We start from the raw sequence: 57469 nt of genomic DNA, 5'->3' as shown, positions 1-57469 counted from the left end.
CGATGGCCCTGGGCCGGGATGGCGACCGTCAGGTCGCCGGCGGCCAGCCGCTCCATCGCCCGGGTCATGGCGGTCACCGGCTGGACGATGCTGCGGCCGACGATCCAGGCCGCCAGCACCCCGATGACGGTGGCCGCGACAAGGAAGACGATGCTGACCTGCATCGTGCGGTCCATGTCCCGTTCGGTCTCCGCCAGCAGGGCGGCGCGCGCCTCGCTCTGCTGGTCCACGGTGCGGGAGGCGAGGTCGGTGAACTCGCCGGCTTCCTGGGACATCACGCCGTTGACCAGCCGGTCGACCTCGAAGACCGCCGTCCGCACCTCGTCGAAGCTCGCCTGGTAGCGCTTGGCGAGGTCGAGAGCCTCCTTCGCCTCGCGCTGCCGCTCAGGATTCCGCAGGCGGGCCAGCAGGGTGCCGACCCCTTGCTCAAACTGGGCCACCCGGTCGCGGAAGCGGTCCGCCGTCTCCTCGCCGGGGGCGGCGAGGAAGCGGTTGGCCTCCAGCCGGGCCAGCATCAGCGCCTCCTGGGCGATGCCGGCCAGCGCCGCGGCCTCCATGTCGCCGTCCGCCATGGCCGTGCGGACGATCTCGGAGAGATCCTCCCGCGCCTTCTGGCCGATCGGGTTCATCCCCTGGTCCACGAGCTGGCCGCGGCGTTCGCGCAGAGGGACCAGCCTTTCGTAGTTGGCCCGGTAGCCGTCGATCAGCGTCCGCATCCGCTCCAGGTTGGCGCGGCGCGCCGGATCCCGGGCCTCCCGGATCGCCTCCGCCACCGTGTCGGCGAGATCCGTCTGGATCCTGCGCGCCTGGGCGGAGGCCTGGGGATTGCCGGTGTGGATGTAGGTGATGACGTTCCGCCGCATGTCGAAGATGCTGGCGCTGATGCGTTCGATCCGCAGGGCGTTGTTGCTGATCACCGCATAGTCGTCGAACCGGCGTTCCGTCGTGGAGAGGGTGAGGAGTCCCGACCCGCCGATCAGCCCGAGCAGGACGAGCAGCAACGTGAAGGCGGCGGCGATGCGCGTCACGACTTTGAAGCGTCCGCAGAAGCCTATGATCGTCATGAGGACTCCTCGTATGGCAGTGTCACGGGACATGGCGGACGTCGCGTGCAGGCATGGGCAAGCATGGGCAGGCTGCCCGGAGAGCAAAGGCCATCCGGTCGATTCAATGGACGGGGCGCAATCTCCAATAGAGGTTCGCCAGATTATTCAATTAATGCCCCTGTCTGGTTTCAAGCGTATTCAAGGCAACTTTGGATCGGGAACACGACCAAGGTAGGGTATGGGAGCCTGCGACCAGATAGCGCAGGCGTTTCTTCTATAAATGGCGCAGGTTTTTCTGTTGGACCATTGGAGGTCTTCCGGACAACCCTGTGCCGGCCGGATTCGGCTTGGTGGCCCTCCATCCGCATCGTAAGGGTGCTGCCCGCGGGTACGGGCGGAACCGAACCGGTGGGGGGATCGTTGGAAAGAGGGAACCGACTCCGACCGGAAAGGATACCCGTCATGAACGCCGACAGCTCCGTCCGCCACGCCTATGACCAGGTCTTCGGCGGCGACCAGAATCTCGGGACCGGCGAGCGCATCGTCTCCACCGGCCTCGGCCTCGCCATGGCGGCGGGCGGCCTGCGCAAGGGGGCGAGCTGGCAGGGCGCCGTCATGGGCCTCGTCGGGGCGGCGCTGATCGCCCGCGGCATGAGCGGCCATTGCCCGATGAAGGCGGCCATGCAGGGCGGCGACAGCCAGGGCTGGATGTCCGGCGGCCATAGCCACGACCGGCTGGGCGGCCATGACGCCCGCGAGGAGGGCGCGCTGGACCGGGCGGCCACCCAGGCCATGTAGTCCGACACGGAGCAGGGCGGCGCACGGGGCGGGGACGGCGAGCCGGCCCCCGGCCCGCGCATCATCCCTGTCCCTGCCCGCTGGCGGTTGCTACCGCCCCCGGCGCGGCCGGCCGGGCTTCTTGCGCGCCGCGGCGGAGGGCGCGCCCTCCGGGATGCCGCGGCCCTGCCGGGCGGAGCCGATACCGATGCTGCCGGGCGCCTCCAGCCCCAGGTCCATCGCCTCCAGCCGGCGCAGCTCGTCGCGCAGGCGGGCCGCCTCCTCGAACTCCAGGTCGGCGGCGGCGGCCTTCATCCGCTTCTCCAGGTCGGCGATGACGGCCTTCAGGTTGTGGCCGACCAGTTCCTCCGCGTTGAGGCCGGTCTTGACCGTCACATGGTCGCCGCGTTCGTAGACGCTCTCCAGGATGTCGCCGATCGCCTTCTTGACCGATTCCGGCGTGATGCCGTGCTCCAGGTTGTAGGCCTCCTGCTTCTCCCGACGCCGCGCCGTCTCGTCGATGGCGTACTTCATGCTGTCGGTGATCCTGTCGGCATAGAGGATGGCGCGGCCCTCGACATTGCGGGCGGCGCGGCCGATGGTCTGGATCAGCGAGGTCCTGGAGCGCAGATAGCCCTCCTTGTCGGCGTCGAGGATGGCGACCAGCGCGCATTCCGGGATGTCCAGACCCTCGCGCAGCAGGTTGATGCCGACCAGCACGTCGTAGGCGCCGAGCCGCAGGTCGCGGATGATCTCGATGCGCTCCAGCGTCTCCACGTCGGAGTGGATGTAGCGCACGCGCAGCCCCGCCTCGTGCATGTATTCGGTCAGCGCCTCCGCCATCTTCTTGGTCAGGGTGGTGACCAGCACCCGGTAGCCCTTGCCGACCACCTGCTTGCATTCGTGGATCAGGTCGTCGACCTGCGTCTCGGTCGGGCGGACGATCACCTCCGGGTCGATCAGGCCGGTGGGGCGGACCACCTGCTCGACGAAGACGCCGCCGGTGCGCTCCATCTCCCACGGGCCGGGGGTGGCGGAGACGAAGACCGTCTGCGGCCGCATCGTCTCCCACTCCTCGAACTTCAGCGGGCGGTTGTCCATGGCGCTGGGCAGGCGGAAGCCGTATTCCGACAGCGTCTCCTTGCGCATGCGGTCGCCGCGGTACATGCCGCCGATCTGCGGCACCATGACGTGGCTCTCGTCGACGATCAGCAGCGCGTCGGGCGGCAGATACTCGAACAGCGTCGGCGGCGGCTCGCCCGGCGCGCGGCCGGTCAGGTAGCGCGAGTAGTTCTCGATGCCGGCGCAGGAGCCGGTGGCCGCCATCATCTCCAGGTCGAAGGTGGTGCGCTGCTCCAGCCGCTGCGCCTCCAGGAGCTTGCCCTGCTCGGCGAACTCGGCCAGCCGGACCTTCAGGTCGTGCTTGATCTGCCCGATCGCCTGGTTGAGCGTCGGCTTCGGCGTGACGTAGTGGCTGTTCGGGTAGACGCGCACCGCCTCCAGGCTCGCCAGCTTCTCGCCGGTCAGCGGGTCGATCTCGTGGATGCCCTCGATCTCGTCGCCGAACATGGAGATGCGCCAGGCGCGGTCCTCCATGTGGGCGGGGAACAGCTCCACCGTATCGCCACGCACCCGGAACAATCCGCGTCCGAAAGCGGCCTCGTTGCGCTTGTATTGAAGCTCGGTCAGCTTGCGCAACAGTTCCGGCATCGAAACCACCTGCCCCTTGCGGAGGTCGATGGTCATCTCCGAATACATCTCGGCCGAGCCGATGCCGTAGATGCAGGACACCGAGGCGACGATGATGACGTCGTCGCGTTCGAGCAGCGCCCGCGTCGCCGAGTGGCGCATGCGGTCGATCTGCTCGTTGATCGAGGATTCCTTCTCGATATAGGTGTCGGTGCGCGGGACGTAGGCTTCCGGCTGGTAGTAGTCGTAGTAGGAGACGAAGTATTCCACCGCGTTGTTGGGGAAGAAGGACTTCATCTCGCCGTAGAGCTGGGCGGCCAGCGTCTTGTTCGGGGCCAGCACCAGGGTGGGTCGCTGGATCCTCTGGACGACGTGGGCCATGGTGAAGGTCTTGCCCGAGCCGGTGACGCCCAGCAGGACCTGATCGCGCTCGCCCGACAGCAGCCCCTCGGTCAGCTCGCCGATGGCGCGCGGCTGGTCGCCCGAGGGGGTGTAGTCCGACACCAGCTCGAAACGCTTCCCCGCCTCCAGCTTGGCGAGCGGCTTCTGCGGCAGGACGGTGAGGACGGGGTGCGCCATGACGGGCTCGCTTGCAAAGGACGAGTATGGAACGGGGACGAGTACGGAACGGGAACCGATTATATGGCCCTTCCGCCCCCGCCTGTCGAGCGCCGGCTTGTGGCACCGTTGTGCGAACTGTGCAGCGCGTTTCCTGTGCACAATAGGGGTGGGGCGGGAAAAGCATCATAGAATCAGCCGGTTGACGTGAACCGTTCGTAAGCCTCCATTGTGCAGGGCTGCCCGACGGGCCGGCATGCGCGGTCGTCCGCGGCGCCTCGGAAGGACGCTGCGGGGCCATGGATGCAGGACGGGCGGAGATGGGGCGAAGCGTAGCGCGGGGGCGGGGCGGGGGCAAGCGGCTGGTGGAATTCTGAATTCCCGATCGGGGCTATCATCATTCGGAAGTCACTGTGCCATGTTCATTATTCCCGAGTGGGAATTTCATGGCTGGTGGCTGTGCGAGAGAAATGGTATATTCCCGGTCGGGAATTGAGAGCGAGGAAAGGCCCGTGATTTCAGAATTCCAAACGGCGGAGCAGTTGGGGCTGATTTGCCGCAGACGCCGCGAGGCGCTGAGGCTGCGGATCGAGGACGCCGCCCTTGTCACCGGAGCCAATTATCGTTGGATTTCCGAAATGGAGCGGGGGAAGGCGACGGTGCAACTGGGCAAGGTCCTGCATTACGCCTCCATGCTCGGCATCGGCCTGGCCGTGACCCTGCCCGAGGAGATGGAGCATGGGGAGGCTCCGCGCCAGGACGGGAAGGATGCGGCACCGTGACCGTCCCATCCCTGACGCTCTGGTACGAGGGAAGGGAGGTCGGGCGGCTCGACCGTGTCGGGACGGCGGATACGGACCTTGGCCTGACCTATCACCCGGACTGGCAGGCGGACCCGCGGTCCTTCCCCGTGTCCATCCTGTTTCCGCTCGACAAGACCCGTCACGAAGGAAAGCCGGTCTTCTTCTGGTTCATGAACCTGTTGCCCGAAGGCCAGACGTTGGAACTGGTCGGCAAACTGCTGCTGACCTCGGAACTGGACGTGCTGAGCCTGATGGAGCGGATGGGCGGCGACCTGCCCGGGGCCCTGGTGGTGCGGCGGACCGGCGAGCCGTTCATGCCGCGCCCCCACCGCTTCCACCGCTGGTCCGCAGCCGAGTTGGCCGATGCCATGCGGCGCCTGCCGAAACGCCCCCTGCTTGCCGGAGAGGAGGGGGTCGAGATGTCCATGGCCGGGCAGCAGGACAAGCTGCCGGTTCTGCAATTGCCGGATGGCAGCCTCGCCTTGCCGCTGGACGGCCACCCCAGCACCCATGTCCTGAAACCGCGCTCGGAGAAGCTGGCGGCCAGCGTCGACAACGAGGCCTATTGCATGCGCCTTGCCAGGGCCTGCCGCATCGCGACGGCAGAGGTTACGGTCGGCCGGGCGCAGGACATCGACTATCTGCTGGTACGGCGTTACGACCGCGTGGTCGGGCAGGATGGAGCAATCCGGCGGCTGCACCAGGAGGATCTGTGTCAGGCGCTGGGCTATCCGCCTTTTCAGAAATATGAATGGAACCAGAGACTCCAGGGGCGCGGGCCGGGAGTAGCGGACCTCTTCCGTGCGGTCACGGTCGGACCCCGGCAGGCGTTGAACCGTGCCGCGCTGCTGGACATGCTGATCTTCAACATCCTGGTCTGCAACGTGGACGCCCACGCCAAGAACTACTCGCTTCTGTACAACGGCCGGGTGCCGGAGATGGCACCGCTGTACGATGTGATGTGCGGCGACGTCTATGACGGCGTCACCCGCAACCTGTCGCAGAAGATCGCCGGCAAGAGCCGGGGCGGCCATATCCACGCCCGGCACTGGCAACGCCTTGCCAGGGAGGTCGGGCTGTCGGCTCCGGGCGTCCTGAAGCGGGTCGACCAGTTGAGCAGCAGGGTTCTGGAGGCAAGCGGTCCCGTCGCCGCGGCCATGGCGGCGGAACTGCCGGACAGCTGGATGATTGCGCAGATGGTGCCGGTCATCCAGGAACGCTGCCGCCGCATGCAGGCGAATCTCCGGACATCGCTCGACGAGGCTGGTGGCGGGGCGCCGGAAGACGCCCCCTGAGGCTCATCCCTCGGCGCCGGTGCCCAGCAGATAGTCGATGTCGCCGCCGTCCAGCGCGTTGACCAGGCCCTTGCCCTCGATGGTGGCGGCGGACAGGCTGCCCTTGCGGCGCTGGAGGTCGAGGATGCGCTCCTCCACCGTGTTCGAGGCGATCAGCTTGTAGACGAAGACCGGCTTGTCCTGGCCGATGCGGTAGGCGCGGTCGGTCGCCTGGTCCTCGGCCGCCGGGTTCCACCAGGGGTCGTAGTGGATCACCGTGTCGGCCGCCGTCAGGTTCAGGCCGCGGCCGCCGGCCTTCAGGCTGATCAGGAAGACCGGCACCTCGCCCGCCTGGAAGCGGCGCACCGGCTCGGCCCGGTCGAGCGTGCGGCCGGTCAGCTCGACATAGGGGATGGCCGCCTTCTCCAGCTCCACCTTGATCAGGTCCAGCATGGTGGTGAACTGCGAGAAGACCAGGATGCGGCGGCCTTCGGGCACCATCTCCGTCACCATGTCGGTCAGCGCCGCCAGCTTCGCCGATTCGCGCACCCGGGCCGCCGCCGGGATCTTGACGAGGCGCGGGTCGCAGCAGACCTGCCGCAGCTTCAGCAGCGCGTCGATCACCGTGATGGTGTTGCGCGCCAGCCCGCCCACCGCCAGCGCCGCGCGCACCGTCTCGTTCACCGACAGGCGGATCGTCTCGTAGAGGTCGCGCTGGTCGCGGTCGAGGTCGATGCGCACCACCACCTCGGTCTTCGGCGGCAGCTCCTTGGCGACCGCCTCCTTGGTGCGGCGGAGCAGGAAGGGCCGGATGCGGCGCATCAGCATGTTGGCGCGCGTGTTGTCGCCGCGCTTCTCGATCGGGGTGCGGAAGCGCTTGGTGAACTCCTTGCGGTCGCCCAGCAGGCCGGGCATCAGGAAGGCGAACTGGCTCCACAGCTCGCCGAGGTTGTTCTCCACCGGGGTGCCGGACAGGCAGAGCCGGTGGCGGGCGTCGAGCGCGCAGACGGCGCGGGTCGCCTTGCTGTCGGGATTCTTGATGGCCTGCGCCTCGTCCAGCACCAGCATGTGCCAGGCCTGCCGCTTCAGCAGGTCGAGGTCGCGGGCGACGACGCCGTAGGTGGTGACGACGATGTGGGCGCGGCCGAGCTCGTCCAGCCGGTCGTGGCGGTCGCCGCCATGCAGCACCACCACCCGCAGGCGCGGGGTGAAGCGCCCGGCCTCCGCCACCCAGTTGGGGACGAGGCTGGTCGGCACCACCACCAGCACCGGGTCGGTCAGCCGGCCCTCATGCTCCTCCGTCGCGATGTGGGCGAGGGTCTGGGCGGTCTTGCCGAGGCCCATGTCGTCGGCCAGGATGCCGCCCATGCCGTTGGCGCGCAGCCGCTGCATCCAGCCGAGCCCGGCGCGCTGGTAGTCGCGCAGCTCCCCCTGGAAGCCCGGCGGCGGCATGAGGTCGGGCAGCGCGTCGTCCTCCTCGCGCAGGCGGCGGAGATAGCCGTCGATCTGCGCGCTCTCGCCGGCGCGGCGCGCGATCAGGTCGTCGATGTCCAGCAGCCCGTCGGCCTCGGCCAGCGGCACCTTCAGCCTGTCGTCGCTGCGCCGGCCGCTGTCGAGCAGCGCCTCCAGGACGCTGAGCAGCCGCTCGACCCGCTCCACCGGCAGGGCCAGCACGTTGCCGTCGTCGAGCACCAGATGGGCCCGCCCCTCGATCACGCGGGTGGCGGAGAGGCCGCCGCGCTCGACGAGCTGGGCCAGGATCGGCAGGAGGGGGCGGCGCTCCCCCTCGATCTCCACCCCGACGTCGAGGTCGAACCAGCCGTCGCCGCCGTCGCGCACCGCGACCTCGACCTCCGAGCCCGGCTCGATGACCTTGGTGCCGAAGTCGGCGCCGATCTCCACCGTCCAGCCGGCGGCGGTCAGGGCCGGCACCTCGCCGGTGACGAAGGCGGACCAGCGCTCCTCCGCCCTGGCGCCGGTCAGCCAGTGGACGCGGGTGCCGCGGGAATTGAGCGCGCCCTTCGGCGGCTCCACCCGCGCCTGGGCGAAGCCGAAGGCGGCGAGGCGGTCCAGCGCCTCCTGCTCCGCCGCCTTGTCGCGGCGCACGAAGGTTACGGAGCCGAACCGGTCCTCGAAGCGGGCGAACTGGCGCTGGTCGTCCGGCTCGATCTCGGCGGGCTGGTCGGGCTCGCCGTAGTCGAAGGAGAGGCGCAGCACGTCCACCAGCCCGTCCGACGGCGTCACCACCCGGCCCAGCCGGGCGACGATGCGCGGCGATCGCTCGACGATCTCCGCCGCCTCGGCCGCCCCGCTGCGCACCGGCGGGACGCGCAGGTCGCGCGGCAGGGCGATGGAGGGTGACGGGATGGAGGACGGCTGCGGAGCGGGACGCGGCACCGGCCTGCCGACGGCGGCACGGGGGACCGGACGGGCAAGGGCGGGGGCTGCAGAGGGAGATGCAGAGGGAGATGCAGAGGCGGGCCTGGCCTTCGGCACCTCCACCACCTGGAGGTCGACCGGTGCCAGCGTGCCGGCCGCCGGGTCGACGCACCAGTAGCTCTGCCCCTTGAGCAGGACGCCGCCCTCCGGCAGACCGGTCGGGCGCAGCTTGCGGGTCACCGGGTCGCGGAAGGCGCGGACCGGCCGGGCGGCGGCCTCGGCGAGCGGCGTGCCGTCGCGCCAGCGCAGCCGTCCGGTCTGCAGCAGGCGGCGCAGCAGGCGGTCGACCGCCTCGCCCCGGCTCTTGGCGACCGGCGTGCGCACCACCCCGCCGCCGCCGAGCAGCCGCGCGATGGCGCGGTCGGCATCGCCGTCCAGGTCCCGCGGGGCATGGGCCAGCACCTCGCGCGGGCTGGCGGGCAAGGCGTCGTCGCCGGCGGGAAGGGTGGCGACGAGGGCGGCGGTGATGAACAGCGCCGTCTCGCCCTGGCCGGGTTCCAGCGTCCAGCGCACCCGGCGGACGGCCTGCGGTTTGGGGGCGGGTGGTTCGGGGGCCGGCGGCTTGACCAGGGCGAGGGCGGGCCTGGGCGGGGCCGTCTCGACCGGCGCGCGCGCGGGCGGGGCGGGTGGGGGATCGAACAGGGAGGGGGCCGCGGCGGTCCGGTCCGGGGCGGATCGTTCCGCAGCCGGCTTGTCTGCGGGCGGCTTGTCCACGAGGTCCAGCAGCGACACGCTGCGCCATTCCGGCTTCGTATCGAGCGCCAGCATGGCGGCGGCGGCCATATGGGCGCAGGCGGTGCGGCCGCAACTGCAGTGCTTGTCGAAGACGATGCGGTTGCGCCCGCGCACCGGGGTGACGCCGACCTCCAGCCGCCGGCCGAGATCGGTCACCACGGCGGCGATCCGCCCCTCCACCTCGCCCAGCACGACGGACCCGGACAGAATCAGGGTGCGCCCGCGCTGCAGGGTCTTGGCGTCGAAGACGCGCGCCAGATCCTCCTGGGCAAAGGGGACAGGGGAACCGGCGCCGCGGGGAACGGCATCGAACAGGGACATGAGCGGATGTCGCCGGGTTGCGGGTAACCGAAAGTCGGGAACGGGCCGTGAACGGGGCGCCGGGTATAAAGCGCCGCGCCGCCGGCCGCAAGCCCGCTCGTCGGGAGTCCGCCGTCATATCACATCGGCCGGGCGGGAGTCCCCCAGGCGTTTCCCGGTGATCCTACCCTTCCTGCGGGTAGAGGTTGCGCAGCATCCTGTGGGCGGTGGCGACGAAGGCCTCGTACTCGGCCTCCGAGATGCCGTCGAGCATCCGGCAGTACTTGCCGTACATGATCGGCCAGAAGCGCTCGAACAGGCCGCGGCCCTTCTCCGTGATGTGGATCTGGCGGACGCGCATGTCGTCCTCGCGCTGCCGGCGCTCGATCAGGCCCTGGCTCTCCATGCTGTCGAGCATGCGGCTCATCGTCGACTGCTCGGTCAGGGTCAGCAGGGCGAGCTCGTTGATCGTGCTGCTGGAGCTGATGGAGAGAACGCCCAGCGTGCGCATCATCGAGGTGTTGAGGTCGAAGGCCTTCAGCTCCTCCGCCAGGACGGCGTTCCAGCGCGCGGTGATGCGGTTGATCAGGTAGGGGCCGAAGTGGTTCAGCCCGATCTCGCCCAGCGACGGCCGCTCCGTCGTGCCGCCCAAAGACCGCCCCAGGACGCCATCGACATACCGGCCTGCCGCCATCGCGCATCCTCCTGTCCCCGGCCCGTCCCCGGCCGCCCCGATCCGCCGGACTGCCCGGCATCCTGACGGATCGATCCATGCATATTCAACCGTTTTTTTGGGCAGCGGTGCTGCATCCGCGAGCAGAGGGCATCGGGCCGGGCACCGGAGGCTCGGCCGTGCCCATCCGGGAATCGTTGCACCGCAACGTGTTGATGCTGCTGCCCCGGCGGACCGTCCGCCCCTTCCGCGGATGCACGTTGATGCACAAAAAGTTTGCGTTGACAATGTTTGAGGGGTGAAATATGAATATGCATCGATCTGAGCGGGAGGGACGGCGATGGCGGAGCGCTCCTTTGCACGGGAGGTCCAGGACCTGAGGCTCGGCGCCGGGGAGGAGTTCCGCGGCGAAGGCATCCTCGCCATCACCAAGGCCCTGCTGGAGAACGGCGTCGGCTATGTCGCCGGCTACCAGGGCTCGCCCATCTCGCACCTGATGGACGTGCTGGCCGACGCGCAGGACATCCTGTCGGAGCTGGGGGTCCATTTCGAATCCAGCGCCAGCGAGGCGACCGCGGCGGCGACGCTGGCGGCCTCCGTCATGTATCCGATCCGCGGCGCGGTGACCTGGAAGTCGACGGTCGGCACCAACGTCGCCTCCGACGCGCTGGCCAACCTGGCCTCGGGCGGGGTGACCGGCGGCGCGCTGATCATCGTCGGCGAGGATTACGGCGAGGGCTCCTCCATCATGCAGGAGCGCAGCCACGCCTTCGCCATGAAGTCGCAGATGTGGCTGCTCGACCCGCGGCCGAACCTGCCCGCCATCGTCAAGGCGGTCGGCGACGGCTTCGAGCTGTCGGAGGCCTCCAACACGCCGGTCATGCTGGAGGTGCGCATCCGCTCCTGCCACATGCACGGCAGCTTCATCGCGCGCGACAACCGGCGCCCGGCCTTCACGCTGGCCCAGGCGCTGGAGAACCCGGTGCGCGACACCAACCGCATCGTGCTGCCCCCCGCCTCCTTCCTGCACGAGCAGGAGAAGGTCGCCAAGCGCTGGCCGGCCGCCGTCGAGTTCATCAAGGCGCGCAAGCTGAACGAGACCTTCGGCGACGGGCTGGCCGAGGTCGGGATCATCCTGCAGGGCGGCATGTACAACGGGGTGATCCGGGCGCTGACCGCGCTGGGCCTCGCCGACGTGTGGGGCAACACGCGGGTGCCGCTCTACTGCATGAACGTCACCTATCCGCTGGTGGACGAGGAGCTGGTCGCGTTCTGCCGCGGCAAGCGCGCCGTGCTGATGGTGGAGGAGGGGCAGCCCAACTACATCGAGCAGGCGCTGGCCGGCATCCTGCGCAAGGCCGACCTGCCGACCCGGCTGGAGGGCAAGGGCGTCTTTCCGGTGGCGGGGGAGCTGACCGCCACGGTGATGCTCGACGCCTTCGGCAAATTCTTCGAGATGCATGCGCAGGAGCTGCTGGGCAACCGCCCGCCGCTGCCCGACGCCCGCCCGGTCCTGGCCGACCCCAAGGTGAAGGCGCTGGCCGACGTGGTGCCGCCGCGCCCGGCCGGATTCTGCACCGGCTGCCCGGAGCGTCCGATCTTCGCCGCCATGAAGCTGGTGGAGAAGGAGCTGGGGCCGCACCACATCGCCGCCGACATCGGCTGCCACCTGTTCTCGATCCTGCCGCCCTTCAACCTGGGGGCGACGACCATGGGCTACGGCCTCGGCCCGGCCTCCGCCGCCGCCTTCAACGTGCCGGCGGGCAAGCGGTCCATCGCGGTGATGGGCGACGGCGGCTTCTGGCACAACGGCCTGTCGTCCGGCGTCGGCAACGCCGTCTTCAACAAGGCGGACGGCGTCATCCTGATCGTCGACAACCACTATTCGGCGGCCACTGGCGGGCAGGACATCCTGTCGTCCCGCGCGCAGAACAAGGCGCGCACCACCAACATGTCGATCGTCGACGCGGTGAAGGGCATCGGCGCCCGCTGGGTGCGCCAGATCGACCGCACCTACGACGTGGCGCGGCTGCGCGACACGCTGAAGGAGGCGCTGACCACGAAGGAGGGCGGGCCGAAGATCATCGTCGCCTCGTCCGAATGCATGCTGAACAAGCAGCGCCGCATCAAGCCGCTGACCGCGGCGGCGGTGAAGCGCGGGGAGCGGGTGGTGCGCGAGCGCTTCGGCGTCGACGAGGACGTCTGCACCGGCGACCACGCCTGCATCCGCCTGTCCGGCTGCCCCTCGCTGTCGGTGAAGCACAGCGACGACCCGCTGAAGGAGGACCCGGTGGCCGCCATCGACAATTCCTGCGTCGGCTGCGGCAACTGCGGCGAGGTGTCGGAGGCGGCGGTGCTCTGCCCCTCCTTCTACCGGGCGGACATCATCCAGAACCCGACGCGGCGCGACCGCTGGATGGCGCGGCTGCGCGGCACGGTGATCGGCTGGCTGCAGCGCCGCCACGACGCCCGCCGGCTGGCCTTCCCGGCCTGACCGGTCCCGAGAGGAGACGCCTCGATGAACGCCCCCTCACCGACCATCCGGTCGCCGAGCCGGCCGGGACCACGCCCCGGCTGCTGCTGGAGGACAAGCCGGTCTCCGTCGCCATCCTCGCCATGGGCGGGCAGGGCGGCGGCGTGCTGGCGGACTGGATCGTCGCGCTGGCCGAGGCCAACGGCCATGTCGCGCAGTCCACCTCGGTGCCCGGCGTCGCCCAGCGCACCGGCGCCACCATCTACTATGTCGAGATGATCCGTGCCCGGCCGGACGCGCGGCCGGTGCTGGCCCTGTCGCCGGTGCCGGGCGACGTCGACGTGGTGCTGGCCGCCGAATGGATGGAAGGCGGGCGCGCCATGCTGCGCGGCTTCGTCACGCCGGAGAAGACGACCTTCATCGCCTCCACCCACCGCTCCTTCGCCGTCGGCGAGAAGGAGAAGCCGGGCGACGGCATCGGCGACCCCGCGGTGGTGAGCGAGGCGACCGGGGTGGCGGCCAGGCGCACCATCGCCTTCGACATGGCGACGCTAGCGGAGAAGAACGGCTCCGTCATCTCGGCGGCGATGTTCGGGGCGCTGGCCGGCAGCGGCGCCCTGCCGTTCCCGCGCGAGGCCTTCGAGCAGGCGATCCGCGCCGGCGGCGTCGGGGTGGAGGCGAGCCTGCGCGCCTTCGCCGCCGGCTTCGGCCGGGCCGCCGACACGCGCAGCGCGCCGGAACAGCCGCTGCGCACCCCGCCCAAGCGCATCCCCGACCTGCCGCCCCAGACCGGCCATGCCGAGCTCGACCGGCTGCTGGGCCGCATCCGCAGCGAGTTTCCCGGCGAGACGCACGGCATGATCTATGCCGGGGTGCAGCGGCTGGTGGAGTGGCAGGACGCCGCCTATGCCCACGGCTATCTCGACCGCCTGAAGGACTTCCTGCCGTTCGACCGGCCGGGCTTCGCGCTGACCGTCGAGGCGGCGCGGCAGCTCGCGGTGGCGCTGGCCTATGACGACGTGTTCCGCGTCGCCGACCTGAAGATCCGCGCCAGCCGCTTCGACCGCGTGCGGCGGGAGGTGGCGGCCAGGCCGGACCAGATCGTCTACACCACCGAGTTCATGCACCCGCGCATGGAGGAGGTCTGCGGCTCGCTTCCGGCGCGGCTGGGGGCGGCGATCGAAGCGCGGCCGGGACTCCACAAGGCGCTCGACCGGCTGGTGAACCGCGGGCGGCGGGTGCGCACCGGCACCGTCGGCTGGTTCCTGCCGCTCTATCTGCTGGCCGGGCTGAAGCGCTTCCGGCCGTCCTCGCTGCGGCACGGGCGCGAGATGGCGCATGTCGACGCCTGGATGACGCTGGCGCTCGGCCATGCCGCCGCCGACCGCGCCCTGGCGATCGAGATCCTGAAATGCCGCCGGCTGGTGAAGGGCTATTCCGACACCCATTCGCGCGGCACCTCCAAGTTCGACCGGGTGATGGGCGCCGTGCCGAAGCTGGCCGGGCGCGAGGATGCCGCCGACTGGGTACGGCGCCTGCGCGACGTCGCCCTGATCGACGAGACGGGCGACCGGCTGCACGGCGCCCTGAAGACCATCGACAGCATGCTGACGGACGGAGCCGCCTGATGGACAGCCTCGACCTCGTGGTGACGGAGATCCGCGGCGAGACCCCGCTGGTCCGGGCGATCCGGCTGGCCCGCCCGCATGGCGAGCCGCTGCCGAGCTGGGAGCCGGGCGCCCATGTCAAGGTGCGCCTGCCGGGCGGCGACGACCGCTCCTACAGCCTGATCAACCCGCGGCCGGAGCCCGGCGCCACCACCCGGCCGGACAGCTATCTGCTGGGCGTGCGGCTGGAGGAGAAGAGCACCGGCGGCTCGGCCTACATGCATGGGCTGGCGGTGGGCGACCGGGTGACCGTCTCGCCGCCGGCCAACAACTTCCCGCTGGAACCGGCGGATGCCCCGGTGGTGCTGGTGGCCGGCGGCATCGGGGTGACGCCGATCCTGTCCATGGCTGCGTGGCTGCGGGCCTCCCGCCATCCCTTCCGCTTCCATTACGCCGGGCGCAGCCGCGGCCAGCTCGCCTTCCTGGCGGAGTGCGAGGCGGCGGCGGGCGGGGCGCTGGCGGTCCATGCCGACGACGAGGCCGGGCGGGTCTTCGACCTGCCGGGCCTGATGGCCGGGCTGACGGCGGGCGAGCCGCTCTATGTCTGCGGGCCGCTCGCCATGATCGAGGCGGCGCGCGGGGCGGCCGGCCGGCTGGGCTGGAGCGAGGGGCGGCTGCGCTTCGAGATCTTCGCCGCGGCGGCGCCGCAGGAGGGCGACCAGTCCTTCGAGGTGGTGCTGGAGAGCAGCGGCCGCAGCTTCGTCGTGCCGCCGGACAAGACCATCCTGGAGGTGCTGATCGAGGCCGGGATGGACCCGATGTACGACTGCAAGCGCGGCGACTGCGGCATCTGCCAGGTCAGCGTGCTGGACGGCGTTCCCGACCACCGCGACTACCTGCTGACCGAGCGGGAGAAGGCGTCCAACACGGTGATGCAGATCTGCGTGTCGCGCTCGAAGACGCCGCGGCTGGTGCTGGATTTGTAAGGGAAGGGACCGTCCCCGCCGCTCCGCCGGCGAGGGGACACGACACGCGCGGCGCACCGTCCGATCAAGGGAGGACACACTCCATGGGCAAATACAGAGGAAACGTCGACGCCATCCGCGGGCTGGTGCGCGAGACCGAGGTCCACCGGGATCTCTACACCGATCCCGAGGTCTTCGAGCTGGAGATGGAGCAGCTCTTCGCCAACGCCTGGGTCTATGTCGGCCACGACAGCCAGGTGCCGAACCCCGGCGATTTCTTCACGACGACCATCGGCAGGCAGCCGGTGGTGATGGTCCGCCACAGCGACGGCAGCGTCCGCGTCCTCTACAACCGCTGCCCGCACAAGGGCGTCAAGGTGGCGGGCGAGCCCTGCGGCAATACCGGCAAGTTCTTCCGCTGCCCCTACCATGCCTGGTCCTTCAGGACCGACGGCAGCCTGCTGTCGATCCCGCTGAAGAAGGGCTACGAGAACACCGGCTTCGAGGACAGCCACGCCGCCAAGGGCATGACCGCGGTCGGCAACGTGCGGAACTATCGCGGCTTCGTCTTCGCCCGGCTGGCCGCGAGCGGCGAGGCGTTCGAGACCTATTTCGGGCAGAGCCTGTCGAGCCTCGACAACATGATCGACCGCTCGCCGGCCGGGCGGCTGGAGGTGGCGGGCGGCGTGCTGCGCTACATGCACAACTGCAACTGGAAGATGCTGGTCGAGAACCAGACCGACACCTGCCACCCGATGGTCGCGCATGAAAGCTCGGCCGGGACGGCGGTGTCGGTGTGGAACGCCGCCCCGCCCGGCACGCCCAAGCCGATGGCGGTGGAGATCTTCGCGCCCTTCGTCAGCCCCTACGAGTTCTTCGAGAACATGAAGATCCGGGTGTGGGAGAACGGACACGGCCATACCGGCGTCAGCCACTCCATCCACTCCGACTATTCGGCGGTGCCGGGATACTTCGAGAAGATGAGTGCGGCCTACGGCGAGGAGCGCGCCAAGGCGATCATGGACGAGGCGCGGCACAACACCGTCTATTTCCCCAACATCATGATCAAGGGGCCGATCCAGCTCCTGCGCGTGTTCCGCCCGATCGCCGCCGACCGCACGCTGGTCGAGAGCTGGACCTTCCGGCTGGTCGACGCGCCCGACCTGCTGCTGGAACGCACGCTGATGTACAACCGCCTGGTCAATGCCCCGACCTCGGTGGTCGGCCACGACGACCTGGAGATGTACGAGCGCGCCCAGGAGGCGCTGGCCAGCGACGGCAATCCCTGGGTCAACGTCCAGCGCCTCTACGATCCCGGCGAACGGGTGGAGGGGGAGGCCGTCACCAACGGCACCAACGAGTGGCAGATGCGCAACCAGTTCCGCGCCTGGGTCAAGTACATGACCGCCGGGATGTGAGGGGCAGACCATGACCGACATGACGACTCCGATCTCCGCGGCTTCGATCACCGGGAGTCCGACCGACGCGCAGCTCGTCGAGTTCGTGACGCGCGAGGCGCGGCTGCTCGACCAGCAGCGCCATGAGGAGTGGCTGGAGCTGTTCACCCCCGACGGCCATTACTGGGTGCCGCTGGAGCATGGGCAGACCGACCCGCGCCTGACCTGCTCGCTGATGTACGAGGACCTGCTGCTGCTGAAGGTCCGGGTGGAGCGGCTGAAGGGCCGGCGCACCTTCTCGCAGCAGCCGCAGAGCCGCTGCCATCATCTGCTGCAGACGCCGATGGTCGACGTCCGCGACGAGGGGGCCAACCGCTACGTCACCTGGACGCCGATGCACTATGTCGAGGCGCGGCGGGACGAGCAGACGCTCTACGCCGCCTGGGCGACGCACCACCTGACGGTCGTGGACGGCCGGCTGCGGATGACGCTGAAGCGCGTCGATCTGGTGAACTGCGACGCCGCCTTCGGCAACATCCAGCTTTTCCCGTGAGGCCGGCGATGCTCGACCATGCCACCGTCGCCAACGCCTTCGGCCACGCGGCGGCCACCTGGCCCGACCGGCCCTTCCTGGCCGTCCTGCCGGAAACCGCCGGCATCTACGGCATCGAGGCGGGGGAAATCTCCTACGCCGCCGCCGCCGCTCTCGTGGAGCGCAGCGCCGCGGCCTGGAGCGCCGCCGGCTACGGCCATGGGCACCGCGTCGGGCTGCTGCTGGAGAACCGGCCGGCCTTCTTCCTGACCTGGTTCGCGCTGAACCGGCTCGGCATCTCGGTGGTGCCGATCAACCCTGACATGCGCTCGGCCGAGCTGGAATATCTGATCGGCCATTCGGAGCTGGTGGCGGCGGTGGCGATCCCGTCGCGCCGGCAGGACATCCTCGCCGCCGCCGCCGCGGTGGCCCGCGTGGTGGCGGTGGTGGAGCCGGGCGAGGCGCCGCCCCCGGCGCCGAGCGCGCCGCCGCGGGGCGGGGTGCCGGACATCGACAGCGAATGCGCGCTGCTCTACACCTCGGGCACCACCGGGCGGCCGAAGGGCTGCGTCCTGCCCAACGAGTATTTCCTGGAGGCCGGGCGCTGGTACAGCGGGACCGGCGGGCTGATCGCCATGCGGCCGGGCGCCGAGCGGATGCTGACCCCGCTGCCGGTCTTCCACATGAACGCGATGGCCTACAGCGCCATGGCGATGGTCGCCACCGGCGGCTGCCTGATCGCGGTGGACCGCTTCCATCCGCGGAGCTGGTGGGACAGCGTGCGGCAGTCGGGCGCCACCATCGTCCATTATCTCGGCGTCATGCCCTCCATGCTGATCGGCCTGCCGGAGGACCCGCGCGACCGCGACCATGCGGTGCGCTTCGGCTTCGGCGCCGGGGTGCCGCGCGAGCTGCAGGCGCCCTTCGAGGCGCGCTTCGGCTTCCCGCTGATCGAGGCCTGGGCGATGACCGAGACGGGGGCCGGCGCGGTGATCGCCGCCGGCGAGGAGCCGCGCCATGTCGGGTCGAACTGCTTCGGCCGCGTCCACCCCTCCATCGAGGTGCGGGTGGTGGCGGAGGGCGGCGGGGAGGCCGGGGCGGACGAGCCGGGCGAGCTGCTGGTCCGCCGGGCCGGCGACAGCCCGCGCTTCGGCTTCTTCCGCGAATATCTGAAGGATGCCGAGGCGACGGCCGAGGCCTGGGCCGGCGGCTGGTTCCACACCGGCGACGTGGTGCGGCGGGGGCCGGACGGCTCCTTCCACTTCGTCGACCGCAAGAAGAACGTGATCCGCCGGTCCGGCGAGAACATCTCGGCGGTGGAGGTGGAGGGGGTGCTGCTGCGCCATCCCGCGGTGAAGGCGGTGGCGGTGGCGGCGGCGCCCGACGCGGTGCGCGGCGACGAGGTGCTGGCCTGCGTGGTGACGAAGGAGCCGGCGGGGGAGGGCGAGCGGGAGGCGCTGGCCGCCGGTCTGGTGTCGCACTGCCTGTCGCGGCTCGCCTACTACAAGGCGCCGGGCTGGGTCGCCTTCGTGGAGGAGCTGCCGCTGACCTCGACCCAGAAGATCCAGCGCGGCCAGTTGAAGGAGCTGGTGGCCCGCATCGTCGCGGCGGGGACCGCCATCGACACGCGGGCGATGAAGAAGCGGGGCTGAGGCCCCCTCTCTCCCCCTCGGGGGGAGGGTGACCGCACAGCCTCGGGAGATGTCCAATGAGCAGTGTTCCCGTCGCCCTCGTCACCGGTGGCAGCACCGGCATCGGCGAGGGGATCGTCCGCCGGATGCTGGCGGACGGCTACCGGGTGGTGTCGCTGGCGCGGCGCAGCCCGTCCTGGAGCCACGAGCGGCTGGAGGCGCTGGAGGTCGACCTGCTCGACGCCGCCGCCACCGCCGAGGCGGCGGCCGAGGTGACGCGGCGCCATGCCGTCAGCCACATCGTCCACAATGCCGGCGTCATCTGGCCGAAGCTGGTCGAGGAGGTGGCGCAGGACGACCTGCACGGCCTGACGCAGCTCCACCTCGGCGCGCCGCTGATCCTGCTGCAGGCCGCCCTGCCGGCGATGAAGGCGGCGGGCTTCGGGCGCGTCGTCCTGATGTCGTCGCGCGCGGCGCTGGGCCTGCAGACCCGCACCGCCTACTCGGCGACCAAGGCCGGCATGATCGGCATGGCGCGCACCTGGGCGCTGGAGCTGGGGCCGCACGGCATCACCGTCAACGTGGTGGCGCCCGGCCCGATCCAGGACACCGCCATGTTCCAGGACGTCATCACCCCCGGCAGCGCGCGCGAGACGGCGCTGGCCGCCAGCATCCCGGTGAAGCGGCTGGGCCGGACGGAGGACGTGGCGAACGCCGTGGCCTTCTTCGCCGCCCGCGAGGCCGGATTCGTGACCGGGCAGGTCCTCTATGTCTGCGGCGGCGCCAGCGTCGGATCCGTGACGATCTGAGGCACGAGCCGAGGAGGCCGCGGTGTGGGGCGACGGCTGGGCAAGGGGTCTCGGTGGTCCCGGCACGGTCGTTGACAGGGACCTTTGACGCCTCTATATTTGAATTGTCAAACATTGACAGGGCGACCGGTCCGGAGGATGCGGACGGCGCCCGACCAGGGAGGGGACTCCATGCGCATCGTCTGCATCGGCGGCGGCCCGGCGGGGCTCTACTTCGCACTCCTGATGAAGAAGCTGCACCCGGCGCATTCCGTGACGGTGGTGGAGCGCAACCGCCCCTACGACACCTTCGGGTGGGGCGTCGTCTTCTCCGACGCCACCATGGAGGCGATGCGCCGCTGGGACGCCGAGACGGCGGCGGAGATCGAGCAGGCCTTCAACCACTGGGACGACATCGAGCTGCTGATCAAGGGCCGGCGCCTGCGCACCACCGGCCACGGCTTCGTCGGGATCGGCCGCAAGCGGCTGCTGAACATCCTGCAGGCCCGCTGCGAGGCGCTGGGGGTCGAGCTGGTGTTCGAACGCGAGGTCGAGTCCGACCTGGAGTTCCCCGACGCCGACCTGATCATCGCGTCGGACGGCGTGTGGTCGCAGATCCGCAAGCGCTACGAGGACGTCTTCCAGCCCGACCTGCTGCTGCGGCCGAACCGCTACATCTGGCTCGGCACCCACAAGCAGTACGACGCCTTCACCTTCGATTTCCGCAAGACCGAGCACGGCTGGTTCCAGGCGCACATCTACAAGTTCGACGCCGAGACCTCGACCTTCATCGTCGAGACGACGGAGGAGGCCTACGAGGCCCACAAGCTGGGCGAGATGGACCAGCAGCAGTCGATCGACTTCTGCGAGACGCTGTTCGCCGAGGTGCTGGACGGCGCCAGGCTGATGACCAACGCGCGGCACCTGCGCGGGTCGGCCTGGCTGAACTTCTACCGGCTGATCTGCGGCAAGTGGAGCCACTTCAACGGCAACAGCCATGTCGTGCTGATGGGCGACGCCGCCCACACCGCGCATTTCGCCATCGGGTCGGGCACCAAGCTCGCCATCGACGACGCCATCGAGCTGACCAACCAGTTCCAGATCCTTGGCCACGACGCGGCGCGCATCCCCGAGGTGCTGGAGGCCTATGAGGAGGTGCGGCGGGTCGACGTGGCGCGCATCCAGAACGCCGCGCGCAACGCCATGGAGTGGTTCGAGGTGGTCGGCGACCGCTATGCCGACACGCTGGAGCCCGAGCAGTTCATGTACTCCATGCTCACCCGCTCGCAGCGCATCAGCCACGAGAATCTGCGGCTGCGCGACAAGGACTGGCTGGAGGGGTACGAGCGCTGGTTCGCCCGGCGCAGCGGCCTGACGGTGGCCGAGGGCGAGCGGGCGCTGCCGCCGATGTTCACCCCCTACAGCATCCGCGGCGTCACGCTGCCCAACCGCATCGTTGTGTCGCCGATGGCGATGTACTCGGCGACGGACGGGGTGGCCGGCGACTTCCATCTGGTGCATCTCGGTGCCCGCGCCATGGGCGGGGCGGGGCTGGTGTTCGGCGAGATGACCTGCGTGTCGCCCGACGCCCGCATCACCCCCGGCTGCCTCGGCCTGTGGAACGGGGAGCAACGGGACGGCTGGAGGCGCATGGTGGCGTTCATCCACGCCAACAGCGACGCCAAGGTCGGCATCCAGCTCGGCCATGCCGGGCGCAAGGGGGCGACGAAGCTGGCCTGGGAGGGCATCGACCAGCCGCTGGAGGAGGGGGGCTGGCCGCTGATCTCCGCCTCCGCCCTGCCGTACCTGCCGCACTCGCAGGTGCCGCGGGCGATGGACCGGGCCGACATGGACCGGGTGCGCGACGACTTCGTCCGCTCCGCCAAACTCGCCGCGGAGACCGGGGCGGACTGGCTGGAGCTGCACTGCGCCCACGGCTATCTGCTGTCGAGCTTCCTGTCGCCGCTGACCAACCGGCGCGAGGACGAGTATGGCGGGTCGCACGAAAACCGCGCCCGCTTCCCGCTGGAGGTGTTCCATGCCATCCGCGCGGTGTGGCCGCAGGACAAGCCCATCTCGGTCCGCCTGTCCTGCCACGACTGGGTCGAGGGCGGCAACACGCCGGACGACGCGGCGATCTTCGCCCGCATGTTCAAGGAGGCTGGGGCCGACATGATCGACTGTTCCTCCGGACAGGTGTCGAAGGAGGAGAAGCCGGTCTACGGCCGGCTGTTCCAGACCCCCTTCTCCGACAAGATCCGCAACGAGGTGGGCATCCCGACCATCGCGGTCGGCGCCATTTCGGAGGCCGACCACGCCAATTCGGTCATCGCCGCCGGCCGCGCCGACCTCTGCGCCGTCGCCCGCCCGCATCTGGCCGACCCGGCCTGGGCGCTGCACGAGGCGGCGAAGATCGGCCTGACGGAGATCGCGTGGCCCAGGCAGTACCGCTCCGGCAAGATGCAGTACGAGACCAACCTCGCCCGTGCCGCGGCGCTGGCCGGAGGGCCGGCCAAGTGAGCGGCCGGCTGGAAGGGCGCCATGCGCTGGTGACCGGGGCCGGCAGCGGCATCGGCGCGGCCATCGCGCTGGCGCTCGCCGGGGCCGGCGCCCGCGTCACGCTCGCCGGGCGCCGCCGGGACCCGCTGGAGGCGGTGGCCGGGCGCATCGCGCAGGCTTGCGGCACGGGACGGGCGCAGGTGGCCGACGGCTTCGACGTGACCGATCCCGCGGCCATCGCCCGCGGGCTGGAGACCGCCCGCGCCGGCTTCGGCCCGGTCGCCCTGCTGGTCAACAATGCCGGCGAGGCGCCGAGCGCCCCCTTCGAGAAGACCAGCCTCGCCATGTGGTCGCAGGTGATGGCGGTCGATCTGACCGGCGTCTTCCAGGTGACGCAGGCGGTCCTGCCGGACCTGAAGGCGACGGGGGAGGGCGCGCGCATCGTCAACGTCGCCTCCACCGCCGGGCTGACCGGCTACGCCTATGTCGCCGCCTATTGCGCGGCCAAGCACGGGGTGGTTGGGCTGACCCGCGCGCTGGCGCTGGAGCTGGCGCGGACCGGCATCACGGTCAATGCCGTCTGCCCCGGCTTCACCGACACGCCGCTGCTGCAGGCGGCGGTGCGCACCATCACTGAGAAGACCGGGCGCAGTGCGGAGCAGGCGGTCGCCGAGCTTGCCGGGGCCAACCCGCAGGGACGCCTCGTCAGGCCGGAGGAGGTGGCGGACGCCGTGCTGTGGCTCGCCTCGCCGGGCGCGCAGTCGATCAACGGGCAGGCCATCGCGGTCGCCGGCGGCGAAGTGCTGGCGGGCTGACAAGAAGAACCAGGAGGACTCGCGGCATGAACAAGCGGCCGTTCAAGGACTATCAGGCCCGGCATTTCCGCTATGAGGCGAGCGGGGACGGGCGCGTCGCGACCATCCGGCTGAACCGGCCGGACCGCAAGAATCCGCTGACCTTCGACAGCTACGCGGAGCTGCGCGACCTGTTCCGCGACCTGACCCATGCGTCGGACGTCCGCGCCGTCGTGCTGACCGGCGAGGGCGGCAACTTCTGCTCCGGCGGCGACGTGTTCGAGATCATCGAGCCGCTGACCAAGATGGCGATGCCGGAGCTGCTGGCCTTCACCCGCATGACCGGCGACGTGGTCAAGGCGATGCGCCGCTGCCCGCAGCCGGTCGTCGCGGCGGTGGACGGCGTCTGCGCCGGGGCCGGGGCCATCCTCGCCATGGCGTCCGATCTCCGCCTCGCCACGCCGGCCGCCAAGACCGCCTTCCTCTTCACCCGCGTCGGGCTGGCCGGTGCCGACATGGGCGCCTGCGGGATCCTGCCGCGCATCATCGGCCAGGGCCGCGCCGCCGAGCTGCTGTTCACCGGCCGCGCCATGAGCGCCGAGGAGGGGCAGTCCTGGGGCTTCTACAACCGCCTCGTCGCGGCGGACAGCCTGGAGGAGGAGGCGACGGCGCTCGCCCGCTCGCTCGCCGACGGGCCGTGGTTCGCCCATGGCATGACCAAGACCATGCTGAACCAGGAATGGGCGATGGGGCTGGAGGAGCTGATCGAATCCGAGGCGCAGGCCCAGGCGATCTGCATGGCGACCAGGGATTTCCAGCGCGCCTTCGAGGCCTTCGCCGCCAAGGCGAAGCCGCAGTTCAAGGGGGATTGAGGCGATGCACGGTCCCACCCCCCTCGCCGGGCCGACGCGCGAGCATCTGCACTGGCCCTTCTTCGCCGCCGGCCATCACGGCTATGCCGGGCGGCTGGACGCCTTCGCCGCCTCTCCCGCCATGGCGGGGATCGACCATGGCGACGTGGACGGCGCCTGCCGGCGCCTGGTGCGGGCGCTCGGCGAGGCCGGGCTGCTGGAGGCCTGCGTCGCCGGCGCCGCGGCCGATGCACCGCCCATCGACTCCCGCATGGTCTGCCTCGCCCGCGAGACGCTGGCGTGGCACGACGGCATCGCCGACTTCGCCTTCGCCATGCAGGGGCTGGGCACCGGGGCCATCGGCCTGTCCGCCTCGCCGGAGCTGAAGGCGGCCGTGCTGCCCCGGGTGCGCGCCGGCGAGTGGCTCGCCGCCTTCGCCCTGTCGGAGACGGAGGCCGGATCGGACGTCGCGGCGATGTCCTGCGCGGCGCGGGCCTCCGGCGACTCCTACGTGCTGGACGGCGAGAAGACCTGGATCTCCAACGGCGGCATCGCCGACGTCTACACCGTCTTCGCCCGCACCGGCGAGGCGCCGGGAACCCGCGGCATCTCCGCCTTCGTCGTCCTCGCCGACGATCCGGGCTTCTCCATCGCCGAGCGGATCGACGTGATGGCGCCGCACCCGCTGGCGACCATCCGCTTCGAGAACTGCCGCATTCCGGCGGCGCGCCGGCTGGGCGTGCCGGGCGAGGGCTTCAAGATCGCCATGCGGACGCTCGACATCTTCCGCGCGTCGGTCGCCGCCGCGGCGCTGGGCTTCGCCCGCCGCGCGCTGGACGAGGCGGCGGCCCATGCCAAGTCCCGGCCGATGTTCGGCGCCACGCTCGCCGACCTGCAGCTGACCCAGGCGGCGCTGGGCGACATGGCGACGGGGATCGACGCGGCGGCGCTGCTGACCTACCGGGCGGCGTGGCGGCGCGACGTGCAGCGCCAGCCGACCACCAAGGAGGCGGCGATGGCCAAGATGACGGCGACCGAGACGGCGCAGACCGTGATCGACCGCGCGGTGCAGATGTTCGGCGGGCGCGGCGTGCGCTGCGGCGAGATCGTCGAGCGGCTCTACCGCGAGATCCGCGCGCTGCGCATCTACGAGGGCGCCACCGAGGTGCAGAAGCTGATCGTCGCCCGCGAGCTGCTGAAGGGAGCCTGACCCATGCCGGCATTCGTGACCCAGCGGGCCGTCCGCTTCTCGGACTGCGACCCGGCCGGGATCGTCTACTTCCCGCGCTGTTTCGACCTGATGAACGGCGTGGTGGAGGACTGGTGGACGGCGATGGGCTTCCCGTGGCGGACCACCATTCCCGAGCGGCGGCTCGGCCTGCCGACCGCCGTCATGACGACCGAGTTCCTCGCCCCGTCCTTCCTGGGCGACCCGCTGACCTGCAGCCTGACGGTGGTGCGGATCGGCGGCGCCTCCCTCGACCTCCGGCACGAGGTGCGCTCGGACGGGCAGCTCCGCTTCCGGGCGGCGCAGACGGTGGTCTGCACCTCGCTCGACACCCACAAATCACAGCCCTGGCCGGAGGACGTCCGGTCCGCCTTCGCGGCCTATCTGGAGAGCCCCCATGCACACGATCCTTCAGCCTGACGACTGGGTGAAGCCGGTCGGCTACGCCAACGGCGTCGCCGCCAGCGGCCGGATGGTCTTCGTGGCCGGCCAGATCGGCTGGAACCGTCATTCCGAGTTCGAGACCGACGATCTCGTCGGGCAGGTCCGCCAGACCCTGCAGAACGTCGTCGCCGTGCTGGCCGAGGCCGGCGCCGGTCCCGAGCACATCACGACCATGACCTGGTACTTCACGAACAAGCGCGAGTATCTCGACAATCTGCGCGAGATCGGCGGGGTGTACCGCGAGGTGCTCGGCCGCAACTTCCCGGCCATGGCGGCGGTCGAGGTCTCCGCCCTGATGGAGGACCGCGCCAAGGTGGAGATCCAGGCGATCGCGGTGGTGCCGGAGTAAGGGGCTCCCGCCCGCGCCTCTCCCGACGGACCGTCCGTGGGAGGCGCGGGCGGGAGGTCCGCCTACTTGCGGTCGGCGCCCACCGCGGGGATGGTCAGGTAGCGCAGGCGCTTCATCTCGCGCCGGCCGTGGGTGACGGTGTCGAGGATCAGGCCGCAGGTCAGGCTGAGGAAGGCCAGCAGCATGATGCCGGTCGCCAGCACCGCGGTCGGCAGCCGCGGCACCAGGCCGGTCTGCCAATAGGTCACGATGATCGGCTCGGCCAGCGCCAGCGACAGGATGAGGAAGGCCAGCGCCAGCGACGAGAAGAAGGCGAGCGGCCGTTCCTCCTTCACCAGGATCAGGATGGTCCGCAGGATGCGGAAGCCGTCGCGGTAGGTGCTGAGCTTGCTGACCGATCCCGGCGGCCGGTCCTTGTAGGGGGTCTTCACCTCGTCCACCGGCATGTTCAGCTCCAGCGCGTGGACGGTCAGCTCGGTCTCCGTCTCGAAGCCGCTGGCGAGCGCCGGGAAGCTCTTGACGAAGCGGCGGGAGAACACCCGGTAGCCGGAGAGCATGTCCTGGATGCGGCTGCCGAAGATGGCGGCCACCATGCCGGTCAGCAGCTTGTTGCCGAAGCGGTGGCCGGGGCGGTAGGCGGCGGCGATGTCGGTCACCCGCTGGCCGTTGACCATGTCGAGCTGCTCGGACACCAGCTTCTCGATCATCGCCGGGGCGGAGGCGGCGTGGTAGGTGTCGTCGCCGTCCACCAGCACATAGACGTCCGCCTCGATGTCCGAGAACATCCGGCGCATGACGTTGCCCTTGCCCTGCAGCGGCTCGCGCCGCACCACGGCGCCGGCCGTCCGGGCGACCTCCACCGTGCGGTCGCGCGAGTTGTTGTCGTAGACGTAGATGGTGGCGTCGGGCAGGGCGGCGCGGAAGTCGCTCACCACCTTTCCGATCGCCGCCTCCTCGTTGTAGCAGGGGATCAGGACCGCGACGCGGAGCTTTGCCGCGTCGGGCGCCGCGACGGTCGCGCGGAACTCGATCGGCTGGCGGCGTTCAGCGATGGACATGGGGTCATTCTCCGTTGTCTTCGTCACCGGTTTCAGCCGGGCTCTTCGGGGCCGGTCAGGCGGCCGGCCTGCCGGAGGCAAGGGCCGGTGACGCGGCCGGCTCCTCGGTGCGGCGGGGCTGGACCGCCAGCAGGGCGGCGATCGCCGCCAGCGGCAGCAGCCACGCCACGCGGTTCTGGTAGCGCGGATGGACCGCCGACAGGCCGCCGGCCACCGCGGCGTTCAGCATCAGCCCGAGCGCCAGCACCGCGAGCAGCCCGCCCTGCCGTCCGCCGAGCCGGCCGGCGCGGGTGGCGAGCACCCAGCCGAGCGCCAGCAGCGACAGTACCAGCACGGTGAGCTGCACCGCGTTCAGCGCCGCCCGCGGGAAGGCCTGCGCCATCTGCAGCGAGGTCATGAAGGCGGTGTAGACCGGCTGGCCGAAGCGGCTGAAGAACTGGCGGGTCCAGGGCTTCACCGGGTTGGTCAGGATGATGTCGATCTGCGGGCTGACCAGCAGGGTCGCCGCATTGATCGCCATGTGGCGGGCGACGTCGAGCGGGCGGCTGGCGATGGTCGCCCGGTTGATCTCCGACGCCTCGGCCAGGAAGCGCGGCGTGTCGCCGAAGGCATGGCGGGCGCCGTCGGGATGCCACAGGAAATAGTCCGACGTGATGAAGCCCGGCGCGCTGCGGTCGAGCGTGTCCAGCTTGCCGCACAGCAGGTAGCCGCGCTCCGGACAGGCCTCCGCCAGATAGTCGCGGGCGGGGCCGTCGCCGATCAGCCGGGCCAGCAGGAAGAGCGGCGAGCTGGGCGACAGCACCGGATGCTTCATCAGCACGGCGTTGGCGGCCATCAGCGTCCCGGCGGCGAGCAGCAGCGGCGCGCAGAGGCCGAGCAGCACCGCCCGCAAGCCGCGCCGGCGGACCAGCGACCACAGGAGCATCAGCGCGGCGAGCGCGCCGAGGATCGCCAGGTGGCTGAGATGCACCATGGTCATCCCGGCCAGCACCGCCACGTCGAACAGGCGGCCGGTCCGCGACCGCTCCGCCCAGCCGGTGTAGACGGCGTAGGCCATGAGGATCAGCGGCCCGGTGAACAGGTCCGGCATGATCATCCCGGCCTGCACCGGCAGGCTGGTCAGCAGGGCCAGCGCCAGGATCACCGCCAGGAACGGGGCCGGCCGCAGCGCCAGACCGGCCGCAGACAGGGCGCGGCGGACGGCGTAGGCGGCGACGAGGCCCTGCGCGACCGGAACCAGCCAGACGGTCCAGTCCGTGGTGAAGGGCAGCAGGAACAGCGTGTAGGGGAAGGGCCGCAGGAAGAAGGCGAAGCCCGAGAAGGGCACCGTCGCCGGCGGGCCGGGCGGCCGTGTCCAGCTCGGCCCGTCACCCGGGCGCAGGACGTTGAAGGCCGGCTCGAAATAGCCGGGCGTATCGTCGAAGGTCAGCGGAAAGCCGTTGAGCAGCAGGACCGGCAGGCCGAGCAGAAGCCCCCCGCAAGGAGCAGCAGAAGCTCCATCCAGGCCGGGCCGGTCCGGGGGGCTCCGGCCGGCGCGCTATGCGTCACCCTCATTCTCTCGGTCCATCCTTGGCTGGCGAGGCTCGTCGGGAGGGTGTGCCGCGGAGCGGTGCGCGCCAAGTTTTCCTGTGGATTATCGACCCATTCCACCCGGCATCCTCTCCGGATGGCGCCGGCCGGATGGGGATCCTCCGAAAAAAAGGGGTAGGAGCCGGGGCCGGACCCAAATGGAAGGGCTGCCGCCACACCCATTGGGCAGTGGAATTTGCTGCATCTGCGTTCTCTATTCTTGCGTGTCCCGCGCCGGCCGGCGCCGGGGACCCTTTCCGCCTGCAAGAATACGGAGACGAACGGGATGGCGCAGCGCAACGAAGCCGCTCTGGACCTCGATGCCGGGCCGGTGGCGGGCCGGGCATCCAAGCGCGGGCTGGTGAGCGCCCGGGAACGGACCCTGTTCGCCGGGACGGTCCTGCTGCTCGTGCTGGCGCTGTGGAGCATCCCGCTGCTCAGCTTCCCCGACGGGGCGGTGCATGTGGCGATGGCCCATCTGCTGACGGTGCTGGGCAACGGCACCGCCGACCCGATCCTCCAGCGCTATTTCGAGCTGAACATCCAGACCGAGCCGAACTGGTTCATCTATCCGATCCTGGCCGGCCTGCTGCAGATCTTCGAGCCGCACAGCGCCGAGAAGGTGCTGCTGACCGGCTTCATCGTGGCCTTCCCCTATAGCGTCCGCTATGCCGTCACCGCCGCCCGGCCGGAGAATGCGCCGCTCGCCTGGTTCGCGCTGCCCTTCGTCTACGCCTGGCCGCTGAACCTGGGGCTGTACAACTTCATCTGGAGCCTGCCCTGGCTGTTCGTCACGCTGGGCTATGCGCTGCGCCGCTGGACCGACATGACGCCGGGCCGCACGCTGGTGGTCGCCCTGCTGGCGCTGGTCACCTACTTCTCGCACATCACCTCGGCCATCGTGCTGATGCTGACGGTCGGCGCGCTGGGCGCCTGGATCCTGTGGTGCGAGTGGCGGGTGCCCGGCTCCTCCGGGCTGCGGCGCGAGGGGGGCGCGGCGGCCGGCTGTGGACGACCGTGCTGGCCTTCGCGCTGGCCCTGCTGCCGATCGCCCTGCTGACGCTGCACTTCGCCGCCTCGCACACCGGCCAGGAGGTGGAGTTCGGGCAGGACGTGTTCTACCGCACCAAGATGCTGGCCTACGGCAACGCGATCCTGTCGCACAGCCGGTGGGAGGCCGTCTTCACCATTCCGGTGGCGCTGCTGCCCTTCGCCGCCTCGGTCCTAATGCTGCGGCGGCGGTGGCGCGAGGGGGACTGCGACCGCTCGACGGGCTGCTGGTGGCGGCGGTCGGCATCACCGTCTTCAGCTACGTCATTCCCAACAGCACGTCGGGCGGCGGGCTGGCGGTGCAGCGCATCCAGCTCTATCCCTACCTGCTGTTCATGCTGTGGATCGCGACGGCGGGCGACTGGGCGGCGCTGCGGCGGGTGACGGCGGTCGTCTCAGGCATCGCGACGGTCGGGCTGCTGGGAATCAACATGTATTACCTGCACCTCTCCAGCCGCTATGTCGCGGAGTTCGAGAGCGCGATGGCCGCGCTGCCGCCGGGCAGGACGATGCTGGTGCTGGACTTCACGGGCTGGAACCTCAGCCCCGAGGGCGCGCACGAGAGCTTCCGCATGAATTTCTACGGCCATGCCCAGTCGCGCTTCGTGGTGCATCGGCCGCTGGTCGACCTGAACCTCTACCAGGCCTCCACCCCCAACTTCCCGGTCAGGTACCGGGAGGAGATGGACCCCTACATCCACCTGCGCGGTTCGGGGGCCAACGCCTACACGCCGCCGACCGACGAGTTCCTGCATGCCGGCGAGCGCAGCGGCATCACGGTGGACTATGCGCTGGTCTGGGGCCTGACGCCGCAATGGCGGAGCGACCCGGCCGCCGCCCCGATCCTGGACCAGCTCGCCCAGGGCTATGAGCTCGTCCAGGGATCGGAGCATGGCTGGCTGCACATCTACCGCCGGAAGGAGTGATCGGCCTCGTGCCGGGGCGGGGTGGCGGCCGCCGCCGTCCCGTCCTGCTGCCGGCCGGGCGATCCGGCGGCGGGGGCGGGCTTGTGGTCGTCCTTCAGCGGACAGTGCAGCGGCGGGGTGGGGCCGGTGACGACGTCGAAATCGAACATGATGAGCTACCTCCTGGTTCGGGAGGCCGCCCGGAGGGGACGAGACGGGATTTCGGTGTCGTGGCGCGACGGGGATCGGGGTGCGATCGGGAGGTCACGAAATGCGAAAGCCGCCTCGGTTCCGGGCGGCTTCGGGTTGTCAACGCGTGTGCGTGGTCCTAGGCCGCCAGACGAAACCAGCGGCCAAAGTATCGGGACGAACCCGGACAGACGGGGGCGATCACGCGTTTCATGATGCGTCCACCATAACGCCGCCGCCCACGTCTGCCAAGCGGGAAGTGACGGGAGACCTCCGTCCCTCCGGTCACCAGCGGTAGCGCAGGCCTGCGCTCAGCGTATGCCCGACGGCATCGCGGCGCAGGTCGGCGTCGTAGCTGCCGAAGGCCTGCAGGCGGCCGTCCAGCTCGGCCGTGAGGCCGGCGCCGAGAACCGCGGCGTCGCGGCCCGGCCGGGTGCCGGAGACGCGGAAGGACGTGCCGGCGAGGCTGGCCCGGCTGCCGGCGGCGACGTCCAGGAAGTCGTGGTCCCAGCGGGCGCGCAGTTCCGGCTCCACCGTGGCGTCGCCGGCCTTCAGCGTCCAGGCCGCCTTCACGCCCAGGCTGCCGCGCAGGGTGGTCAGCGTCTCGTCCTCCACCGCAAGGCCGAGGATGCCGGCGCCGCCCTCGGTGAAGCCGCTGCGCGTCACCCTGTCGATGCGCAGGCCGGCCGCGGGTTCGATGCGGGTGCCGCCGAGCGTCAGGCTGCGGCCGGCGACCAGAGCGGCGTTCAGCGAGTGGCCGCCGCTCGTCGCCGTGGCCGTCCGGTCCAGCGGGTTGACGCTGCCGAAGCGGATCGGCCGCCGGCTGTCGTAGTGGCCGTAGGCGTAGCCGGCCTGACCGTCGGCGAACCAGCCGTCCAGGCTGTAGCCGCCGTAGAGCGCCACGGAATAGCTGTCGAGGTCGGTCTTGCCGGCGTCGCCGCGGGCCTCCACCGCCGTGCGCTGGTAGCCGAGCGCCGCACCGGCGGTGACCGTGTCGGAAAGACGGCGGTCGGCGCCGAGCGCCAGGCCGCCGCTGCGGGTGCGGAAGCCGGCCGTGTTGCCGTCGCCGTCGGAGGAGGCGATGCGGCCGACCGCCCGGGCCCAGAAGGTGACGGCGTCGGCGGAGGCCTGCTGCCCGGCGGCGCGCAGGGTGGCGGTGCGGCCGAACACCACGTCGCCGAACAGCCGGCCGGAGTCGCGGGCGGCGGTCAGCGCCTCGGCATGGACCACGCCGCCGAGCCGGTCGAGCGCTGCGGGGATGGCGGCGGCGCCCAGCGGATAGAGGGCGTCGAACAGCGGCTTCACCGCGTCGGACGGGCGGACGCCGGCGGCGGGGCGGAGCGTCTCCAGGGCGGTACCCACCGCGGTCCGGTTGGCGGTGGCCGCGACGCCGGCCGCGGCGAGGCGGGCGTAGCTGGCGGGCGTGACGTGCAGGGTGAGGGCGTTGCCGCCATAGACGGCGTCGAACCGCGTGCCCGCCGGGAGCCCCGAGGCGGGCTGCGTGATGCCGGCGAAGCTGCCGAGCAGGCCGCCGGAGGCCGTCACCACCGTGAAGCCCTGGCCCGGCACCGGGCTGTAGCCGTTGGTGGCGGAGCCGGAGATGCCGCGGGTCACCGGAACCAGCGTGCCGCCGGCGGTGAAGGTGCCGGGGGTGCCGGTGACGTCGATGCGGTCGTGGAAGCCCGCCCCGGTCCCGGCGGTCGCGCCGTCGATCTCGATCCTCACCGAGGAGGCGCTGCCGTTGGTGACGGCACCCGCCACCGTCAGGATGCCCGGCGAGTTGCCGGGGTCGAGCGTGCCCTGGTTGATCAGCGTCCCGGCGATGGTGCCGCCGCCGCCGAGCCGACCGCCGCTCTCGACCGTCACGGTGGAGCTGGCGAGGCGGCCGTCGACCGACAGGCTGGCGTTCGGCTTGACCACGGTCGAGGTGACCGTCTGGGTGCCGGACGCCAGCGACAGGCTGGTGGCCGTGCCGGTGCTGGTGCCGACCTGCAGCAGGCCGAGATTCGCCATGTTGGCGCGGACCGTGGAGCGGCCTTCCATGGTCAGGCTGTCGCCGCTGCCGGCGCCGGTCAGGTCGTAGCCGATATCGGTGTTGGCGATGTTGACGCTGTTGCGCTGCCCGTTGAAGGGGTTGCCGGGATTGAGCGTCAGCACCACGGAGGTGCCGGTCTGGCCGAGCGACAGGGTCGAGGCGCCCAGCCGTTCGGGGTTCAGCCGCTCGACGGCGCCGAACTGGCCGGTCACCCCGCCGGCCGCCGTCAGCACCTCGTAGCTGCGCGGGACGAGGTAGAGCCCGTCCAGCGGCGCCACCTGCAGCGCGGCGCCGCTGGAGATGGTGGCGGTCCCGCCGACCGCCAGCTTGCCGGCATTGCCGGCCGGGTCGATGGCCACCTGAAGGCGCGAGCCGGCGGCGAAGGTCACGGCGCCGCCCAGCGACAGGGTCCCCGCGGCGCCGCTGCCCGGCGAGACGGTCCCGGACACCGTGGCCGACGGCGTGGCGATGCTGCCGCTGCCGGCGAGCCCGGCGCCGGCCGCCACGGCGAGGCCGCCGGACAGCGCGAGCGGGCCATTGACCGTCAGCGTGCCGCTGGAGACGGTGGCGGTCGTGAAGTCGGAGAAGACGCTGCCGCCGCCCAGCGTGTAGCCGTTCCCGGCGCCGAGCTGGAAGACCAGGCTGTTGGTGCCGCCGCCGCCCAGGACCCGTCCGGTGATGGAGCCGCCCTGGATGATCAGCGTGTCGTTGCCGTCGCCGAAGTCGATGGCGACCGGGTTGGCGCCGCCGCCGGCGATGGTGCCGGAGTTGGTGACCGTGTCGTCGTAGGGGCCGACCAGGGTGATCGCAGGACCGGCCAGCCCCTCGATCCGCCCGGCGTTGACGATGGTGGTCGCGCCGTAGCCGGCGCCGCCCGAGCCGTTGTCCACCATGATGCCGCGGCTGACGCCGCTGATGAGGCCGCCGGCATGGTTGGTGACGCTGCCGCCGCCCATGGCGATGCCGTCGGCGCCGTTGGGCTGCCCGCCCGAATCGACGCCGCCGGCCCCGGTGCCCTGGATCGTGCCGTAATTGACCACGGTGCCGATGACGTCGATGTCCACGCCGTCGCCGTCGCCGTTGAGCGAGGCGACGCCGCTGCTGTTGCGGATGTTGCCCGCGCCCGCATAGTCGCCGGAGATCAGGCCGTAGTTGATGACGGTGCCGTTGCCGTCCGAGCCCACGCCGGACCCGTTGCGGCCGCGGATGACGCCGCCCGCCGCATTGGTCACGGTGGCGCTGAGGAGCTGGGTGTTGCCGGTGCCCGGAACATACTGGTCGATGGTGACGCCGTGGCGGGCACCGGAGATCACGCCCCCGGCCAGGTTGTTGACCACGACGCCGGGCTGGCGGATGTCGATGCCGTCGGCCGTGCCGTTGTCGCCGCCGCTGGTGTTGGGCGCACCGTCGAGGTTGGTGATCAGGCCGGCGTTGTTGATCACCGTGTTGACGCCCGGACGGATCGCGTCGTCGAAGGCGGTCCGGATGATGCCGGTCGCGGCATTGTCGATGGTCTTCGCGACGGCGGCCTGGGTCATGGCGTTGAGGTCGATCGCCTGTCCGCTGTTGCCGCCGGTGCCCGTCGTCTCGATCAGGCCGGAGTTGTTGATGGTCAGGGAGCCGGAGACGTAGTTCGTGTTGATGCGGATCGCGTCGTTCGCCGAGCGGATGATGCCGGTCGCGCCGTTGTCGATCACATAGATGCGGGTGCCGGCGGCGGTGCCGCTGCTGTCGATGGCGCGGGTGCTGGTGCCGGTCGACAGGATCGAGCCGCCGTTGTCGATGCGCACGCCGGTCCCGCTGGTCACGTTGTTGAGCGTGACGGCCACGCCCGAGGTGGACAGGGTGCCGCCCGCCTGGACGGTGCCGGTCTGGTTGCCGCTCAGCGTCTGCGCCGTGGTGACGGTGCTGCCGGAGGTGACCATGAACTGCGCCATCGCCGGCCCGGAGAGGAGCAGCGCGAGGCCGGCGCAGCCATGCAGGGCGGTGGTTGCCAGAAGGCCGTGGCGATGCGGCATGCGTCCTCTCCGTCGGGGGGCTTTGCGGCTGACCGGGTTGCCCGGAGCCGGAAATGGGCAGGCGTCCGGTTCGCGCGGCTTGCAAGCCGTCGCTCCGGACTTCGCCGGGAGTAATAGAGACGGACTGTTACATGGCTATGACGGCGACCTCCGGAACCCGCGATCGCTCCCAGGTTGCCGCCGCCGCCGCCCGGCCGGCGCGCGGCGTCTCAGTTTTGTCTCTCCAATTCGCTATAAAATGAGACCATCGTTGCTCGCCTAGGGAGGGGGGAGTCCGCCTTCGTCCCGGAGAGCAATTGGGACCAGAAGCATGCAGAGTGCCGCGACCCCGGCGGTCTACACCGACCTTGGCCGCATCATGGAGAGCATCACGCGCCGTTTCCTGGATGTGCTGCGGATGGAGCTCGCGCGGGTGGGGGTGACCGACCTCAGCCCGACGCAGGCGTTGATGCTTCTTCATATCGGCGGAGAGGAACTGTCGGTCCGCGACCTGCTGGAGCGCGGCTACTATCTCGGTTCCAACGCCTCCTACAACCTGAAGCACCTGACCGAGGCCGGCTATGTCGACCGGTCCGCCTCGCAGCGCGACCGCCGCACGGCGCGGCTGCGGCTGTCGGAGCGCGGGCTTGCCGTCTGCGAGGCGCTGAAGCGGCTGGAGGCGCTGCGGGCCGGCGCGCTGGTGCGCTCCGAGTCCGATGCGGCGGAGGTGGAGACGACCTACCGCACGCTGCGCCGGCTGGAGCGGGCCTGGATGGACCTGATCCGCTACGACGACGATCCGCCGTCCGACCCCTCGCTGCTGGTCGGTCCGGCCGCCGGGTCCGGCGCGGCGATGGATTCGTAGAATTCCGGCCCGAAGCCGGCGGCGGCGCGGCTCGTCACGTTGAAGGGCCGCTTCAGCCCGCCGCGGAAGTTCCGCAGCACCAGATCCTGCCAGGTCGCCACCGGATCGACGCCGCGCCGCCGGCACAGGTGGCTGAACCAGCGGTGGCCGGCCGCGACGTGGCCGATCTCCTCGTCGTGGATGGTCTGGAGGATGCCGGCGCTCTCGTCGTCGCCGAACGCGCGCAGGCGGCGCACCGTGTCGGGGGTGACGTCCAGCCCGCGGGCCTCCAGCACCATCGGCACCAGGGCCAGCCGGGCCGTCAGGTCCTGCGCCGTCTTCTGCGCCGCCTGCCACAGCCCGTCATGGGCCGGCAGGTCGCCGTAGGACGCGCCCATCTGGTTCAGCCGATGCTCCAGCATCGCGAAGTGCCGGGCCTCGTCGTCGGCGACGGCGATCCAGTCGTCGGTGAAGCCCCTGGGCATCGCCTCGCCGGGAAAGCGGCAGACGATGTCCCAGGCGAGGTCGATGGCGTTCAGCTCGATATGCGCCAGGGCGTGCAGCAGGGCGATGCGGTTCTGCAGGGTGCCGCCGCGCCCGCGCTTGGGCATGTCGCGGGGCAGCTTCAGCTCCGGCCGCTCGGGCCGGGCCGGGCGGTCGGGCGGGACGGCGCCGCCGATCTCCGCCAGCGCGCCGCCGCGCCAGGCGGCGGCATACTCCCGCGTCAGCCGCACCTTCTCCATCGGCGCCGCGGTGGTGAGCACCGCGACCGCCGCCTCGCTCAGCGTCGCAACCATCGGTCCTTACCAGCCATACGCCACGAAGTCGGGATTGAGCACGTCGGCCTTGCCGTAGACCAGCGGGCTGCCGTCCGGCTGCTCCACCCGGCCGCCGGCGGCGATCAGCACGGCATGGCCGGCGGCGGTGTCCCATTCGCTGGTCGGGCCGAAGCGGGGGTAGAGGTCGGCCTTGCCGCAGGCCAGGGCGCAGAACTTCAGCGAGCTGCCGCAGGTGATCCGCTCCTTGACCGGATAACCGGCCAGGAAGGTCTCCAGCGCCGGCCCGGAGCCGTGGGAGCGGCTCGCCACCACGGTCAGCCCCTCGGCCGGGCGCGGGCGGACATGGATCGGGTAGTCGTGGCGCCCCTCCACCCAATGGACGGCGGTGCCCGGCCCGGCGCCGGCATAGAGGTCGCCGGTCGCCGGCGCATAGACGACGCCGAGCACCGGGCGCCCGTCCTCGACCAGCGCGATGTTCACGGTGAACTCGCCGTTGCGCGAGATGAACTCCTTGGTGCCGTCGAGCGGGTCGACCAGCCAGAAGCGCCCGCCGGAGATGTCCGGCCGGTGCCCGGCGGCCGTCGCCTCCTCCGCCACCACGGGGATGCCGGGCAGCAGGTGGTTCAGTGCCGGCACGATCACCGCCTCCGCCGCATGGTCGGCCTGCGTCACCGGGCTGCCGTCCAGTTTTGTGGCGACGTCGATGCCGTCGTTGTAGAAGCGCAGGATCACCTGACCCGCCTCGTGCGCGATGGTGCGGACCGTCGGCAGCAGGCTCGCGGCAGCGGCGTGGGGCATGTCGGGCTCTCCATGAGGATTGGTCGAACTCCCACCATAGCGCGCCGGACGGGCCGGCTGAAAGCTCTGAAGGGATTGCACAAAGGAGAAGGCGGATGACGGCGCCCTGGCGGCCGATGAGCGAAGCGGACCTGGATGCGGTGCTTGCCATTGCGGAGGTGGTCCACCCCGATTATCCGGAAGACCGGTCGGTCTTCGCCGAGCGGCTGGCGCTCTATCCCGCCGGCTGCCTGATCGCCTGGCACGAGGGGCGGCCGGTCGGCTATGCCGTCCTGCATCCCGGCCGCGTCGGCTGGCCGCCGCCGCTCGACACGCCGCTCGGCGGCCTGCCGGCCGATGCCGACTGTCTCTACCTGCACGACGTCGCGCTGCTGCCGGAGACGCGCGGCCTGGGGCTCGGCCTGTCGGCGCTGCGCGCGGCCCACGCCATCGCGGCCGGCGCCGGCTTCGCGACGCTGGCCCTCACCTCCACGCCGCCGGCCCGCGGCTTCTGGGACCGTGCCGGCTTCACCCCCTACCGCGGCGGCGGCGAGGCGTTGCAGGCGAAGCTCGCCTCCTATGGCGGCGGCATGACCTATATGACGGCGCCGGTCGTGCAGACTCCGGGCAATCTTCTTGCGGCCTTTCCAAAAGAAAATGTCCCGCCTTCATAAAAACGCCACCCGTTAACAGAGTTAAACAGGAGGTGAATAAGTGAACCTCCTGACGACCACTCCGGACTTTCCGGTTGACGCCGCAGCGAATCACATAAAAATCTAAAGGGGTAATGATACCGGATCAGGTTGTAATAGTGGATCTTCCATTCTCTTGTCGACTGCAGAGCGGTTGAAGAGTGGAGGAGATGGGGGGTGCGACATGCCGGAAAGATTGCGGCTCCGGGTCCCCGCGCTGGCCATCCACGTCTTTGCGGCGATTGCCGCCTTCCTGATCCTGGGCTGCCTGACACAACCGGCCACTGCCCTGGACGCGAAGAGCAGGAGCCGGATCCTTATCCTGCATTCCTACCATATCGGGCATGACTGGACCGACCTGCAGGCCGACGGCATCTCGGACGCGATCAACGCCTTCGCCCCGGACTCGGTCCAGGAAATCTACTATCTCGACTGGAAGCGCTATCCGGAGGTCTCCAGCCTCGACGCGATGGAGGATCTGCTGCGGCAGCGCTTCGCCGCGAAGATCGTCGACCTGATCGTCACCACCGACGATGCGGCGCTGTCCTTCGCGCTGCGCATCAGGCCGAAGATCTTCGGGAACGAGATCCCCATCCTGTTCAGCGGCGTGAAGGCCGGGGCGCCGACCCTGCTGGGCAACCCGCCCAACCTGACCGGCGTCTACGAGGCCAAGGACATCGAAGGGACGCTGCGGATGGCGCTGGAGGCCAATCCGGCCTACCGGAACGTCTATCTGATCCGGGACGACACCGAGACCTCGCTGCAGACCGAGCATGCCCTGCGCCGGGTCATCGACGGCATCGGCGTGCCGCTGACCCTGCACACGCTGTCCGACCTGCCGATCGACGCGCTGCGGCAGAAGCTGGCGGGCCTGGGACCGGACAGCTTCGCCCTGTTCATCGCCTATTCCCCCGAGGCCGGCGGGCTGAACCTGCCGCACGGCCGGTTCCTGGAGCTGATGAGCGCCGGCAGCGCGGTGCCGATCTTCGGGCTGCAGAGCTATCTGCTGAAGTACGGCCTGACCGGCGGCAGCCTGCTGGACGGCGACCGCTACCGGGCGGCGGTGGGGCAGCTCATCCGGCAGGTGCTGTCCGGCGCCAGGGTGGAGGCGCTGCCGCTCCAGGCCGCCGACGTCACCCGGCGCGTGATCGACTACCGGCAGGCGGAGCGTTACGGCCTGCCGCTCGACGGGTTCTCGCGGCTGGACCAGGTGGTCAACAAGCCCTTCTCCTTCGTCGAGACCTACCGGTCGCTGGTGATCGCGGTCGCCGCGGCGCTGCTGCTGCTGAGCGCGCTGGTGGTGTGGCTGACGCTGGTGGTGCGCCAGCGCCTGCGGGCGGAGAGGGCGCTACAGGGGGCCAACGCCGCGCTGATCGCCTCGCGGGTCCGGCTGCAGGACAGCGTCGTCGAGCTGACCGCCAGCCAGACCGAGCTGAAGCGCAGCGAGCAGCGGCTGCGGCTGATCGCCGAGGCGGCGCGCGACATCATCTGGAGCTGGGACGTGCGGTCGGAGGAACGCAGCCTGTCCGGCCGGGTGCGCGAGGTGCTGGGCTATGACGCGGAGAGCCTGACCCGGATGCAGGCCTGGGACGCGCTGGTCCACCCCGACGACCGGGCGGGGGCGGCCGACCAGCTCCTGCGCCACCTGCGCGGCGACACCGCGGAGTACCGGGCCGAGTACCGCATCCGCCACCGCGACGGCCATCTGGTCTGGCTCTGCGCGACCGGCAAGGCGCTGTTCGACGAGCAGGGGCGGCCGGTGGTGATGGCCGGCTCCTACACCGACATCACGGCGGAGCGGGAGCGGCAGGCCTGGCTGGACCGCATGGCCCATTTCGACCAGGTGACCGGCCTGCCCAACCGGGTGCGGCTGTCGGAGCATGTCGACGCCTGGATCAGCAGCGGCCACATGGACACCGCCAGCCACGACCTCGCCCTGCTGTTCCTCGACATGGACAATTTCAAGTTCATCAACGATTCCTTCGGCCACAAGGCCGGCGACCGGCTGCTGGTCGCCTTCGGGCAGCGGCTGAAGGCGCTGGCCGGCGAGGGGGTGATGGTGTCGCGGCTGGGCGGCGACGAATTCGTCATCGTCCTGGAGGGCGAGGCGGCCGGCGACATCCAGGGCGTCTGCCGGCGGATCGAGGAGAGCTTCAGGGCCCCCTTCGTGATCGAGGGGCAGAACTTCTTCGTCACCAGCAGCATCGGCGTCGCCCGCTATCCCTGGGACGGCCGCAGCTTCGACGAGCTGCTGCAGAATGCCGACACCGCCATGTACTGGTCGAAGGACGGCGGTCGCGGCCGGGTGTCGATGTTCACGCCGGAGATGAACCGCAACGTGGTGGAGCGGGTGCGGCTGCTGTCGCGCATGCGCACGGCCATGGAAAGCAACGCCTTCTCGCTGCACTACCAGCCGCAGGTCGCCACCCGCAACGGCGCCATCCTGGGGTTCGAGGCCCTGGTGCGCTGGACCGACCGCGAGCTGGGGCCGGTGTCGCCCGCCCGCTTCATCCCGGCCTGCGAAGAGACGGGCATGATCATCCCGCTGGGGCTCTGGGTGCTGGAGGGGGCCTGCCGGCAGGCGATGGCCCTGATCGAGACGGGCATGACCGGCCTGAAGATGAGCGTCAACGTCTCGGTCGTCCAGCTCTCGCAGCACGACTTCGTCCGGCAGGTGCTGGAGGTGCTGGAGCGCACCGGCCTGCCGCCGGCCAACCTGCAGCTTGAGATCACCGAATCGCTGGTGATCGGCTCGCTCGATACGGCGGTCGGCAAGCTGACGGAGCTGCGCAAGGCGGGGGTGCAGATCGCGCTCGACGATTTCGGGACCGGCTACTCGTCGCTGACCTACCTGCGCCGCCTGCCGATCCACACGCTGAAGCTGGACCGCGGCTTCATCGACGAGGTGACCGAGAAGCCGGAGGCGCGCAACCTCGTCGCCTCCATCTTGCGGATCGCCAGCGACCTGTCCCACACGGTGGTGGCGGAGGGGGTCGAGGATCTGGCCCAGTGGGAGGCGCTGTCGCGCCTGGGCTGCGACCTGATCCAGGGCTATTTCGTCAGCCGCCCGCTGCCGGCCGACCAGCTCGGAGCCTTCATCGCCGGCTGGGAGAAGCGGCGGCCTGCCCTGCCGCTGCTGGACGAGCACGGCACCGTCATCGGCATGCCGGCCCGCCAGGGCCACTGAGGCGGCGGCCTGCCGGTCGGCGGCGGGCTCTTCAGGCGAGCGCGCCGAGGTCCGGGCCGTCCACCAGCGACTCGAAGGCTGGCCGGGCGAACAGGTAGCCCTGCATCAGCGTCACGCCGAGGTCGCGCAGCACCCGCGCCTCGGCCGCGGTCTCCACCCCCTCGGCCACCGGCGTGATGCCGAGGTCGGTGCACAGCGACAGCACCGCCTTGACGATGCTGCGCCGGGTGCGGTCGCCGTCGATGCCGCGCGTCAGCTCCATGTCCAGCTTGATGACGTCCGGCTGGAATTCCGCCAGCAGGTTCAGGCCGGAATAGCCGGCGCCGAAATCGTCGATGGCGGTCAGGAAGCCCTGGCGCTTGTATTCGCGGAAGATGCCCTTCAGATGCTCGCGGTCGGTGACCTGCTCGCCCTCGGTCACCTCGAAGACGATGCGGTCGGTGGGAAAGCCGGTGCGGGCGGCGGCGGCGAGGGTGGCGCGGATGCAGGCCTCCGCCTGATAGACGGCGTTCGGCAGGAAGTTGATGGAGAGCCGGGCGTCGCCGGTGCCGAGGCGGGAGGCCAGCTCGATCGCCCGGACGCGGCAGGCCTGGTCGAAGGCGTAGCGGTTGGCGTCGGTGACCTGCCCCAGCACCCAGCCGGCCCCCTGGCCGTCCGGCCCGCGGACCAGCGCCTCGTGCGCCCAGACGCCGCCCGCCGCGAGATCGACGATCGGCTGGAAGGCCATGGTGAAGTCGAAGGGCAGGGCCTCGGCGCACTGGCCGCCGCAGCCCTGCCGCATCCCGTCTGCCGTTCCGCCCGTCATGTGCCGCCTCGCCTTCCGTCCCCACGCCGATGGAAAAGGGCTGACGGAATTTCCCTAATTTTTCGGTAAAGGACCGGCCCGGCGGCGGGCCGCCGCCGGTGGAGCGGGGGCGGCGGCTATTCCGCCGCCAGCCCCACCCGGTGCCGCCGGATCGCCCGCCAGACGGTTTCCGGCGTCGCCGGCATGTCGATGTGGGCGATGCCGTGGTCGGACAGCGCATCGACCAGCGCGTTGATGATGGCCGGCGGCGCGCCGATCGCCCCGGCCTCGCCGGCCCCCTTCATGCCGAGCGCGTTGGTGGTGGAGGGCACGCAGTTCAGCTTGATGGCGATCGGCGGCAGGTCGACCGCCCGCGGCATCTGGTAGTCCATGAAGGAGCCGGAGAGGAGCTGGCCGCTGTCCGGGTCATAGACCACCCGTTCCTGCAGCGCCTGGCCCAGCCCCTGGGCGACGCCGCCGTGGACCTGCCCCATGACCAGCAGCGGGTTGACCACCGTGCCGAAATCGTCGACGACGCTGTAGGCGACCAGCTCCACCACGCCGGTCTCGGGATCGACCTCCACCTCCGCGACGTGGCAGCCGTTGGGGAAGGTGTTGGCCGGCGGCGTCCAGCGCGCCATCTCGGAGAAGGCGATGCCCCCCTCGCCGGCGGGATTGTCGCGGGCCGCCCTGGCGGCGACCTCCTTGAGGGAGACGCCGCGGTCGGTGCCGACGATGGTGAAGCGGCCGTCGGCGAACTCCACGTCCACCGCCGCCGTCTCCAGCAGGTCGGCGGCGACCGGCTTGGCCTTGTCCACCACCTTGGCGGCGCCTTCGGCGAGCGCCGCGCCGCCGACCGGGACGGAGCGCGAGCCGCCGGTTCCGCTTCCCCAGGAGACGCGGTCGGTGTCGCCCTGGATCACCTCGACGTCCTCCGGCGGGACGCCCAGCCGGTCGGCGATGATCTGCTTGTAGGCGGTCTCGTGCCCCTGGCCGTTGGTCTGGGTGCCGATCATCAGGACGACGCGGCCGTCGGCGTTGACCTGGACGGTCGCCTGCTCCGGCCCGCCGCCCGAGCAGGCCTCGATGTAGGTGGCGAGCCCGGCGCCGCGCAGCCGGCCGCGCGCCCGGGCCTCCGCCTTGCGGGCGGGCAGGCCGGCGAGGTCGGCGAGCGCGATGCCGTCCTCCAGATTCCGCCGGAAGTCGCCGGTGTCGTAGACCTGCCCCATCGGCGTGGCGTAGGGCATGGCCGAGGGCGGGATGAAGTTGCGCCGCCGGATCTCCGCCGGGCCGAGGCCGGTGACGCGGCCGGCATGGTCGATCAGCCGCTCCAGCAGATAGGCGGCTTCCGGCCGGCCGGCGCCGCGGTAGGCGTCCACCGGCTGGGTGTTGGTGAAGACCCCCTTCACCCGGACATGGACGGCCGGCGTGGTGTAGGAGCCGACGAGCATCGCCGAGCCGGCGTCGGTCGGGATGAAGGGGCCGTAGTTGGAGAGGTAGGCGCCGAGATTGGCGACGGTGTCGACCCGCAGGCCGAGGAAGCGGCCGTCGGCGTCCAGCGCCAGCCGCGCCTTGCTGACATGGTCGCGGCCGTGGTCGTCGCTGACGAAACCCTCCGTCCGGTCGGCCGCCCATTTGACCGGCCGGCCGAGCGCCTGGGCGGCGAAGAGGCAGGCGACATATTCGGGGTAGTTGAAGATCTTCATGCCGAAGCCGCCGCCGACGTCGGTGGTGACGACGCGGAAGCGCTCCTCCGGCAGGTTGAAGATCCTGGAGAACTGCTTGCGCAGCCCGTGGACGCCCTGGCTGGTGACATGGATGACCAGCCGCCCCGTCCCGTCCTCCACCGAGGCGAGGCAGGCGCGGCCCTCCATGGGGGAGGGGACGACGCGGTTGTTGACGATCTCCAGCTCGACGATGCGGGCCGCGCCGGCCAGCGCCTGCTCCACCGCCGCCTCGTCGCCGGTCTCCCAGTCGAAGCAGAGGTTGCCGGGGGCGGCGTCCCACACCAGCGGGCGGCCGGGCTCCAGCGCCTCCAGCGTGCCGGTGACGGGGGTGCGCTCCTCGTAATCGACCATCACCAGCTCGGCGGCGTCGCGGGCGGCGTCGAGGCTCTCCGCCACCAGGACGGCGACCGGGTCGCCGACATGGCGGACGAAGCCGCGGGCGAGCGCCGGGCGCGGCGTGGCGACATAGGGGGAGCCGTCGCGCTGCTTCAGGCCGGACAGGCAGGGCAACATGCCGATGCCGGCGGCGTCGAGGTCGGCGACCGTGTAGAGGCCGAGCACGCCGGGCTGGGCCAGGGCGTCGGCGCCGTCGACGCCGCGGATCGCCGCGAAGGCGTACGGCGAGCGGACGAACACCGCGTAGGCCTGGCCGGGCAGCGAGATGTCGTCGGTATAACGGCCGCCGCCGGTCAGGAGGCGGGCGTCTTCGGTCCGCGTGACCGCCTGGCCGATGCCGAACTTCTTCATGAGGCTTCCGTCCCCCGGTTTGATCCGTTCGTTGACCCCGCAAAGATAAGCCGCCGCCCGGCGAAGGGGAACCCTGCCGTCGGTATGGGGCGGGCCGTCGGTATGAGCCGGGCCGTCGGTATGGGCCGGATTGTGCGCGTCGTGCGCGAACCGTTCGGCGCACAATGGCGTGAGCGGAGGCTTTGCCGTTCCAGTTCAACGGGTTGGCGGGGACCATACGAGTACGGCCGTTGTGCAGGGGATGCACGGCGGGACAGGTCCGGACGCGGTTCGTGCCGTTGATGCCGGCGAGGATAGCCGTGACCGTGGCCGGCGGCAAGGCGGGTCGGGAAACGGGCCGGGGGCCTGCATCCGGCCCTGCGCATATTGACAATCGATGGCTCCCCGCCGACACATAACGCCGCGATATCGCATGGCGGTGGGAACGGGCGATGGACGTTCGGCAGCTTCGCTATTTCCTGGGGATCGTCGAACATGGCTCGGTCTCCCGCGCGGCGGAGGCGTTGCGGGTGGCGCAGCCGGCGCTCAGCCTGCATCTGAAGCGGCTGGAGGAGGAGTTCGGCTGCCAGCTCGTCCTGCGCACCGCCCGCGGCATTGTGCCGACGGAGAGCGGGCGGCGGCTGGCACAGCGGGCGGCGGCCCTGGTCGAATCGATGGACATGCTGCGCGACGAGGTGCGGGCGGTCGAATCCGCCCCCTCCGGCCCGGCCACCGTCGGCGTCCCCACCACGCTCGGCCCGCTGCTGACGGTGCCGCTGGCGCTGGCGGTGCGGCGCAGCCATCCGGCGATCCGGCTGCGGGTGGTGGAGGGGCTGTCCGGCCACATGCTGGAATGGGTGCTGTCCGGCCAGCTCGACCTCGCCCTGGTCTTCGGGGCGGAGGACATGTCCGGCCTGACGGCGGAGTTCGTGGCGCGCGAGACGCTGCACCTCGTCGGGCCGCTGGCCGACCCGCTGCTGGCCGGCCGCCGCGCCATCCCCTTCGCGCAGGCGCTGGACCTGCCGATGATCCTGCCCGGCCGCCCCCATGGCGTGCGCGAGGAGGTGGAGCGCGCCGCCCTGCTCGCCCGCGGCCAGCCGACCGTGGTGATGGAGATCGACGCGCTCGACCAGATCAAGTCGCTGGTGGCGGAGGGCTGCGGCTACACCGTGCTGTCGGAGCGCGTCGCCCGCTACGGCCCGGACGCGGCGCGGCTGGTCAGCGTGCCGATCGTCGAGCCGGAGATCGACCGCAGCATCCATCTCGCCCACGCCTCGGGCCGGCCGCTGCCGGCCGCGGCGCGCGCCGCCCAGACCATCCTGCGCGAGCTGCTGGCCGGCATGACGATCGGCGGCGGCTGGCGGTAGCGAAACGGTCAGTCCGCGGGCTCGTCCACCGGATGCGGCGCGCCGGGGCGGATCACGCTGCGGATCGCGAAGCTCGACTGGATGCGCAGCACGCCCGGCAGGCGCGACAGCACGTCCTTGTAGATCCGGTCATAGTCCACCGCGTTGAGCGCCACGATGCGCAGCAGGTAATCGGACGTGCCGGAGAGCAGGTAGCACTCCTTCACCTCCGGGCAGCGGCGCACCGCCGTCTCGAACCGCCGCAGGTAATCCTCGGTCTGCCGCTCCATGGTGATCTGGACGATGACGACGACCGAGCGCTCCTCGTCCTCCTCCTGGACGATGGCGGTGTAGCCGCGGATCACGCCGGAATGCTCCAGCATGTGCAGCCGGCGCAGGCAGGCCGAGGGCGACAGCCCGACCTCCGCCGCCAGCTTCGCGTTGCTCATCCGGCCGTCCCGGCGCAGCAGGCGGATGATCTTGCGGTCCAGGCTGTCCAGGCTGTGCATGCAACATCGTTCGAAAAGGCGGCGGAAGCTGCGAACGCAGCGGCCCATTATGGCTGAATCATGCAGATGTTTGGAGAGATTGTCGATGTTCGCGAGGCCTATAGTAGGTCTACGATATAGTCAACGCGCCGGAAGTATCTGGAGGGTCCCATGGCCACGCACATCGGCGTTCCAAAGGAAATCAAGAACCACGAGTACCGGGTCGGCCTGACGCCGGCCTCCGTCCGCGAATTGACGGCGGACGGCAACAGGGTGACGGTACAGTCGGGCGCCGGAGCCGGGATCGGCTTTTCCGACGAGGACTACCGCGCGGCCGGGGCGGACTTGTCCGACAGCGCCGCCGACATCTTCGCAACTGCGGAGATGATCGTCAAGGTGAAGGAGCCGCAGCCGGCCGAATGCCGCATGCTGCGCCCCGGCCAGCTTCTCTTCACCTATCTCCACCTCGCTCCCGACCCGGAGCAGACCCGGCTGCTGATGGACAGCGGCTGCACCGCCGTCGCCTATGAGACGGTCACCGACGCCCGCGGCCGCCTGCCGCTGCTGGCGCCGATGTCGGAGATCGCCGGGCGCATGTCGATCCAGGTCGGCGCGGTGGCCCTGCAGAAGAGCAACGGCGGTTCCGGCGTGCTGCTCGGCGGCGTGCCGGGCGTGCTGCCGGGCAAGGTGCTGGTGATCGGCGGCGGCGTGGTCGGCACCAACGCCGCGCGCATGGCGATGGGGCTGGGCGCCGACGTGGTGGTCGCCGACCGCTCCGTCGACCGGCTCGCCCAGCTCGACGACCTGTTCGGGCCGCGGCTGAAGACGGTCTACGCCTCGGCCGACGCGCTCGACCGGCTGGTCGCCGAGGCCGACCTCGTGGTCGGCGCCGTGCTGGTCGCCGGGGCCGCCGCCCCGAAGCTCGTGCGGCGCGCGCAGCTCCCGGCCATGCGGCGCGGGTCGGTGCTGGTCGACGTCGCGATCGACCAGGGCGGCTGCTTCGAGACCAGCCACGCCACCACCCATTCCGACCCCACCTACATCGTGGACGGCATCGTCCATTACTGCGTCGCCAACATGCCGGGGGCGGTCGCCCGCACCTCGACCGAGGCGCTGAACCACGCCACCCTGCCGTTTGCCCGGGCGCTGGCCGGCAAGGGCTGGCGCCGCGCGCTGGCGGAAGACCCGCACCTGCTGGCCGGGCTGAACATCCATGACGGCCGGGTGACTCATGCGGCGGTGGCGGAAGCGCTCGGCCATCCCTTCGCGGACCCGCGCAGCCTGCTCGGCGGATAAACCGGCGATTCCGAACTTTCTATCGCGGACGGCGGCGTCCGTAGAATTTTCATCGGATGCCGCCGCCACAATTTGAACGTTTGTTGTTTTTTTCGCGGAATCGAAACAGGGTATTGCGTCAAAGCGCGCACTTGCTTTACGTGTCTGTGACAAGAAAAAGGGCTACAATTGTCGCAGGCCCTAGACGGCCGCGGCAAGCTCTAAAGAAAAGCGAAGAACAGGGTAAAGTTCGGTGCTGGCACCGACTTGACCGAACCGGGCGGGGAGTCTGCCTGACTTCGGTCGATGCAATGGCGACACGTGGAGTCTGCCGGATGACTCGAACATCCCGGCTGGACAGGCGCGGCGGCCCGATCCGCCACGCATGAGGGGGAGCTTGTTGACCATGTTCGACGACGCGGCTTTCGTCAGGCAGCGGGGGCGCCGGATGGGCCGGAACGACCTGATCCCCTCCGCTCCCGGCATTTCGACCGGATTTCCCGTGCACGCCATCGCGACCACGGCGCCATCAGCCGGCGCCGGGGAGAGCCTGCACCAGCGTCACTGACCCGTGGCGCGGCCCCCGGGCGACCGGCGGGCCTCCCGGGTCGTCACCGGGTGCGGCGGCGGGGTTCCGCGCGTCCCCTGCCTTGACCTCAGGATGTGCCCCCCGCACGTCCAGGGTTGGGACCTCGCCGCTGCACGCGACGCCACCGAATCAGCGCATTCCGTATCGAACCCTCGGTCATCTGGGAGGCTGGGAGCCCGGCTTATGGAGTATTTCACACAACAGCTGATCAACGGGCTGTCGCTTGGAGCGATTTACGGCCTGATCGCGATCGGCTACACGATGGTCTACGGGATCATCGGGATGATCAACTTCGCGCACGGCGAGATTTACATGATCGGCTCCTTCGTGGCGCTGATCACCTTTCTCGCCATCGGCGCGCTGGGCATCACCTGGGTGCCGCTGGCGCTGCTGGTCATGCTGCTGGCCTCGATGCTGTTCACCAGCGTCTACGGCTGGACGGTCGAGCGCATCGCCTACCGGCCGCTGCGCTCCTCGCCGCGGCTGGCGCCGCTGATCTCCGCCATCGGCATGTCGATCTTCCTGCAGAACTACGTCCAGCTCGTCCAGGGCGCGCGCTCCAAGCCGCTGCAGCCCATCCTGCCGGGCAACCTCACCCTGATGGACGGCGCCGTCTCGGTCAGCTACGTCCGGCTGGCCACCATCCTCATCACGCTGGCGCTGATGGTCGGCTTCACCATGCTGATCAACCGCACCTCGCTGGGCCGCGCCCAGCGCGCCTGCGAGCAGGACAAGAAGATGGCCGGCCTGCTCGGCGTCAACGTCGACCGCATCATCTCCCTGACCTTCGTCATGGGCGCGGCACTCGCCGCCGTCGCCGGCATGATGGTGCTGCTGATCTACGGCGTGATCGACTTCTACATCGGCTTCCTCGCCGGGGTGAAGGCCTTCACCGCCGCCGTGCTCGGCGGCATCGGCTCGCTGCCCGGCGCCATGCTCGGCGGCGTCGTCATCGGCTTCATCGAGGCCTTCTGGTCGGGCTATGTCGGCTCGGAGTGGAAGGACGTCGCCACCTTCTCCATCCTCGTCCTCGTCCTGATCTTCCGCCCCACCGGCCTGCTCGGCCGGCCGGAAATCGAGAAGGTGTGAGAGCATGAGCAGCAATCCCTCCACTCCCGCCTCCTCCCCGGCCGTGTCCGCCCCCGCTTCCGCCTCGCGGCCGGAGACCGCCGACTGGCCGGCGCTCCTCAGGGAGTCGGCGCTGGCGGCGCTGGTCGCCTTCCTGCTCACCGTGCCGATGATCGGCCTGCGCACCGTCGACCGCCCGACCGGGCTGGGGCTCGAGGCGCGGCCGGCCGAGGTCGCCGCCGCGGTGGCGCTGGTCTTCCTCGGCCGCCTCGGCCTCGGGCTGATCCGCAGCGGGCTGGCGCTGCCGGTGCTGCTGCTCGGGCTGGCGGCGGCGGCGGCCGGCTTCGTCCTGCCGATGCCGACCCAGATGCTCAGCGTCGTGCTGATCGCCGGCGGCGGCGTCATCGCGCTGCGCGCCCTGCTGACGCTGACCACCCACCGCTCCAAGCTGTCGCAGGCCGAGCGCGACCGCCGCATGGACCGCATCGCCGCCAAGGTGCAGCACGCCTCGCGCTGGATCGGCCCGATCGCCATCCTGGCGGCGCTGGTCTTCCCGCTGACGCCGCTGGCCAACCGCCAGCTCGTCGACATCGGCATCCTGCTGCTGACCTACATCATGCTGGGCTGGGGGCTGAACATCGTGGTCGGGCTGGCCGGGCTGCTCGACCTCGGCTACGTCGCCTTCTACGCGGTGGGGGCCTACAGCTACGCCCTGCTGGCGCATTACTTCGGGCTGAGCTTCTGGCTGTGCCTGCCGCTGGCGGGCGTGCTGGCGGCGCTGTCGGGGGTGCTGCTCGGCTTCCCGGTGCTGCGGCTGCGCGGCGACTATTTCGCCATCGTGACGCTGGGCTTCGGCGAGATCATCCGCATCGTGCTGGTCAACTGGTACCAGTTCACCGGCGGCCCCAACGGCATCTCGGGCATTCCGCGGCCGAGCTTCTTCGGCATCGCCGACTTCTCGCGCACGCCGGCCGACGGCATGCTGGCCTTCCACGAGATGTTCGGGCTGGAGTTCTCCTCGCTGCACCGCATCATCTTCCTCTACTACCTGATCCTGGTGCTGGCGCTGGTGGTCAACCTGTTCACGCTGCGCATCCGCAAGCTGCCGCTGGGCCGCGCCTGGGAGGCGCTGCGCGAGGACGACATCGCCTGCGCCTCGCTGGGCATCAACCGGACCAACATGAAGCTGGCGGCCTTCGCCATCGCCGCGATGTTCGGCGGCTTCGCCGGCTCCTTCTTCGCCACGCGCCAGGGCTTCATCAGCCCGGAGAGCTTCACCTTCATCGAGTCGGCGATCATCCTGGCCATCGTGGTTCTGGGCGGCATGGGCAGCCAGATCGGCGTGGTGGTGGCGACGCTGCTGGTGATCGGCCTGCCCGAGGCGTTCCGCGAGCTGGCCGACTACCGCATGCTGGCCTTCGGCATGGGCATGGTGGTGATCATGCTGTGGCGCCCGCGCGGCCTGCTGGCCCACCGGGACCCGACGATCCTGCTGCACGGCAGGAAGGCCGCTTCGGCGGGAGCCGCGCGATGAGCGCCCGGACGACGAGCCGCGAGATGACCCCGGAAACGATGGGCGAGATGACGGGCGACAAGCCTCTGCTGAGCGTCGAGCACCTGACCATGCGCTTTGGCGGTCTGGTGGCCAACAACGACGTCTCCTTCACCGCGCGGGCCGGCGAGATCACCGCGCTGATCGGCCCCAACGGGGCGGGCAAGACGACGCTGTTCAACTGCGTCACCGGCTTCTACACCCCGACGGTGGGGCGGCTGACGCTGCGCCATCCCGACGGTCGGGAGTTCCTGCTGGAGCGCATGCCGGGCTACCGCATCGCGCAGAAGGCGCGGGTGGCGCGCACCTTCCAGAACATCCGGCTGTTCGGCGGCATGAGCGTGCTGGAGAACCTGATCGTGGCGCAGCACAACAAGCTGCTGCGCGCCTCGGGCTTCACCATCGCCGGGCTGCTCGGGCTGCCGGTCTACCGCAAGGCGGAGGCCGAGGCGGTGGAGCTGGCGAAATACTGGCTCGACCGGGTGCGGCTGACCGAGTACGCCGACTGGGAGGCGGGCAACCTGCCCTACGGGGCGCAGCGCCGCCTGGAGATCGCGCGGGCCATGTGCTCGGAGCCGGTGCTGCTGTGCCTGGACGAGCCGGCGGCGGGTCTGAACCCGCGCGAGTCGGCGGAGCTGGCGGAGATCCTGACCTTCATCCGCGACACCCGCACGCCGTCGGGCCAGCGCACCGGGGTTCTGCTGATCGAGCACGACATGAGCGTGGTGATGCGCATCTCCGACCATGTGGTGGTGCTGGACTATGGCCGGAAGATCGCCGACGGCGACCCGGCGGCGGTGAAGAGCGATCCGGCGGTGATCCGCGCCTATCTCGGCGAGGAGGAGGACGAGGAGCTGCCGCCCGAGGTGGCGGCGGACCTCGCCAACACCAGCGGGGCCCACAACGGCGGCATCCACACGGGCGGGGCGGCCGGGACGACGGCAGCCGGAAAGGGGGCGTGAGGCGATGCTTCGGGTATCGGGGGTACACACCTTCTACGGCGCGATCGAGGCGCTGAAGGGCGTCGACATCGAGATCGGGTCGGGCGAGATCGTCTCGCTGATCGGCGCCAACGGGGCGGGCAAGTCGACGCTTCTGATGACGATCTGCGGCAGCCCGCGGGCGCGCAGCGGCCGGGTCCTGTTCGAGGGCGAGGACATCACCGGGCTGCCGACGCACGAGATCGTGCGGCGGGGCATCGCGCAGAGCCCGGAGGGGCGGCGGATCTTCCCGCGCATGACGGTGCTGGAGAACCTGCAGATGGGCTCGATCACGGCCAAGCCCGGCAGCTTCGCCACGGAGCTGGAGCGGGTCCTGACGCTGTTCCCGCGCCTGAAGGAGCGCATCGGCCAGCGGGCGGGGACGATGTCGGGGGGCGAGCAGCAGATGCTGGCGATCGGCCGGGCGCTGATGAGCCAGCCGCGGCTTCTGCTGCTGGACGAGCCGTCGCTGGGTCTGGCGCCGCTGATCGTCAAGCAGATCTTCCAGGCGATCCGGGAGATCAACCGCGAGCAGAAGATGACGGTGTTCATGGTGGAGCAGAACGCCTACCACGCGCTGAAGCTGGCGCACCGCGGCTATGTGATGGTGACGGGGCGGATCATGCTGAGCGGGACGGGGGCGGAGCTTCTGGCCAACGAGGAGGTGCGGGCCGCCTATCTGGAGGGAGGGCACTGAGATGGAGACGCTTCTCGGGTCGAGCCTTGCCGAGCTGATCGGCCTGACGGTTGTGGTGTTCGGCGGCTGCGGCATCCTGACCGGGCAGACGCTGGCGGAGGGGTGGAAGCCGGCGTGGGTGGCGGTGGCCTATTCGGTGCTGCTGGGCCTGGGCGACCGCTTCCTGATGTTCGGCCTGTTCGGCGAGCCGCTGCTGTCGCCGGCCGGCTTCCTGGTGAACACGCTGATCATCGGCGCCATCACCCTCACCGCCTACCGCATGGCCATCGCACGCCGCATGGTCCAGCAGTACCCGTGGCTGTACGAGCCGGCCGGACCCTTCGCCTGGCGGGAGCGCTCACCGGCGCGCGGTTGAGCAGGATGCGGGCATGGGGCGGGATTCCGAGCAGCCCGATGCCCGTTTCTTGTGCAAACGCCGGAGTTTGCTGAACCAATGCCATTATCGGGGGCAACCCCCCTCGACAAAAGTCGCAAAAGCACGACACCATACTCCGGTAGGTCGGAGTGGCATCCGCCCTGCATAGGTCGAGGCCAGGAACAGGATCCGCGCCGAGTCGGCCGGCGGCGATCCAGCAGACCAAGCCGATGACATTCGAGACATGCCGGCGGGGGGCCGGCACCCGATGAAACGGTGAGGGACCGGCGATCCGGTCCCCGTGATGGCTTGTACCCGCAGGAGGGGTTCATCGCCCATGCGCACAATGAGCGAAGGAGACACGGGGTCCCGCCGCCGGCCGTCCTGGCCGGCCCGCTTCCGGACCCGCCAGTTCTGGACGGTCGGGCGCAAGGTTACGGCGGCGTTCGTCGTCGCCATCGTCGGCGGCTTCATCGCCATCATGGGGCTGCAGGCCTCCATGCAGTATGACGACGCGGTCCGGCTGGCCGCGCACGACGCCCGCGTGAAGACCGACATGATCGCCAATGCCGTGCGCATCGGCTTCGTCGGCAACGACGGCAACGCCATCGAACAGGAGTTCCTGCCGCTCGCCGGGTCCGAGGAGGTGCAGCTCACCTCCGTCCGCGCGGTGACCAAGGCGGAGGTGCTGCTCAACTACGCCAACCAGCGCTTCGCCGCCTATGATCTGGCGGCGGACAAGGACATGACCGACGCCGTGCTGGCCGGCCAGGGTCCGCAGGTCCGCTCGGCCAAGGGGCAGGTCATCGTCGCGGTGCCGGTGGTCAGCGGCAAGAGCAACCGGCTGGTCGGCGCCCTGCAGATCGCCTGGGGCATGGAAAAGCAGATCGACGCCATCTGGGACCAGATGCGCAAGCAGGTGGCGGTCTGCCTGATCGCGCTGGTGGTGCAGATCGTCCTGCTGAACGTTCTGCTCGGCCGCGTCGTGCTGCGCCCGCTGCGAGCCGGGGTGGCGGCGATGCGCGCGCTGACGCAGGGCAACACCGACATCGCCGTTCCCGGATCCGACCGGGCGGACGAGATCGGCGAAATGGCCGGCGCGCTGCAGATCTTCCGCGACAACGCCACCGCCATCCGCCGCCTGCATGCCGAGCAGGCCGAGGCGGCCGCCCGGGCGGAGGAGGAGAAGCGCGCCGCCCTGCTCGACCTCGCCGACCGCTTCCAGAACAAGGTCGCCCGCCTGGTCGAGGGCATCGTCGCCGCCTCCACCGGCATGGCCGAGAATGCCGGCCAGATGGCGGAGGTCACGCAGGAGACCTCCACCCGCTCCAGGACGGTGGTCCGCGAGTCGGAGGACATCCAGTCCAACGTCCGCTCCGCCGCCGCCGCCGCCACCGAGCTCGCCAGCTCCATCGGCGGCATCACCGAGCAGGTCGGCCATTCCGCCCAGATCGCCGGGGCCGCGGTGCGGCGCGCCGGCCAGACCAACGAGACGGTGCAGACCCTCATCACCAGCGCCGACCGCATCGGGCAGGTGGTGGAGCTGATCCACGCCATCGCCAAGCAGACCAACCTGCTGGCGCTGAACGCGACGATCGAGGCCGCCCGCGCCGGGGAGGCCGGCAAGGGCTTCGCCGTCGTGGCGACGGAGGTCAAGGGGCTGGCCGACCAGACCGCCAAGGCCACCGACGAGATCGCCGCCCATGTCGCGGCGATGCAGACGGTGACCAAGGAGACCGCCTCCGCCATCGGCTCGATCGGCAGCACGATCACCGAGATCGACTCGATCGCCGGCACCATCACCCAGTCGGTGCAGGAGCAGAACTCGGCCACGCGGGAGATCGCCCGCGCGGTGGAGATGGCGGCGCTCGGCACCCAGGGCGTCTCCAGCACCATCGCCGCCCTGGCGCAGACGGCCGAGGCCGCCGGAGAGACCGCCGGCAGCGTGCTCGCCGCCGCCAGGGGCCTGTCCGACCAGGCGCGGTCGCTGGCCGCGGAAGTCGACCATTTCCTGGCCGAAGTCCGTTCCCAGGCCACCGCCGCCCAGGCGGCCTGACGGCGCCCGGCAGGCGCCGGGACCGGGCCTGCTCAGACGCGGCCGGACCGGGGGAGGGTCTGGCAGGGTCTGCCGGACGATGACGGCGGACCCTCCCGCGCTTCGCTGCCCGCCGCCGCCGCTCACGCGGCGCTTGCCAAGGCCGGCGGCGCTTCCCATGATCCCGCCACCGTGCGACCCGCCGGTCTGGGGAAGGACTTCACACCGTAATCGGGACAGCGACAGTGGAGACTGGGACCGGGGCCGCAGGGACCGGGGACGGCCAGCCGGTCTGGCGGCAGGATATCGAGGCGCTGGCCTTCCGCCCGCCCGGCCATGACGGCCGGTGCGCGGTGCACCGGCTGGCCTTCCGCACCCTGATCGGCGGGGGGCAGCCACCGGCGGCGGCGGAATGCCTCGCCTATTTCCGCCTGCATCGCCCGGCCTTCGAACGGGCCGCGGCGGACAAGATCGCGCGGCGCGGCCTGCCGCCGGATGCCAGCCTGCACCTGACCAGCCGCGACGTCGGCCGCGCCATGACGGCGGAAGCAACCGACACCGGGACAGCCGGCGCCGGGGCGGGCCGGCGAGTAAACTGACCCGCGGCATATTCGTTTGCATACTATAGAATCGGGGGGCGCCAAGTACTGGCTTCGCCGTCCATAGAAATTCTCCGGTCATATGCACTATGACGGCATTGTCTCTACTGCGTTATCGCCGGCCCAATGGAGGGGTGGTCTCGGGTCGGGAGGTGGGCGATGATGTCCCTGATGTATCGCAGCGAGGCGTTGCGCCCGCCGTCCATGCTCGAACTGGCGGAAATCGCGCTGACCAGCGCCTACAACAACCGGGATGGCGGGATCACCGGCTTCCTGGTGCATTTCGAAGGGACCTTCCTGCAGGTGCTGGAGGGCGAGCCGGAGCGGGTCGAGCCGCTGTTCGGGCGGATCGCCGCCGACGGCCGCCACGAGAACATCCGGATCCTGGAGCGCGACATGGACAGGCGGTCGCCGGTCTTCGGATTCTGGGCGATGAACATCGGGCCGTTCGACGGGCCGCTGTTCCAGCGCGCGGTCTTCGGCCGCCGGGTCGACGGGCGGGAATTCGCCGAGCGGTCGGCCGATCGCGACTATTCCTTCCAGGTCCTGCTGCGCGCCTATCTGCATGCCTGCGTGATCGAGGACGTGACGCCGATCGTGCGCGGCCGGCGTCCCGGCGCCATCCCGCTGCTGCCGAACCGGCGCGGTGCGCCCTGGGCGATGGAGGCCGAGCCCTGGGCCGAGCCCTGGGCCGAGTCCTGGGTCGAGCCGCCGCGCGGCGGAAACGGGTGAGATCGCCGGCCGGGTCGGGTATTGAAGTCGGAGATCCCCACAGCCAGCCCCGGCGGAGAGGTGGCGTCCATGGACCCGGAACCGGCGCGCAAGCGTCTTCTGATCGTCGCCCATTGCCCTTCGGAGAACACGCGGCTGCTGTGCGACGCCGTGCTGCGCGGCGCCCGCTCGCCGGAGGTGGAGGGGGTGGACTGCCGCGCCGTCGCTCCGCTGCAGGCGGGGCCGGAGGATGTGCTGGCCGCCGATGCCCTGATCCTGGGGACGCCGGAGAATCTCGGCTACATGAGCGGCGCGCTGAAGGATTTCTTCGACCGCATCTATTACCCGTGCCTGGAACGGACCCAGGGGCGGCCCTATGCGCTCTATGTCCGGGCCGGGCAGGACGGCACGGGCACCTGCCGGGCGGTCGCCACGATCGCCACCGGGCTGCGCTGGCGCCCGGTGCAGGAGCCGCTGGTCCTGCGCGGCCCCTTCCAGGAGGGGTTCGCCGCCCGCTGCGAGGAGCTGGGCCTGCTGATGGCGGCGGGGCTGGAGGCCGGGGTGTTCTGAGGCGGGATGGTTTGCGGCGGGGTGGTTTGCGGCGGCCTCAGGCGGCGGTGACCGCCTTGGCGCAGGTCTCCTCCCGCAACTGCACGAAGCCGTCGCCGCGGTCCAGCACCAGCTTGCGGCGGTGGTGCGGCTCCAGCGCCGCGTGGCTGCCGATGGTCAGCAGCGTGGCGGTCGGCAGCTCCTGCTCCAGCAGCTCCAGCAGCTCCTCCTCGCTGGCCGGGTCGAGGCTGTCGGTCGCATCCTCGATGAAGATCCAGTCGGGCCGGCGGATCAGCAGGCGGGCGAAGCCCAGCCGCTGCTGTTCCGGCACCGCCAGCACGGAATCCCAGCTGTCTGTGTCGTCGAGCCGCCGGATCAGGTGGGCGAGGCCGACGCGGGCCAGCGCGGCGGCGGCCACGTCATTGCCCTCCAGCGTGATCGGGCCGGGATAGCTGAGCACGGCGCGCAGCGTGTCGTGCGGCAGGTAGGGCCGCTCCGGCATGAAGAAGACGCGGGTATGGGCGGGCAACGCGATCCGGCCGCTGCCCCACGGCCAGACGCCGGCCACCGCGCGGAACAGGCGGATGGCCGCCACCGGGTCGCCGACGATCAGCACGCGGTCGCCGCGATGGACCTCCAGGTCGAAGGGCAGCAGGATCCGCTTGCCGTCCGGGTCGGAGATCGAGGTCTGGTGGAAGCAGAGCGAGCGGTGGACGTCCGACCGCTCCACCACGATGTGGTCGGCATCGCCGCAGACCTCGTCGTCGAGCTGGCGCAGGGCGTCCTGCAGGCTCAGCACGCGCTCGACCGACGCCTTCCATTCCGCCGCGCGCGGCAGGTTGTCGATCGGCCAGGACAGCGCGCCGACCGTCTGCTGGAAGGCCTGGGCGGTCTGCATCAGCACGCCGAGCGAAATGGTGCCGGCGATGTAGCGCGGGGCGGCGACCAGGATGGGGAAGGCGGCGGACAGGACCGAGTAGGTGGCGCTGAACAGCATCATGTGCCCCAGCGCCACGGTCTGGCCGTGCCAGCCGAGCCGGACCCCCTCGAACAG

Annotated in this window: 47 protein-coding genes (2 of these 47 cut by a window edge); 33 read left to right on the top strand and 14 right to left on the bottom strand. The window is 70.6% G+C overall.

Annotated elements, in window-relative coordinates:
* Nucleotides 1–1064, bottom strand: partial view of a HAMP domain-containing protein gene (locus tag DEW08_RS29495; RefSeq protein ID WP_168220559.1) — the 5' portion only. The gene continues 133 nt to the left of window position 1, outside the view; only the first 1064 of its 1197 coding nucleotides appear in the window; the start codon lies at nt 1062–1064; the stop codon falls past the left edge of the window.
* 444 nt (nt 1065–1508) lie between these two features.
* Between DEW08_RS29495 and DEW08_RS29490 the strand changes: the two genes are divergently transcribed.
* A complete protein-coding gene (locus DEW08_RS29490) occupies nt 1509–1844 on the top strand; it encodes a YgaP family membrane protein (RefSeq protein ID WP_109334104.1) in 336 nt (111 codons plus the stop codon).
* 90 nt (nt 1845–1934) lie between these two features.
* Here the strand turns inward: DEW08_RS29490 and uvrB are convergent, their stop codons facing one another.
* The gene (gene uvrB / locus DEW08_RS29485) at nt 1935–4091 is read right to left on the bottom strand and encodes an excinuclease ABC subunit UvrB (RefSeq protein ID WP_109334102.1); all 2157 of its coding nucleotides are present in this window, start codon (nt 4089–4091) and stop codon (nt 1935–1937) included.
* A gap of 617 nt (nt 4092–4708) precedes the next feature.
* On the opposite strand from uvrB, the gene DEW08_RS31440 reads away from it, so the two are divergent.
* A complete protein-coding gene (locus DEW08_RS31440) occupies nt 4709–4852 on the top strand; it encodes a hypothetical protein (RefSeq protein WP_168220558.1) in 144 nt (47 codons plus the stop codon).
* A complete protein-coding gene (locus DEW08_RS29480) occupies nt 4849–6168 on the top strand; it encodes a type II toxin-antitoxin system HipA family toxin (protein ID WP_168220557.1) in 1320 nt (439 codons plus the stop codon). Before DEW08_RS31440 ends, DEW08_RS29480 begins: the two co-directional genes overlap by 4 nt.
* A gap of 3 nt (nt 6169–6171) precedes the next feature.
* Here DEW08_RS29480 and DEW08_RS33370 read toward each other — a convergent pair whose 3' ends face one another.
* Together DEW08_RS33370 and DEW08_RS29470 are read right to left on the bottom strand one after the other, a co-directional pair.
* Nucleotides 6172–9642 (bottom strand): DEAD/DEAH box helicase, encoded by a 3471-nt coding sequence (locus tag DEW08_RS33370; RefSeq protein WP_109334098.1) that lies wholly within the window; start codon nt 9640–9642, stop codon nt 6172–6174.
* 163 nt (nt 9643–9805) lie between these two features.
* Nucleotides 9806–10315, bottom strand: a complete 510-nt coding sequence (locus DEW08_RS29470; protein ID WP_109334096.1) for a MarR family winged helix-turn-helix transcriptional regulator — start codon at nt 10313–10315, stop codon at nt 9806–9808.
* Between the two features lie 319 nt (nt 10316–10634).
* On the opposite strand from DEW08_RS29470, the gene DEW08_RS29465 reads away from it, so the two are divergent.
* From DEW08_RS29465 to DEW08_RS29405, 13 genes are all read left to right on the top strand, one after another.
* Nucleotides 10635–12788 (top strand): ferredoxin family protein, encoded by a 2154-nt coding sequence (locus DEW08_RS29465; RefSeq protein ID WP_109334094.1) that lies wholly within the window; start codon nt 10635–10637, stop codon nt 12786–12788.
* Between the two features lie 80 nt (nt 12789–12868).
* Nucleotides 12869–14395, top strand: coding sequence for an indolepyruvate oxidoreductase subunit beta family protein (locus DEW08_RS29460; protein WP_281262085.1), 1527 nt, complete (start codon nt 12869–12871; stop codon nt 14393–14395).
* The gene (locus tag DEW08_RS29455; RefSeq protein ID WP_109334090.1) at nt 14395–15360 is read left to right on the top strand and encodes a PDR/VanB family oxidoreductase; all 966 of its coding nucleotides are present in this window, start codon (nt 14395–14397) and stop codon (nt 15358–15360) included. The genes DEW08_RS29460 and DEW08_RS29455 overlap by 1 nt, the downstream gene beginning before the upstream one ends.
* 83 nt (nt 15361–15443) lie before the next feature.
* Entirely contained in the window at nt 15444–16757 is a 1314-nt protein-coding gene (locus DEW08_RS29450; protein ID WP_109334088.1) for an aromatic ring-hydroxylating dioxygenase subunit alpha, read from the top strand.
* A gap of 10 nt (nt 16758–16767) precedes the next feature.
* Nucleotides 16768–17289, top strand: coding sequence for an aromatic-ring-hydroxylating dioxygenase subunit beta (locus DEW08_RS29445; protein WP_425429148.1), 522 nt, complete (start codon nt 16768–16770; stop codon nt 17287–17289).
* Between the two features lie 8 nt (nt 17290–17297).
* A complete protein-coding gene (locus DEW08_RS29440) occupies nt 17298–18920 on the top strand; it encodes an AMP-binding protein (RefSeq protein WP_109334086.1) in 1623 nt (540 codons plus the stop codon).
* Nucleotides 18921–18976: 56 nt separating this feature from the next.
* Nucleotides 18977–19708 carry an SDR family NAD(P)-dependent oxidoreductase gene (locus DEW08_RS29435; RefSeq protein ID WP_109334084.1) on the top strand — a complete coding sequence of 244 codons (732 nt, stop codon included), beginning with the start codon at nt 18977–18979 and terminating at the stop codon, nt 19706–19708.
* 171 nt (nt 19709–19879) lie between these two features.
* On the top strand, nt 19880–22207 hold the full coding sequence (locus tag DEW08_RS29430) for a bifunctional salicylyl-CoA 5-hydroxylase/oxidoreductase (RefSeq protein WP_109334082.1): 2328 nt from the start codon (nt 19880–19882) through the stop codon (nt 22205–22207).
* Nucleotides 22204–23001, top strand: a complete 798-nt coding sequence (locus tag DEW08_RS29425) for an SDR family NAD(P)-dependent oxidoreductase (RefSeq protein WP_245987080.1) — start codon at nt 22204–22206, stop codon at nt 22999–23001. Before DEW08_RS29430 ends, DEW08_RS29425 begins: the two co-directional genes overlap by 4 nt.
* A 26-nt stretch (nt 23002–23027) precedes the next feature.
* A complete protein-coding gene (locus tag DEW08_RS29420; protein ID WP_109334080.1) occupies nt 23028–23852 on the top strand; it encodes an enoyl-CoA hydratase family protein in 825 nt (274 codons plus the stop codon).
* 4 nt (nt 23853–23856) lie between these two features.
* On the top strand, nt 23857–25041 hold the full coding sequence (locus DEW08_RS29415; RefSeq protein ID WP_109334078.1) for an acyl-CoA dehydrogenase family protein: 1185 nt from the start codon (nt 23857–23859) through the stop codon (nt 25039–25041).
* A 3-nt stretch (nt 25042–25044) separates the two neighbouring features.
* Entirely contained in the window at nt 25045–25479 is a 435-nt protein-coding gene (locus tag DEW08_RS29410) for an acyl-CoA thioesterase (protein WP_109334076.1), read from the top strand.
* The gene (locus tag DEW08_RS29405) at nt 25457–25852 is read left to right on the top strand and encodes a RidA family protein (protein WP_109334074.1); all 396 of its coding nucleotides are present in this window, start codon (nt 25457–25459) and stop codon (nt 25850–25852) included. The genes DEW08_RS29410 and DEW08_RS29405 overlap by 23 nt, the downstream gene beginning before the upstream one ends.
* 62 nt (nt 25853–25914) lie before the next feature.
* Here the strand turns inward: DEW08_RS29405 and DEW08_RS29400 are convergent, their stop codons facing one another.
* Together DEW08_RS29400 and DEW08_RS29395 are read right to left on the bottom strand one after the other, a co-directional pair.
* Nucleotides 25915–26910, bottom strand: coding sequence for a glycosyltransferase family 2 protein (locus DEW08_RS29400; protein WP_109334072.1), 996 nt, complete (start codon nt 26908–26910; stop codon nt 25915–25917).
* Between the two features lie 55 nt (nt 26911–26965).
* Nucleotides 26966–28237, bottom strand: a complete 1272-nt coding sequence (locus DEW08_RS29395; protein ID WP_109334070.1) for a hypothetical protein — start codon at nt 28235–28237, stop codon at nt 26966–26968.
* 528 nt (nt 28238–28765) lie between these two features.
* Between DEW08_RS29395 and DEW08_RS29390 the strand changes: the two genes are divergently transcribed.
* Both DEW08_RS29390 and DEW08_RS29385 read left to right on the top strand, forming a co-directional pair.
* Nucleotides 28766–29539: a hypothetical protein gene (locus DEW08_RS29390; protein WP_109334068.1), complete on the top strand. Its 774-nt coding sequence runs from the start codon at nt 28766–28768 to the stop codon at nt 29537–29539.
* A gap of 181 nt (nt 29540–29720) precedes the next feature.
* The gene (locus DEW08_RS29385; protein ID WP_146214786.1) at nt 29721–30455 is read left to right on the top strand and encodes a hypothetical protein; all 735 of its coding nucleotides are present in this window, start codon (nt 29721–29723) and stop codon (nt 30453–30455) included.
* Here DEW08_RS29385 and DEW08_RS31435 read toward each other — a convergent pair.
* Nucleotides 30437–30604 carry a hypothetical protein gene (locus DEW08_RS31435; protein WP_168220556.1) on the bottom strand — a complete coding sequence of 56 codons (168 nt, stop codon included), beginning with the start codon at nt 30602–30604 and terminating at the stop codon, nt 30437–30439. The two genes, DEW08_RS29385 and DEW08_RS31435, sit on opposite strands and share 19 nt — an antisense overlap.
* Nucleotides 30605–30908: 304 nt before the next feature.
* Nucleotides 30909–34676, bottom strand: coding sequence for an autotransporter outer membrane beta-barrel domain-containing protein (locus DEW08_RS29380; RefSeq protein WP_109334064.1), 3768 nt, complete (start codon nt 34674–34676; stop codon nt 30909–30911).
* 310 nt (nt 34677–34986) lie between these two features.
* Here DEW08_RS29380 and DEW08_RS29375 point away from each other — a divergent pair, with 310 nt between their 5' ends.
* On the top strand, nt 34987–35520 hold the full coding sequence (locus DEW08_RS29375; RefSeq protein WP_109334062.1) for a MarR family winged helix-turn-helix transcriptional regulator: 534 nt from the start codon (nt 34987–34989) through the stop codon (nt 35518–35520).
* On the opposite strand, the gene DEW08_RS29370 is transcribed toward DEW08_RS29375, so the two are convergent.
* Together DEW08_RS29370 and cysQ are read right to left on the bottom strand one after the other, a co-directional pair.
* Nucleotides 35442–36296 (bottom strand): ferritin-like domain-containing protein, encoded by an 855-nt coding sequence (locus tag DEW08_RS29370; protein WP_109334060.1) that lies wholly within the window; start codon nt 36294–36296, stop codon nt 35442–35444. The genes DEW08_RS29375 and DEW08_RS29370 overlap by 79 nt on opposite strands.
* 6 nt (nt 36297–36302) lie before the next feature.
* On the bottom strand, nt 36303–37076 hold the full coding sequence (cysQ, locus tag DEW08_RS29365; RefSeq protein WP_109334058.1) for a 3'(2'),5'-bisphosphate nucleotidase CysQ: 774 nt from the start codon (nt 37074–37076) through the stop codon (nt 36303–36305).
* A gap of 95 nt (nt 37077–37171) precedes the next feature.
* On the opposite strand from cysQ, the gene DEW08_RS29360 reads away from it, so the two are divergent.
* A complete protein-coding gene (locus DEW08_RS29360) occupies nt 37172–37729 on the top strand; it encodes a GNAT family N-acetyltransferase (RefSeq protein WP_109334056.1) in 558 nt (185 codons plus the stop codon).
* Between the two features lie 214 nt (nt 37730–37943).
* Complete coding sequence (locus tag DEW08_RS29355; RefSeq protein WP_146214785.1) at nt 37944–40934, top strand: EAL domain-containing protein; 2991 nt, start codon at nt 37944–37946, stop codon at nt 40932–40934.
* 31 nt (nt 40935–40965) lie between these two features.
* On the opposite strand, the gene DEW08_RS29350 is transcribed toward DEW08_RS29355, so the two are convergent.
* The gene (locus DEW08_RS29350; RefSeq protein WP_109334052.1) at nt 40966–41739 is read right to left on the bottom strand and encodes an EAL domain-containing protein; all 774 of its coding nucleotides are present in this window, start codon (nt 41737–41739) and stop codon (nt 40966–40968) included.
* A gap of 116 nt (nt 41740–41855) precedes the next feature.
* Entirely contained in the window at nt 41856–44192 is a 2337-nt protein-coding gene (locus DEW08_RS29345) for a xanthine dehydrogenase family protein molybdopterin-binding subunit (RefSeq protein ID WP_109334050.1), read from the bottom strand.
* Nucleotides 44193–44623: 431 nt separating this feature from the next.
* Here DEW08_RS29345 and DEW08_RS29340 point away from each other — a divergent pair, with 431 nt between their 5' ends.
* Nucleotides 44624–45538 (top strand): LysR family transcriptional regulator, encoded by a 915-nt coding sequence (locus DEW08_RS29340; protein ID WP_109334048.1) that lies wholly within the window; start codon nt 44624–44626, stop codon nt 45536–45538.
* Between the two features lie 8 nt (nt 45539–45546).
* On the opposite strand, the gene DEW08_RS29335 is transcribed toward DEW08_RS29340, so the two are convergent.
* Nucleotides 45547–46026 carry an Lrp/AsnC family transcriptional regulator gene (locus tag DEW08_RS29335; protein WP_109334046.1) on the bottom strand — a complete coding sequence of 160 codons (480 nt, stop codon included), beginning with the start codon at nt 46024–46026 and terminating at the stop codon, nt 45547–45549.
* Between the two features lie 150 nt (nt 46027–46176).
* On the opposite strand from DEW08_RS29335, the gene ald reads away from it, so the two are divergent.
* From ald to DEW08_RS29280, 11 genes are all read left to right on the top strand, one after another.
* Nucleotides 46177–47301, top strand: coding sequence for an alanine dehydrogenase (gene ald / locus DEW08_RS29330; protein ID WP_109334044.1), 1125 nt, complete (start codon nt 46177–46179; stop codon nt 47299–47301).
* Between the two features lie 385 nt (nt 47302–47686).
* Complete coding sequence (locus DEW08_RS31430; protein ID WP_168220555.1) at nt 47687–47848, top strand: hypothetical protein; 162 nt, start codon at nt 47687–47689, stop codon at nt 47846–47848.
* A gap of 204 nt (nt 47849–48052) precedes the next feature.
* Nucleotides 48053–48958, top strand: a complete 906-nt coding sequence (locus tag DEW08_RS29320) for an ABC transporter permease subunit (protein WP_109334040.1) — start codon at nt 48053–48055, stop codon at nt 48956–48958.
* A gap of 4 nt (nt 48959–48962) precedes the next feature.
* The gene (gene livM, locus DEW08_RS29315; protein WP_109331975.1) at nt 48963–50471 is read left to right on the top strand and encodes a high-affinity branched-chain amino acid ABC transporter permease LivM; all 1509 of its coding nucleotides are present in this window, start codon (nt 48963–48965) and stop codon (nt 50469–50471) included.
* Nucleotides 50472–50518: 47 nt separating this feature from the next.
* On the top strand, nt 50519–51451 hold the full coding sequence (locus DEW08_RS29310; RefSeq protein WP_245986982.1) for an ABC transporter ATP-binding protein: 933 nt from the start codon (nt 50519–50521) through the stop codon (nt 51449–51451).
* Nucleotides 51452–51455: 4 nt separating this feature from the next.
* Complete coding sequence (locus tag DEW08_RS29305) at nt 51456–52166, top strand: ABC transporter ATP-binding protein (RefSeq protein ID WP_109331976.1); 711 nt, start codon at nt 51456–51458, stop codon at nt 52164–52166.
* A 1-nt stretch (nt 52167) separates the two neighbouring features.
* A complete protein-coding gene (locus DEW08_RS29300; protein WP_109334038.1) occupies nt 52168–52521 on the top strand; it encodes a DUF6867 family protein in 354 nt (117 codons plus the stop codon).
* Nucleotides 52522–52858: 337 nt separating this feature from the next.
* Nucleotides 52859–54577, top strand: coding sequence for a methyl-accepting chemotaxis protein (locus DEW08_RS29295; RefSeq protein WP_245987079.1), 1719 nt, complete (start codon nt 52859–52861; stop codon nt 54575–54577).
* A gap of 224 nt (nt 54578–54801) precedes the next feature.
* Nucleotides 54802–55155, top strand: a complete 354-nt coding sequence (locus tag DEW08_RS29290) for a DUF1488 family protein (RefSeq protein ID WP_109334034.1) — start codon at nt 54802–54804, stop codon at nt 55153–55155.
* 159 nt (nt 55156–55314) lie between these two features.
* Nucleotides 55315–55887 carry a BLUF domain-containing protein gene (locus DEW08_RS29285; RefSeq protein ID WP_168220554.1) on the top strand — a complete coding sequence of 191 codons (573 nt, stop codon included), beginning with the start codon at nt 55315–55317 and terminating at the stop codon, nt 55885–55887.
* Between the two features lie 69 nt (nt 55888–55956).
* A complete protein-coding gene (locus DEW08_RS29280) occupies nt 55957–56436 on the top strand; it encodes a flavodoxin family protein (RefSeq protein ID WP_109334030.1) in 480 nt (159 codons plus the stop codon).
* Nucleotides 56437–56473: 37 nt separating this feature from the next.
* On the opposite strand, the gene DEW08_RS29275 is transcribed toward DEW08_RS29280, so the two are convergent.
* Nucleotides 56474–57469, bottom strand: partial view of an ABC transporter ATP-binding protein/permease gene (locus DEW08_RS29275; protein WP_109334028.1) — the 3' portion only. The gene runs 792 nt beyond the window's last position; the window shows 996 of its 1788 coding nt (coding positions 793–1788); its start codon lies beyond the right edge, outside the window; the stop codon is at nt 56474–56476.

It is taken from the genome of Azospirillum thermophilum, from assembly GCF_003130795.1.
GTDB lineage: Bacteria > Pseudomonadota > Alphaproteobacteria > Azospirillales > Azospirillaceae > Azospirillum > Azospirillum thermophilum.
The sequence above is the reverse complement of the archived record's forward strand: the minus strand, read 5'-3'. Positions and strand labels throughout refer to the sequence as shown.

Excerpts from the sequence above, each read along its gene's own strand:
- DEW08_RS29320 (WP_109334040.1), top strand. The coding sequence starts at position 48,053 with ATGGAGTATTTCACACAACAGCTGATCAACGGGCTGTCGCTTGGAGCG.
- DEW08_RS31435 (WP_168220556.1), bottom strand. The coding sequence starts at position 30,604 with ATGTTCGATTTCGACGTCGTCACCGGCCCCACCCCGCCGCTGCACTGT.
- DEW08_RS29390 (WP_109334068.1), top strand. The coding sequence starts at position 28,766 with ATGGCGCAGCGCAACGAAGCCGCTCTGGACCTCGATGCCGGGCCGGTG.
- cysQ (WP_109334058.1), bottom strand. The coding sequence starts at position 37,076 with ATGCCCCACGCCGCTGCCGCGAGCCTGCTGCCGACGGTCCGCACCATC.
- DEW08_RS29345 (WP_109334050.1), bottom strand. The coding sequence starts at position 44,192 with ATGAAGAAGTTCGGCATCGGCCAGGCGGTCACGCGGACCGAAGACGCC.
- DEW08_RS29335 (WP_109334046.1), bottom strand. The coding sequence starts at position 46,026 with ATGCACAGCCTGGACAGCCTGGACCGCAAGATCATCCGCCTGCTGCGC.
- DEW08_RS29375 (WP_109334062.1), top strand. The coding sequence starts at position 34,987 with ATGCAGAGTGCCGCGACCCCGGCGGTCTACACCGACCTTGGCCGCATC.
- DEW08_RS29410 (WP_109334076.1), top strand. The coding sequence starts at position 25,045 with ATGCCGGCATTCGTGACCCAGCGGGCCGTCCGCTTCTCGGACTGCGAC.
- DEW08_RS29300 (WP_109334038.1), top strand. The coding sequence starts at position 52,168 with ATGGAGACGCTTCTCGGGTCGAGCCTTGCCGAGCTGATCGGCCTGACG.
- DEW08_RS29400 (WP_109334072.1), bottom strand. The coding sequence starts at position 26,910 with ATGTCCATCGCTGAACGCCGCCAGCCGATCGAGTTCCGCGCGACCGTC.
- DEW08_RS29340 (WP_109334048.1), top strand. The coding sequence starts at position 44,624 with ATGGACGTTCGGCAGCTTCGCTATTTCCTGGGGATCGTCGAACATGGC.
- DEW08_RS29380 (WP_109334064.1), bottom strand. The coding sequence starts at position 34,676 with ATGCCGCATCGCCACGGCCTTCTGGCAACCACCGCCCTGCATGGCTGC.
- DEW08_RS31440 (WP_168220558.1), top strand. The coding sequence starts at position 4,709 with ATGGAGCGGGGGAAGGCGACGGTGCAACTGGGCAAGGTCCTGCATTAC.
- DEW08_RS33370 (WP_109334098.1), bottom strand. The coding sequence starts at position 9,642 with ATGTCCCTGTTCGATGCCGTTCCCCGCGGCGCCGGTTCCCCTGTCCCC.
- DEW08_RS29310 (WP_245986982.1), top strand. The coding sequence starts at position 50,519 with ATGACGGGCGACAAGCCTCTGCTGAGCGTCGAGCACCTGACCATGCGC.
- DEW08_RS29430 (WP_109334082.1), top strand. The coding sequence starts at position 19,880 with ATGCGCATCGTCTGCATCGGCGGCGGCCCGGCGGGGCTCTACTTCGCA.
- DEW08_RS29445 (WP_425429148.1), top strand. The coding sequence starts at position 16,768 with ATGACCGACATGACGACTCCGATCTCCGCGGCTTCGATCACCGGGAGT.
- DEW08_RS29350 (WP_109334052.1), bottom strand. The coding sequence starts at position 41,739 with ATGACGGGCGGAACGGCAGACGGGATGCGGCAGGGCTGCGGCGGCCAG.
- livM (WP_109331975.1), top strand. The coding sequence starts at position 48,963 with ATGAGCAGCAATCCCTCCACTCCCGCCTCCTCCCCGGCCGTGTCCGCC.
- DEW08_RS29440 (WP_109334086.1), top strand. The coding sequence starts at position 17,298 with ATGCTCGACCATGCCACCGTCGCCAACGCCTTCGGCCACGCGGCGGCC.
- DEW08_RS29285 (WP_168220554.1), top strand. The coding sequence starts at position 55,315 with ATGATGTCCCTGATGTATCGCAGCGAGGCGTTGCGCCCGCCGTCCATG.
- DEW08_RS31430 (WP_168220555.1), top strand. The coding sequence starts at position 47,687 with ATGTTCGACGACGCGGCTTTCGTCAGGCAGCGGGGGCGCCGGATGGGC.
- DEW08_RS29450 (WP_109334088.1), top strand. The coding sequence starts at position 15,444 with ATGGGCAAATACAGAGGAAACGTCGACGCCATCCGCGGGCTGGTGCGC.
- DEW08_RS29405 (WP_109334074.1), top strand. The coding sequence starts at position 25,457 with ATGCACACGATCCTTCAGCCTGACGACTGGGTGAAGCCGGTCGGCTAC.
- DEW08_RS29465 (WP_109334094.1), top strand. The coding sequence starts at position 10,635 with ATGGCGGAGCGCTCCTTTGCACGGGAGGTCCAGGACCTGAGGCTCGGC.
- DEW08_RS29415 (WP_109334078.1), top strand. The coding sequence starts at position 23,857 with ATGCACGGTCCCACCCCCCTCGCCGGGCCGACGCGCGAGCATCTGCAC.
- DEW08_RS29490 (WP_109334104.1), top strand. The coding sequence starts at position 1,509 with ATGAACGCCGACAGCTCCGTCCGCCACGCCTATGACCAGGTCTTCGGC.
- DEW08_RS29305 (WP_109331976.1), top strand. The coding sequence starts at position 51,456 with ATGCTTCGGGTATCGGGGGTACACACCTTCTACGGCGCGATCGAGGCG.
- DEW08_RS29370 (WP_109334060.1), bottom strand. The coding sequence starts at position 36,296 with ATGGTTGCGACGCTGAGCGAGGCGGCGGTCGCGGTGCTCACCACCGCG.
- DEW08_RS29280 (WP_109334030.1), top strand. The coding sequence starts at position 55,957 with ATGGACCCGGAACCGGCGCGCAAGCGTCTTCTGATCGTCGCCCATTGC.
- DEW08_RS29360 (WP_109334056.1), top strand. The coding sequence starts at position 37,172 with ATGACGGCGCCCTGGCGGCCGATGAGCGAAGCGGACCTGGATGCGGTG.
- DEW08_RS29295 (WP_245987079.1), top strand. The coding sequence starts at position 52,859 with ATGCGCACAATGAGCGAAGGAGACACGGGGTCCCGCCGCCGGCCGTCC.
- DEW08_RS29420 (WP_109334080.1), top strand. The coding sequence starts at position 23,028 with ATGAACAAGCGGCCGTTCAAGGACTATCAGGCCCGGCATTTCCGCTAT.
- DEW08_RS29470 (WP_109334096.1), bottom strand. The coding sequence starts at position 10,315 with ATGGCGGCAGGCCGGTATGTCGATGGCGTCCTGGGGCGGTCTTTGGGC.
- DEW08_RS29455 (WP_109334090.1), top strand. The coding sequence starts at position 14,395 with ATGGACAGCCTCGACCTCGTGGTGACGGAGATCCGCGGCGAGACCCCG.
- uvrB (WP_109334102.1), bottom strand. The coding sequence starts at position 4,091 with ATGGCGCACCCCGTCCTCACCGTCCTGCCGCAGAAGCCGCTCGCCAAG.
- ald (WP_109334044.1), top strand. The coding sequence starts at position 46,177 with ATGGCCACGCACATCGGCGTTCCAAAGGAAATCAAGAACCACGAGTAC.
- DEW08_RS29435 (WP_109334084.1), top strand. The coding sequence starts at position 18,977 with ATGAGCAGTGTTCCCGTCGCCCTCGTCACCGGTGGCAGCACCGGCATC.